The 57,671-nt window shown below is 48.3% G+C and carries 48 protein-coding genes and 1 tRNA gene (2 of these 49 cut by a window edge); 24 read left to right on the forward strand and 25 right to left on the reverse strand.

Annotated features, from left to right (window positions below):
* A protein-coding gene (locus CFX1CAM_RS00255) for a hypothetical protein (protein WP_087861076.1) crosses the window boundary here: on the reverse strand, window positions 1–365 show its 5' portion. Its footprint begins 37 nt before the window's first position; the window shows 365 of its 402 coding nt (coding positions 1–365); it begins with the start codon at window positions 363–365; its stop codon lies off the left edge, out of view.
* Between the two features lie 168 nt (window positions 366–533).
* On the opposite strand from CFX1CAM_RS00255, the gene CFX1CAM_RS00260 reads away from it, so the two are divergent.
* The 5 genes from CFX1CAM_RS00260 (at window position 534) to CFX1CAM_RS00280 (ending at window position 7,075) form a co-directional block, all read left to right on the forward strand.
* On the forward strand, window positions 534–1,427 hold the full coding sequence (locus tag CFX1CAM_RS00260) for a YihY/virulence factor BrkB family protein (RefSeq protein WP_087861077.1): 894 nt from the start codon (window positions 534–536) through the stop codon (window positions 1,425–1,427).
* A gap of 104 nt (window positions 1,428–1,531) precedes the next feature.
* Window positions 1,532–2,692 (forward strand): iron-containing alcohol dehydrogenase, encoded by a 1,161-nt coding sequence (locus tag CFX1CAM_RS00265; protein ID WP_087861078.1) that lies wholly within the window; start codon window positions 1,532–1,534, stop codon window positions 2,690–2,692.
* A gap of 302 nt (window positions 2,693–2,994) precedes the next feature.
* Window positions 2,995–4,665, forward strand: a complete 1,671-nt coding sequence (locus CFX1CAM_RS00270) for a carbohydrate ABC transporter permease (RefSeq protein ID WP_087861079.1) — start codon at window positions 2,995–2,997, stop codon at window positions 4,663–4,665.
* A complete protein-coding gene (locus CFX1CAM_RS00275) occupies window positions 4,658–5,524 on the forward strand; it encodes a carbohydrate ABC transporter permease (protein WP_087861080.1) in 867 nt (288 codons plus the stop codon). Before CFX1CAM_RS00270 ends, CFX1CAM_RS00275 begins: the two co-directional genes overlap by 8 nt.
* Before the next feature lie 102 nt (window positions 5,525–5,626).
* Window positions 5,627–7,075: an extracellular solute-binding protein gene (locus tag CFX1CAM_RS00280; protein WP_087861081.1), complete on the forward strand. Its 1,449-nt coding sequence runs from the start codon at window positions 5,627–5,629 to the stop codon at window positions 7,073–7,075.
* Between the two features lie 311 nt (window positions 7,076–7,386).
* Here CFX1CAM_RS00280 and CFX1CAM_RS00290 read toward each other — a convergent pair whose 3' ends face one another.
* The 13 genes from CFX1CAM_RS00290 to CFX1CAM_RS00355 form a co-directional block, all read right to left on the reverse strand.
* Window positions 7,387–9,936, reverse strand: coding sequence for a hypothetical protein (locus CFX1CAM_RS00290; RefSeq protein ID WP_087861083.1), 2,550 nt, complete (start codon window positions 9,934–9,936; stop codon window positions 7,387–7,389).
* 293 nt (window positions 9,937–10,229) lie between these two features.
* Window positions 10,230–12,452, reverse strand: coding sequence for an amino acid permease (locus CFX1CAM_RS00295; protein WP_087861084.1), 2,223 nt, complete (start codon window positions 12,450–12,452; stop codon window positions 10,230–10,232).
* Between the two features lie 229 nt (window positions 12,453–12,681).
* Window positions 12,682–13,167, reverse strand: a complete 486-nt coding sequence (locus CFX1CAM_RS00300; RefSeq protein ID WP_087861085.1) for a DinB family protein — start codon at window positions 13,165–13,167, stop codon at window positions 12,682–12,684.
* 142 nt (window positions 13,168–13,309) lie between these two features.
* Window positions 13,310–14,656: a CehA/McbA family metallohydrolase gene (locus CFX1CAM_RS00305; protein WP_087861086.1), complete on the reverse strand. Its 1,347-nt coding sequence runs from the start codon at window positions 14,654–14,656 to the stop codon at window positions 13,310–13,312.
* Window positions 14,656–15,978 carry an MFS transporter gene (locus CFX1CAM_RS00310; RefSeq protein WP_087861087.1) on the reverse strand — a complete coding sequence of 441 codons (1,323 nt, stop codon included), beginning with the start codon at window positions 15,976–15,978 and terminating at the stop codon, window positions 14,656–14,658. Before CFX1CAM_RS00310 ends, CFX1CAM_RS00305 begins: the two co-directional genes overlap by 1 nt.
* A 119-nt stretch (window positions 15,979–16,097) precedes the next feature.
* Window positions 16,098–17,474, reverse strand: a complete 1,377-nt coding sequence (locus CFX1CAM_RS00315; RefSeq protein ID WP_087861088.1) for a tryptophanase — start codon at window positions 17,472–17,474, stop codon at window positions 16,098–16,100.
* Between the two features lie 257 nt (window positions 17,475–17,731).
* Window positions 17,732–18,478: a nucleotidyl transferase AbiEii/AbiGii toxin family protein gene (locus CFX1CAM_RS00325; RefSeq protein WP_087861090.1), complete on the reverse strand. Its 747-nt coding sequence runs from the start codon at window positions 18,476–18,478 to the stop codon at window positions 17,732–17,734.
* A complete protein-coding gene (locus tag CFX1CAM_RS00330) occupies window positions 18,465–19,004 on the reverse strand; it encodes a hypothetical protein (RefSeq protein ID WP_087861091.1) in 540 nt (179 codons plus the stop codon). Before CFX1CAM_RS00330 ends, CFX1CAM_RS00325 begins: the two co-directional genes overlap by 14 nt.
* A 25-nt stretch (window positions 19,005–19,029) precedes the next feature.
* The gene (locus CFX1CAM_RS00335) at window positions 19,030–19,251 is read right to left on the reverse strand and encodes a hypothetical protein (protein WP_087861092.1); all 222 of its coding nucleotides are present in this window, start codon (window positions 19,249–19,251) and stop codon (window positions 19,030–19,032) included.
* Between the two features lie 153 nt (window positions 19,252–19,404).
* Window positions 19,405–19,692, reverse strand: coding sequence for an AtpZ/AtpI family protein (locus CFX1CAM_RS00340; RefSeq protein ID WP_087861093.1), 288 nt, complete (start codon window positions 19,690–19,692; stop codon window positions 19,405–19,407).
* Window positions 19,693–19,758: 66 nt separating this feature from the next.
* The gene (locus CFX1CAM_RS00345; RefSeq protein ID WP_157891613.1) at window positions 19,759–20,415 is read right to left on the reverse strand and encodes a hypothetical protein; all 657 of its coding nucleotides are present in this window, start codon (window positions 20,413–20,415) and stop codon (window positions 19,759–19,761) included.
* Window positions 20,412–20,606 carry a hypothetical protein gene (locus CFX1CAM_RS00350; RefSeq protein WP_087861095.1) on the reverse strand — a complete coding sequence of 65 codons (195 nt, stop codon included), beginning with the start codon at window positions 20,604–20,606 and terminating at the stop codon, window positions 20,412–20,414. Before CFX1CAM_RS00350 ends, CFX1CAM_RS00345 begins: the two co-directional genes overlap by 4 nt.
* Window positions 20,607–20,612: 6 nt before the next feature.
* Complete coding sequence (locus CFX1CAM_RS00355; protein WP_087861096.1) at window positions 20,613–22,193, reverse strand: L-lactate permease; 1,581 nt, start codon at window positions 22,191–22,193, stop codon at window positions 20,613–20,615.
* Between the two features lie 247 nt (window positions 22,194–22,440).
* Here CFX1CAM_RS00355 and CFX1CAM_RS00360 point away from each other — a divergent pair.
* The 3 genes from CFX1CAM_RS00360 to CFX1CAM_RS00370 all read left to right on the forward strand — a co-directional run bounded on the left by CFX1CAM_RS00360 (window position 22,441) and on the right by CFX1CAM_RS00370 (window position 24,508).
* Window positions 22,441–22,523 (forward strand) — tRNA-Leu (locus CFX1CAM_RS00360).
* Between the two features lie 94 nt (window positions 22,524–22,617).
* Entirely contained in the window at window positions 22,618–22,842 is a 225-nt protein-coding gene (locus CFX1CAM_RS00365) for a hypothetical protein (RefSeq protein ID WP_087861097.1), read from the forward strand.
* A gap of 274 nt (window positions 22,843–23,116) precedes the next feature.
* Window positions 23,117–24,508, forward strand: coding sequence for a hypothetical protein (locus CFX1CAM_RS00370; protein WP_087861098.1), 1,392 nt, complete (start codon window positions 23,117–23,119; stop codon window positions 24,506–24,508).
* A 52-nt stretch (window positions 24,509–24,560) separates the two neighbouring features.
* Here the strand turns inward: CFX1CAM_RS00370 and CFX1CAM_RS00375 are convergent, their stop codons facing one another.
* Window positions 24,561–25,271 (reverse strand): hypothetical protein, encoded by a 711-nt coding sequence (locus CFX1CAM_RS00375; RefSeq protein ID WP_087861099.1) that lies wholly within the window; start codon window positions 25,269–25,271, stop codon window positions 24,561–24,563.
* A 145-nt stretch (window positions 25,272–25,416) separates the two neighbouring features.
* On the opposite strand from CFX1CAM_RS00375, the gene CFX1CAM_RS00380 reads away from it, so the two are divergent.
* Entirely contained in the window at window positions 25,417–25,944 is a 528-nt protein-coding gene (locus CFX1CAM_RS00380; protein WP_157891615.1) for a DUF1622 domain-containing protein, read from the forward strand.
* Window positions 25,945–26,042: 98 nt separating this feature from the next.
* On the opposite strand, the gene CFX1CAM_RS00385 is transcribed toward CFX1CAM_RS00380, so the two are convergent.
* Complete coding sequence (locus CFX1CAM_RS00385; RefSeq protein ID WP_157891616.1) at window positions 26,043–28,841, reverse strand: helicase C-terminal domain-containing protein; 2,799 nt, start codon at window positions 28,839–28,841, stop codon at window positions 26,043–26,045.
* A 434-nt stretch (window positions 28,842–29,275) separates the two neighbouring features.
* Between CFX1CAM_RS00385 and CFX1CAM_RS00390 the strand changes: the two genes are divergently transcribed.
* From CFX1CAM_RS00390 to CFX1CAM_RS00410, 5 genes are all read left to right on the forward strand, one after another.
* Window positions 29,276–31,099 carry an adenine deaminase gene (locus tag CFX1CAM_RS00390; protein ID WP_087861102.1) on the forward strand — a complete coding sequence of 608 codons (1,824 nt, stop codon included), beginning with the start codon at window positions 29,276–29,278 and terminating at the stop codon, window positions 31,097–31,099.
* Window positions 31,100–31,375: 276 nt separating this feature from the next.
* Window positions 31,376–32,638: a BMP family lipoprotein gene (locus CFX1CAM_RS00395; protein ID WP_197687137.1), complete on the forward strand. Its 1,263-nt coding sequence runs from the start codon at window positions 31,376–31,378 to the stop codon at window positions 32,636–32,638.
* A gap of 71 nt (window positions 32,639–32,709) precedes the next feature.
* A complete protein-coding gene (locus CFX1CAM_RS00400) occupies window positions 32,710–34,224 on the forward strand; it encodes an ABC transporter ATP-binding protein (protein WP_087861103.1) in 1,515 nt (504 codons plus the stop codon).
* Window positions 34,202–35,245 carry an ABC transporter permease gene (locus CFX1CAM_RS00405; protein WP_087861104.1) on the forward strand — a complete coding sequence of 348 codons (1,044 nt, stop codon included), beginning with the start codon at window positions 34,202–34,204 and terminating at the stop codon, window positions 35,243–35,245. The genes CFX1CAM_RS00400 and CFX1CAM_RS00405 overlap by 23 nt, the downstream gene beginning before the upstream one ends.
* Before the next feature lie 8 nt (window positions 35,246–35,253).
* Window positions 35,254–36,252, forward strand: coding sequence for an ABC transporter permease (locus CFX1CAM_RS00410; protein ID WP_087861105.1), 999 nt, complete (start codon window positions 35,254–35,256; stop codon window positions 36,250–36,252).
* A gap of 2 nt (window positions 36,253–36,254) precedes the next feature.
* On the opposite strand, the gene CFX1CAM_RS00415 is transcribed toward CFX1CAM_RS00410, so the two are convergent.
* Window positions 36,255–37,391 carry a M48 family metallopeptidase gene (locus tag CFX1CAM_RS00415; RefSeq protein ID WP_087861106.1) on the reverse strand — a complete coding sequence of 379 codons (1,137 nt, stop codon included), beginning with the start codon at window positions 37,389–37,391 and terminating at the stop codon, window positions 36,255–36,257.
* 367 nt (window positions 37,392–37,758) lie between these two features.
* Here CFX1CAM_RS00415 and CFX1CAM_RS00420 point away from each other — a divergent pair, with 367 nt between their 5' ends.
* The 10 genes from CFX1CAM_RS00420 to CFX1CAM_RS00465 all read left to right on the forward strand — a co-directional run bounded on the left by CFX1CAM_RS00420 (window position 37,759) and on the right by CFX1CAM_RS00465 (window position 49,955).
* Entirely contained in the window at window positions 37,759–39,393 is a 1,635-nt protein-coding gene (locus tag CFX1CAM_RS00420) for a hypothetical protein (protein ID WP_087861107.1), read from the forward strand.
* A 520-nt stretch (window positions 39,394–39,913) separates the two neighbouring features.
* A complete protein-coding gene (locus CFX1CAM_RS00425) occupies window positions 39,914–40,927 on the forward strand; it encodes an integrase core domain-containing protein (RefSeq protein ID WP_087861108.1) in 1,014 nt (337 codons plus the stop codon).
* A gap of 120 nt (window positions 40,928–41,047) precedes the next feature.
* Window positions 41,048–41,446 (forward strand): tagaturonate epimerase family protein, encoded by a 399-nt coding sequence (locus CFX1CAM_RS00430; RefSeq protein WP_087861109.1) that lies wholly within the window; start codon window positions 41,048–41,050, stop codon window positions 41,444–41,446.
* A gap of 273 nt (window positions 41,447–41,719) precedes the next feature.
* A complete protein-coding gene (locus CFX1CAM_RS00435; protein ID WP_087861110.1) occupies window positions 41,720–42,880 on the forward strand; it encodes an N-acetylglucosamine-6-phosphate deacetylase in 1,161 nt (386 codons plus the stop codon).
* Window positions 42,877–43,668, forward strand: a complete 792-nt coding sequence (locus tag CFX1CAM_RS00440; RefSeq protein ID WP_087861111.1) for a glucosamine-6-phosphate deaminase — start codon at window positions 42,877–42,879, stop codon at window positions 43,666–43,668. Before CFX1CAM_RS00435 ends, CFX1CAM_RS00440 begins: the two co-directional genes overlap by 4 nt.
* A gap of 21 nt (window positions 43,669–43,689) precedes the next feature.
* Window positions 43,690–44,841, forward strand: coding sequence for a DegT/DnrJ/EryC1/StrS family aminotransferase (locus tag CFX1CAM_RS00445; RefSeq protein WP_087861112.1), 1,152 nt, complete (start codon window positions 43,690–43,692; stop codon window positions 44,839–44,841).
* Between the two features lie 144 nt (window positions 44,842–44,985).
* The gene (locus CFX1CAM_RS00450) at window positions 44,986–45,993 is read left to right on the forward strand and encodes a Gfo/Idh/MocA family protein (protein WP_087861113.1); all 1,008 of its coding nucleotides are present in this window, start codon (window positions 44,986–44,988) and stop codon (window positions 45,991–45,993) included.
* Between the two features lie 137 nt (window positions 45,994–46,130).
* A complete protein-coding gene (locus CFX1CAM_RS00455; protein WP_087861114.1) occupies window positions 46,131–47,417 on the forward strand; it encodes a hypothetical protein in 1,287 nt (428 codons plus the stop codon).
* A gap of 37 nt (window positions 47,418–47,454) precedes the next feature.
* Window positions 47,455–48,363: a polysaccharide deacetylase family protein gene (locus tag CFX1CAM_RS00460; RefSeq protein WP_087861115.1), complete on the forward strand. Its 909-nt coding sequence runs from the start codon at window positions 47,455–47,457 to the stop codon at window positions 48,361–48,363.
* Window positions 48,364–48,434: 71 nt separating this feature from the next.
* The gene (locus CFX1CAM_RS00465) at window positions 48,435–49,955 is read left to right on the forward strand and encodes an aminoglycoside N(3)-acetyltransferase (RefSeq protein WP_087861116.1); all 1,521 of its coding nucleotides are present in this window, start codon (window positions 48,435–48,437) and stop codon (window positions 49,953–49,955) included.
* A gap of 126 nt (window positions 49,956–50,081) precedes the next feature.
* Here CFX1CAM_RS00465 and CFX1CAM_RS00470 read toward each other — a convergent pair whose 3' ends face one another.
* The 8 genes from CFX1CAM_RS00470 to CFX1CAM_RS00505 form a co-directional block, all read right to left on the reverse strand.
* Entirely contained in the window at window positions 50,082–50,660 is a 579-nt protein-coding gene (locus CFX1CAM_RS00470; protein WP_087861117.1) for a nitroreductase family protein, read from the reverse strand.
* Window positions 50,661–50,776: 116 nt separating this feature from the next.
* Window positions 50,777–51,970, reverse strand: coding sequence for a hypothetical protein (locus tag CFX1CAM_RS00475; protein ID WP_087861118.1), 1,194 nt, complete (start codon window positions 51,968–51,970; stop codon window positions 50,777–50,779).
* A gap of 1 nt (window position 51,971) precedes the next feature.
* Complete coding sequence (locus CFX1CAM_RS00480; RefSeq protein WP_087861119.1) at window positions 51,972–52,721, reverse strand: amidohydrolase family protein; 750 nt, start codon at window positions 52,719–52,721, stop codon at window positions 51,972–51,974.
* A 1-nt stretch (window position 52,722) separates the two neighbouring features.
* Window positions 52,723–53,451, reverse strand: a complete 729-nt coding sequence (locus CFX1CAM_RS00485) for an amidohydrolase family protein (protein WP_087861120.1) — start codon at window positions 53,449–53,451, stop codon at window positions 52,723–52,725.
* A gap of 39 nt (window positions 53,452–53,490) precedes the next feature.
* A complete protein-coding gene (locus CFX1CAM_RS00490) occupies window positions 53,491–54,405 on the reverse strand; it encodes a polysaccharide deacetylase family protein (RefSeq protein ID WP_087861121.1) in 915 nt (304 codons plus the stop codon).
* A gap of 15 nt (window positions 54,406–54,420) precedes the next feature.
* Window positions 54,421–55,326, reverse strand: coding sequence for a polysaccharide deacetylase family protein (locus CFX1CAM_RS00495; protein ID WP_087861122.1), 906 nt, complete (start codon window positions 55,324–55,326; stop codon window positions 54,421–54,423).
* A gap of 9 nt (window positions 55,327–55,335) precedes the next feature.
* The gene (locus CFX1CAM_RS00500; protein WP_087861123.1) at window positions 55,336–56,496 is read right to left on the reverse strand and encodes an NHL repeat-containing protein; all 1,161 of its coding nucleotides are present in this window, start codon (window positions 56,494–56,496) and stop codon (window positions 55,336–55,338) included.
* Window positions 56,497–56,553: 57 nt separating this feature from the next.
* Window positions 56,554–57,671, reverse strand: partial view of an NHL repeat-containing protein gene (locus CFX1CAM_RS00505; RefSeq protein ID WP_087861124.1) — the 3' portion only. It continues 22 nt past the right edge of the window; 1,118 of the gene's 1,140 nt are visible here — the last part of the coding sequence; its start codon lies beyond the right edge, outside the window; its stop codon occupies window positions 56,554–56,556.

Genomic DNA, 57,671 nt, shown 5'->3' on the forward strand with positions numbered 1-57,671 from the left:
CCCAATTTTTCTTTCATCTTCTTTAATAAGGCCTCATCCGGAGTACTCTGAGTTTGGCTGTACATGAAAACAGAAAGCATCATTTCGCAATCAGCGACTTCTTTGCTGATATCCTCTTTTTTCACCCGGTCATTATTGCGGATCCAACCCTGCACACGCGAGACAATCTCATCGGCGTGAAAACCTTCTGCAGAGAAGGTCTTCAGCATTTCAATTTCTTCAGCCGTGAGCTCTTCTGCGTGATGCGCCAGGTAGGCTTCAGCCAGTTCGCCCACTTCAGACAGGAAAAACCATAAAGCATCCTTGGCACAGGGCCATTGCAGGCCACGTGCAGTATAGTAGTTCTTGATGGTTTGGATATCCATGAGCGCTCCTTCGTGCCGTATTGACTTCCAGTGGCTATTATACTCCTTGAGGATGACGGCGATGCAGGCTTGAAGTGGGTCAGTGAGGCTTGATAAAAGGCTCACAGCCATCGGTTTCAGCAATAAACGGTATAATAATGCCAAAATTTATGTAAAAATACAACCAGGATGTTTAAAGACAATTTTCAAAAAACAATCGTGTGGATAAAAAGCCTCTATCATCGCGTGGATGATTTCAGCGGTGGGGCATTAGGGGTTATCCGCACCACCGTGGAAAGGTTTGCTGAAGAACGCGGCTCTGAAACCGCTGCCAGCCTGGCTTACTTTGCGTTCTTTTCGATCTTTCCGATGCTGCTGGTGTTCATCGTGGTGGGCAGCTTTTTTGTGGATGCCGAGGTGGTTCAAATCCAGTTGTCAAACATTCTGGACGGCATCATCCCGGGAGCTGAAAACCTGGTGTTTCAAAACATCAACCATGTGCTCAGGTTGCGCGGCGCGGTTTCATTTGTGGCGCTATTGACGCTGGTTTGGTCTGCTACCAGCGTCTTCAACATCCTTGCCAGGAATATCAACCGTGCCTTTCCAGATGCACGCTTGCTGGATTTCTTTAAGGGTCGCTTGCGGGGATTATTGATCTTCTTTGGGATTGGCTTTCTGGTATTGCTGTCTCTGGCAACTTCGACGTTGATTGGTCTGATACCTGTAATTGAGATACCCATCAATGGTATTTATTTGCACGAAACCATCCTCTGGCAGATTGGCGGTTTTTTATTGCCAGTTTTCTTAAACTGGATGATGTTTTGGGGTCTGTATCAGTGGGTGCCCACCGTGCCGGTCAGCCGCAAGGCTTCGTTAATTGGGTCTCTCATCGCCGGCGTGGCCTGGGTGCTGCTCAATAACGGTTTCACCTGGTACCTGAGCAGCGGGCTCAGCCAGTATCAACTGGTTTACGGCTCCTTGGGGACGATTGTGGCTTTATTATTCTGGGTTTATCTGACCGGGATTATCGTGTTGATCGGCGCACATCTGACAGCAGCGATTCAAGCCTCGCGACGAAAATAAGACAATGATCAAGGAGCTGAATGCGTGCCCGGACGTCGCATGGAATCGGGGACAAGCAAAGATCATCGCTTATTAAAACATCAACAATCGGAAGGATTTTCATTATGAACAATTTTGAATATTTCAACCCCACCCGGATTGTTTTTGGTAAAGGTCAAATCTCGAGGTTGAGAGATCTGGTCCCACAAAGTGCATCGGTTTTAATGTGTTATGGGGGCGGATCTATCAAACACAATGGGGTATATGAGCAGGTCCTTACCGCGCTGGCAGGCTGGGAGTTAATCGAATTTAGTGGGATTGAACCCAACCCGGATTTCGATACCCTGATGCACGCGATTCGATTGGGCCGCGAAAAAGGGATAAATTTCGTCCTGGCGGTGGGTGGCGGCTCGGTGATCGACGGTGCGAAACTGATTGCAGCGGGAATTCCGTATCAACAGGGTGATGTTTGGGACATTGTGACCATGGATGCCAAGCTCAAACGGGGTGACGCGCTGCCCCTGGGGACGGTGTTAACCCTGCCAGCAACGGCTTCCGAAATGAATGGCACCTCTGTAATCTCGCGACGATCCACCCAGGAAAAACTGGGCTGGTTCAGCGAAGCTGTCTTTCCGGTGTTTTCAATTTTAGATCCAACCACCACCTTCACCCTGCCGATCAAGCAGGTGCGCAACGGGGTTGTGGACGCCTATATCCATGTGATCGAGCAGTATGCCACCTACCCGGTGAACGCCCTGTTGCAAGACCGGCAGGCGGAGGGCATTTTAATCACCCTCCAAACAGTGGGAGAAGATGCGCTTAAACAACCGCCGGACTACGATACGCGCGCAAATTTCATGTGGGCTGCAACCAGTGCTCTCAACAAGCTGATCAACAAGGGCGTACCGGAGGACTGGGCGACCCACAGGATTGGTCACGAGCTGACCGCGTTTTACGGTCTTGATCACGCTGAATCGCTGGCGGTGGTCCTGCCATATTTGCTATGGCACCAGCGTCAGCAAAAGGCAGACAAATTGGTGCAATATGCCCAACGGGTATGGGGACTGCACGGTGATGGCGAAGCGGTTATTCGGGCTGCTATTGATAAAATGACCCTGTTCTTCAACCGCCTGGGAATGCCCACTAAATTGACCGACTTCAACATCAACCCGGATGAGGCAGCCGAACGCGTGCGGGCACGTTTTGAATCTCGCCAGGTTTTACTGGGTGAGCTCAATCAAATCGATCCGGATATCGTTGCGGAAATATTGCGAATGAGCCAATAGAATTACGCTCAACCCGGGCTTTATTCAACGTTGATGGGTATTGTCTGGCCAGGTCTATAGTGTCTGAGATGAACACAGGTTTTAGCGTCTCTGGTTTAACAGTTGCGGCTTAAAAACCCCGTATGAAGCCAGTCCTTTGAATTATTTGGTATAATCCTATATCAGGTGAAGAGAAGGAATGAAATGTAATCCGTTAATGTTGCGTTTGCTTTGATAGCAGAAACAGGAGCTTTGTCTCGCTAAACGCATAAGACGTTTAGAATAAATGGCAAATACACAACAATCAAATTGATTGGAAAACAATGGAAAAGAAAAGCTTTTTTACCAGAACCTTTACCACACGCCGGGGGAGACGTTTAAAAGAACACCTGACCGCCTACATTTTTATTGCCCCTGCTTCCATCCTGATTTTTATTTTTGGCATTTTCCCGGTGTTTTTTGCCCTTTACGTGAGTTTGCATCGCTGGCGCATTGTCCGTGGTGATATGATCGGGTTGAAAAATTACGTGACGGCAATCGGCAACCTCTCGTATGTGGTGGCTTTTTTCTTAGGCTTGGGCGCCCTGGCAGGCGTCTATTTCATTGTTAAACACATTCTAAAAATGAAACGTGAGCAGGACGACCAGCCCTGGCCGGCGATTTTTCCGGGGCTGTCATTCGCGCTAATGGTGTTTGCATTTCTTAACTGGTTTTATCGTGCCTTGCCTGAAGTGCTGGATATCGCCTTTAAAGTGCGCGGTTTAGAGCGGAATGAAATCGTGTTCAGAGATTTCCTGCTTGAAGCATTACGGTCGGAAAATGTGCTGCCTGCCTGGCGGATATTGTTAATCACCTTCCTGGTGAGTGTGGTCGTTAGCTTGATCATCTTGCGTGTGTGGCGTAATCGCAGAAATATTGATTATCAAGCTTTCTTTTCACTGGGTTTTATCGCTCTCGGTATTAGCATTGGATTGCTGACTTTCACACTGAAGGAGGTCAGTGCAGCTTATGCCACCGCCCTTGAGGCTGGCACCGATCCGGGCATTTGGCCGCAGTTGATCTCGATCACCAGTGGTGTGATTTTGCTTATCGCGGGCTGGCTCTTCTGGCGCAGGGCTGAAAAACAGCATACGGACCGCAGTTTTTGGCTGCATGTACTGGCTGCCCTGATCTTACTGGTTGGTGGTTGGCTGCTGATTGGCGAGATCCCGATGACTCTTGCCAACGGGGATAAAAAGGTTTGGGACGGGCTGAAGGTAACAGCGTTCTTCTCGTTAGGAACTGTACCGCTGCAATTGATTATTTCGATCTTCCTCTCTGTATTGCTGTTTCAAAAATTGGTTGGTTCGAATATATTTCGAATTATTTACTTTATTCCTTATGTGACACCAGCGATTGCCAGCGCAGCGGTATTTCAGCAGATGTTTTCAAACCGGCACACTGCTCCGGTGAATATGCTCTTGAAGGCATTGGGGTTGCCGGCTCAGCAGTGGTTATTTGAACCGCGCGGGGTTTTTACCCTGATTGCCGACTACTTTGGTAAAACCATTCCTGCCTGGGCTGCCGGGCCCAGCCTGGCGATGAGTGTCATCATTTTGCATTCGATCTGGACTTTTGTCGGCTACAACACCGTCATCTATCTGGCGGGCTTGGGCAATATCCCTAAAGAGTTGAATGACTCGGCTGAAGTTGATGGCGCCAGCGGCTGGCAAGTCTTTCGCCACATCACCTTTCCGCTGCTCTCACCCACAACTTATTTCCTGTCTTTAATTGGTGTTATTGGCACATTCAAGGCGTTTAATACCATCTGGATTTTCAGAAGTAACCTGGCGCTGGGAACAACAGACACCTTCAGTTTGGTGATCTTTATTGAATTTTTTGAAAAAACCAGGTATGGTTATGCTTCAGCAATGGCGTTTGTCTTGTTTGGGATTATCTTAGCCTTAACCCTGGTCAATAATCGTATTCAAGGCTCACGGGTGTTTTATGGATAATAAGAAAATTAAAAAACATTCTTTCTCCGTTTCAACGCGCCGTAAGGTGATCACTTACATCATTTTATTAGCCGGTGCCTTCATCTCGTTGCTTCCGTTTATCTGGATGATTTCAACTTCTTTGATGACCCTGGGAGAAGCCCTGGGAACGGCTTTTTTCCCCTCTTCGTTAAAATTTGAAAACTACGTAATTGCCTGGCAGCGGGCGGAGTTCTCAAAGTACTTTGTCAACAGCCTGTTAATTACCATAATCACCCTATCAGGTGAAATTACGTTCAGCATTTTTGCCGCCTATGCCTTTGCCCGCATAGAATTTCCGGGGCGAGACCTGATCTTCGGCGTTATGTTGAGCACGATCATGATCCCGGCGATGGTGTTGATCATCCCGAATTTCCTCACGGTAACCTGGTTGGGACGCATCGGTCCGATCCCGTGGATTAACAACTGGCCTGCACTGACGATCCCGTTTATGGGCAGTATTTTCTCGATCTTTTTACTCAAGCAATTCTTTGCGCAGGTACCCAATGAGCTATTTGACGCCGCACAAATCGACGGGGCTGGACATTTGCGCTTTCTGGTCCAGGTGGTGCTGCCTTTGTCTAAAGCTCCATTGATGGTTATTTTGGTTTTATCCTTTATCGGAACCTGGAACTCACTGGCATGGCCGATGTTGGTGACGAACACACCGGATTGGCGACCAATTTCCGTGGGCCTGATGAACTTTGTGGATGAAGCCGGGCAACTGATCAATCTAACGATGGCCGGCGCTTTTATCACCATCATCCCAATCCTGATCATTTATTTCTTTACCCAACGGCAATTCACAGAAAGCATTGCCCGCTCAGGATTGAAGGGGTAACCGTCACCAATTTTGAAAGGAGGTTGATAGGCCTGATATAAAACAAACACAATATTCGTTTTTCGTCAAGACAAATAATGACTTAGAGGAGTTGAAAATTTCATGAAAAAGTTAAGCGTTTTACTATCAATTTTGATATTGTTTTCCCTGGTACTGGCAGCGTGTGCCAAAACTACAACACCGCCAGCCGAAGAACCCGTGGTTGAGAAACCCGTGGAAGAGCCCGTGGTTGAAGAACCCGTGGTTGAAGAACCTGTGGTTGAAGAACCTGTGGTTGAAGAACCCGTGGTTGAAGAACCTGTGGTTGAAGAAGCGCCTCCCTTTGAAGGTGTGACGATTCAATTCTGGCACGTTTATTCTGATGCGCCTGGTGATGCTTTGCAGGCCCTGGTGGATGAATTCAATGCAGGCAATCCCTATGGTATCGTCGTAGATTCCCTCGATCAGGGTAGCTACAGTGATATTGAAGATAAGGTCAATGCCGGTATTCAATCTGGTGATTTGCCAGATGTGGTGATGGCTTATACCAATGCCCTGGCGGACTGGTATTCTGTTGGATTTGTTGCAGATTTGAATCCCTATATTGATGATGCAGAATACGGGTTAACCGCAGAACAACAGGCAGACCTGTACCCCCACTTGAGAGAAGCTGGAAGCACACCCGATGGCGCCTGGATTGCTTACCCGATGACCCAGTCTGCCAATGTGCTGGTGTACAACTTCACCTGGGCAGAGGAATTAGGTTTTTCTGAACCTCCCACCACTTCCGCGGAGCTGAAGGATCTGGTTTGCGCAGCAGCCGCTGATAATGCTGCCATTGGCGGCGATTTTGCCGGTACGGGCGGCATTGTGTATTTCCCCAACACCACCAACTGGCTGCACATGTTGTATGCGTTTGGCGGCAAGGAACTCAATGCTGCTGGCGATGCCTATGACTTCAACACCCAGGAAGCAATCGATGTCTCCATGTATCTTTTGGACCTGAAAAAAGAGGGCTGTGCCTGGCAGACGGAAAGCTACCCCAATCCTGAACAGGGTCAACGCAGGGCTATCATCACCATGAGCTCTACCGCTGGTGCGCCTTATTACGAGGCTGCTTTCGAAGAAGCCAACAATGATGATATCTGGGGTTGGATCGCTGCCCCGGGCCCGGATGGAACCCTGGCTGTAAATGCTTTTCAGCAGATGCTGGGTGTCATTCCGAGCACACAGCAGCGAGAAATGGCTTCGTGGCTGTTCGTCAAATGGCTAACCTCCCCTGAAATCCAGGCACGCTGGATCCCGGCCAGCGGCTATTACGGCACCCAGTACTCCACCGAAGCCCTGTTGGCGGATTATGCCCAGGCAAATCCCGTATGGGAATCCGGTGTGAGACTGGCCGCCATTGGCCCATCAGAACCACAGACGTTCCCCGCCTGGTCTTCAGTGCGACGGGCAATCAACAATTTTGCTGCGGAACTTTACAACGCCACATCCCAGGCTGAGGTTGAAGAAATCCTGGCCAGGTTGACGGAAACCGCCAATGACCTGGTTAAAGAAGTATCTCAGTAGTTTTAACGGGATTTAATTACAGAATCCAATTAACGACCTGCCCCCAGGCGAGTGTGCCTGGGGGTTTGTCTTTAACCCATACTCGTAACACTTTCTGCAGATTTGGGTTGCCGGGTTCGATAATGACCTTCAAATTGGCAGGCGGAAGAGCGGTCAATCCTATTGTGTAATCCGCCGATCCACGCTGCTCAAACTCCATGATGCATGATGCCAGGTTGAAATTGAACAATGGTCAATTCACCATGGTTAGAGTAATCTAGCCAACGTCCATCGCGCCCAGCCTCAAAATTTCCATTCCGGTGAGGATCGGTTTAACCACCACCGCTGATGAGCAATGGCACGAAGAGCTCAAACCTTGTCAAAGTGCCAAGCCGCCCAATGGCAAAACTTGAGTAATCGGAACATCCCGCCGCATTGCAGGCTTTAACCCAGTAATAATAGGTTTTACCCGGCATTGCTGTGATGTCATCAAAGGGACTGGCAGGATGGTTGTTAGCCAGCACGATTTCACCCGTGTGGGTAATACTGGTGTTTCTAAACACCTTATAATTGTCGGCGCCAGTGCTCGCGTTCCAGGTGACTTGAACCTTGTCCGGATACGTCCCATCGCTGGCGGCTACTCCGCCGGGCGGTGCAGGAATGAAGGGCGCACGATACCCTGTATCAACAGTTGAATAATCGGAACATCCCGCCGCATTGCAGGCTTTAACCCAGTAATAATAGATTTTACCCGGCTCGGCTGTGATGTCATCAAAGGGGCTGGCAGGGTGCATGTCAGTCAGTACGATTTCACCCGTGTGGGTATTGCTGGTGTTTCTAAATACCATATAATTGTCGGCGCCAGTGTTCGCGCTCCAGGTGACTTGAACCTTGTCCGTATATGTCCCATCGCTGGCGACTACTCCATCGGGCGGAGCAGGAATGAGGGGCCCACGATGCCCTGTATCAACAATTGAGTAATCGGAACATCCCGCCGGATTACAGGCTTTAACCCAGTAATAATAGGGTATCCCCGGCTCTGCTGTGAGGTCGTCAAAGGGGCTGGCAGGATGGATATCAGTCAGCACGATTTCACCCGTGTGGGTATCGCTGGTGTTTCTAAACACCATATAATAGTGGGCGCCAGCGCTCGCGTTCCAGGTGATTTGAACCATATCCGGATATGTCCCATCGCTGGCGGCTACTCCATCGGGCGGAGCAGGAATAAAGACCGCACGATACCCTGTATCAACAATTGAGTAATCGGAACATCCCGCCGGATTACAGGCTTTAACCCAGTAATAATAGGGTATCCCCGGCGCTGCTGTGGTGTCATCAAAGGGACTGGCAGGATGGTTGCCGGTCAGCATGATTTCACCCATGTGGGTATTGCTGGTGTTTTTAAACACCTGATAAATATCCGCACCAGTGCTCGCGTTCCAGGTGACCTGAACTTTGTCTGTATATGTCCCATCGCTGGCGGCGACTCCGCTGGGCGGTGCAGGAATGGGGGCTGCAATATACCCTACATCACCAATTGAGTAACCGGAACATCCCGCCGCATTGCAGGCTTTAACCCAGTAATAATAGGTTTTTCCAGGCGTTGCTGTGGTGTCATCAAAGGGGCTGGCAAAATGGTTGCTGGTCAGCACGACTTCATCCGTGTGGGTATTGCTGGTGTTTCTAAACACCATATAATTGTTGGCGCCAGTGCTCGCGTTCCAGGTGACTCGAACCTTGTCCGTATATGTTCCATCGCTGGCGGCGACTCCAGTTGGAACGGCAGGTGTAGCCGCCGGATGGACCACACTGACGGCCTGCATGGCCATCCCTTGGTAACTGCCGCCCCAGGTCATGGTATAGGTATGACTCGGGTCAGAATCCCAGGTGTCACGAATGTAGATTGTGGTACCATCATAACCGTAACCGACGATCGTATGCCCCTTAAGGTTGATCATCACGGGGTGCCCGGCGTCAATCTCGGCTTTGAAATTGTCAAGTGAAAATCCGCCTTCGTAATTTGTTCTTTGATAGTAACAATCCGTGACGGCATAGCCGCGCGCTTCATAGAAAAGTTTCCTGCCGTAGGTGCCATCAACATCGGAAACCATCCTTCCACCACCGGCTGACATTGATTCCATGGCGGTGCAGGTTAACTTTGCAGCGCTTTCGTTATAATAAAACGATGTTGCGCCGTCTGTGTTCCCATAAGCTGATTGGCTGGTCTTCATGAAGTCACCAATGGCGGCGCCCCAGGTGTGCTGAGGCCAGCCGTTCGTGATGTAGGGGTCATCCGCTGTGCTTCCATAACGAACCCAATAATTATCAATTGAGCCGCGGCCAGAGCGTCCGTCCAACCCATCTTTTGATGCAACCAGCGGGTTATTGGGATAGGTAGCATAACCATCGGACCAGGTTCCCCAGGAGGTGTCTGTAATTGGCATCACACTGCCGTTCGTTGGACCGGTGTAGATGTCGGGATATCCGTTCTGGTCGTAATAGGCAGCGATCATCGCACCTGACACCGCAGAACAGCCAAACACCCAGTTGTATGATGGGAAATTGGAGATGACCCCCCGGCTGGAAAGGGGTTGGATGGATGCCTCTCGTTCGGCTTCATAACCAGCGGGGGGCTGAGAAGGGCCACTGATAATGCCTTTTGAAAGAGTGGTGCCATCAGCCAGCGTAATATGTTCAATCGTAAAGTAAGGATTGACCTCTTCAATGGATGTGATCACAGCGCCATCGGGCAGGGTGTTCAATCCTTCACCCGGGACATCCATTTGCGGCAGTGTTTCGGCTTGCGCGAATAAAAATTGATGAGGAACGCTTAGAGAGAGGATAATAAAAAATAAAATCAGAGAAAAGAGTGTTTTCTTCATAAAATGAGAGTTTTTGGCATTTGATAGCTAAATGTTGAAAAGAAAAAATTAAAACTCGAAAACATTATAATTGAGAATTGATTTCTATGTCAATCGGTTTATCGAATATTTCGTAAAACGAATATTGTAAAACCCTCAGCTATGGAAACTCTGCAATGATCATTTATAAAAATAGATTATTAACAAAGACCTGAATGTGGGCGATACTTTGCAAAGCAATCCCAGACCCCCGGCGTTGATATCGATCTTTCACCCGGTACCCGCCAGTTGCAAGCCAATCCAGACTCGCAGAATTACACTTCCACCTGATGGATGCGTTTGTTCAACCAGGTCACAGCCTCGGGCTGATAATGCCGGGCGATCAACATCGAACAATCCACCGTTTCGATCAGGATGTCATTTAGCAAGCCAAACAAGCTGCGATGCGAGAAGACATCCCCACCTGCGCCGATGATCAGCAGGTCATAATGCCCGACCTGCACGGTCTGCTGGATGCCCTCGCTGACGGATGGCGCCGGTCTGACGCTGATTTCCATCCAATCGGGAACCGCACCCAGGCTGTTTTCAACAATTTCCTGGAGATACAGGTCAGCGTCTTCCATCTTTTCTTCATCTAAACCCTCTGGTGTCAGGTGCAGGGCAGTCACCTTAATCTCTTGTTCATAAGCCAGGGACGCGGCCAGGTTCAGGCATAACCGGGTATTTGGACCGCCGGAGATTGGCACAAGAACCTTTTGGATTGTCTCAATCCCCCGATTGCGCAGCACAAGCACGTCCTTGCGAGCATTGACCATCACTTCCTTGATGATGTTGTGAGGAATTCTGAGTTTTTCGTCTTCGGAGGGCCAACCCAAGATCACCATTTTTACCGGATTGGGCGATTTCAGCTCCCTGTAAATTGCAGATTCAACATTGTTGGCTGCTTTAATTTTGGCAGAAAATGCCACATTGCGCTGCTGGGCAATCGGCGCGGTTAAGTTTAATAGCCTGTCTCGCGCGGCTTTTCCCTGCTGGATCAACTTGTTGATTTCATCCTCAGAGCCGGTCGTGGGCACCTTAATCACCGACATTAAACTGATCGTCGTGTCCTCCTGGTGTTCAGCCAGCCTGGAGGCCAGCTCCACCAGTCCCACGGCTGTGGCAGGGTTGATGGCGGAAATCAACAGCCGTCCGCCGCCCAGTTCTTGTTCAACTCGCGCCTGGATGAGCGCCTTATGACGAAAGGTGCGCGAAACATAAAAAACGACTGCCAAGAACAGGATCAATAAACCTAAAAACAATAATGCGCGTGGGTTGGCAAAAGCGATGATCAGCACGCCGCTTAAGGCTGCCAGGATCGGCGTGAGTGGGAATAAAGGCGCCTTGAACGGTCGATCGATGCTTGGATATTTTTTGCGCAGCACAATCATCGAAAGGGAAGCCCAGAAGAGGACAAACATGTAACCCGCACTGGAGATGAAGCTGAGGAAGTCAACCAGTCCGATAGCAGCCACGAAGCCGCTGATCACCAGCACCATCAAAACCGAAACATAGGGCGTACGCCAGCGGCTCAGACGTGAAAGGATGCGCGGCCAAACCTGGTCACGGCTGAGGGTGAAGGTTTCCCGCGTCGCCGAAAGCATGGCTGAATTGACCGAGGTCAGGGTAGCGACAATCCCGGCGGCTGCCATGATGGTCACGCCAATACCGGGCCAAAATATGCCCACAGCATCGGTCAGGGCGGTTTCCGACCCTGCCAGGACCTCATACGGGATCACGCCGATGGTCACAAAAGATACCAGGGTGTAGACCAGGGTGGTGATCCCCAGGCTGATCAGGATGCCCGCAGGGATGTTACGTGAGGGTTCGCGAATCTCTTCAGCGTCGTCGGCGATAACTTCGAAGCCGACATACGCATTGTAAATCAGGGCGACCGTGGTCAGCATGCGGCCCAGGTTTGCCCAAACGGATTGGTTTTCAAGCAGCTCCCGCCCTGATTGAAAGGTCTGCCAGTTAAAGCCTTCAGGGCGGGTTAAGCCCAGGACCACATACACCCCGAACACAATCAACAGGAAGGCGCCCAGAACAATTTGCAGGTTGCCGACTGAGTTAATTCCACGAATGTGCATCGCCCCAACCGCGACGATGACAAGTAAGGCCACCGGGATGATCGGCAAAAACGGGAAGAAGACCTTTAACGAATAGGCAAAGCCGACCGCAGAAAGGGCCGCATAGAAGGTGCTGGAAAGGGCATCCAGCGAGCCGACCAGGAACATAACCAGGTTGTTGCCAAAGCCCTCCTTGACATAAGTCATCGCCCCGCCGGTGAACGGGTAGGTGGTGGCCAGCTCGCAGTAGTTGAGAGCGATGCTGAGGGTCAGCACCCCACCGATGATGATCGCCAGGACCGCGTCGGGCCCGGCAATGCCGGCTGCATGCCCGGTGAGAACAAAGATCTCGGCAGAAATCGTGCCGGCAGTTCCCAGCATGATTACCTGTAGCAGGGTGAGTTGACGGCGGAGTTTTCGTTTTGTCATGGGAGGATAGGGATTGGTGGAAAAGGAATCAGGAATCAGGAATTTGTGGGTGGACCAATGCGGTTAGAGTGCCCTCCGAGAGGGTTCATTCATTTAACCTATAATATTACTACTTAATTCGAATTTCGGTAGTGTCAAGAATCACTCGGGAAATTCTCATTCCTCTCGCAACGACTTCCCGGTTCCTAATTGTCGAATACCTGTTTCCTGGTTCTTAGAGCGCTACGCCCTACACAATTTTTTCAGTCCGTCCAGCCAGGTTGCGCAATTGCTCCAACTGCCCGAGATGATAGCTGTGATGATAAAAGAAGAAAAAGACCACATACCCGCGGCGGTTCTTTCCTTGAAAGAATTCGATCTCATCGTCAAATTCTGCATCTGCTATATTCGCCAGCCGCTCGGTGACGAGCGTGTTTAAGCGAAGGTAGGTATCGACCAGCAGGTTCAGCTCCAGCACGCCAGGGCCATCTCCCAGAACGGGCTGTGATCCATACCCGTAGTGCTCCAAGTTGGGCAGGTCTGCCGGCGGTTCTGCGCCCAGGAATTGAAGGATGTCGGCAAGGTTCACCACCAGGTGGCCCATGACCCAGTTCAGACAGTTACCGCCGGGCTGCGGTTGCAGCAGGCTGTCCGCATGGCTGAGTCCGTCCACCTGTTTGAGCATTAAATCCTGCTCCTCAAACAGCAATTTGGCTAAATCATTTTTGTTGATCACAGTTCCTCCAATGAATTTTAATATTCTTCATGTACAATACGCGCGTCGTTTCGCTCGTTTTTTGTCAACAATCACGTTCCATCGACCCTGTTTACAATATGATCGCGTTACCGTGAATATTCACAATCAACACGGCTTTTGCTCACATTGCAGGGTCAAAATATATCGGGTTAGAAATCAGCGCAGGCAGCGGCGGAACGCCGGGCAGGAAGGTGCGCCAGATCTCCACGCGCATGAAACCTGGCGCTGCCACCGGCAGCTCACAGCGGTATTCGCCATCCATCGGCGCGGTGAAGAAATCGACAATATCGTCGGGTGTGATCAGCTTGAGAATGTCGCCCTTGTGCAAATCTCCAAAATCCAGGTTCACAACCTGACCGCCTGTGAAGGTCAGACTCTCACCCATGCGCGCATCCCCGCACCGCATGTCCAGGGTCGGCCCCTCAGGTGAGAAGGTGATAAAACCGCAGCCACTGCGGACCGCTGCCAGGATATCCGAGGCTGCATTGGATTGAGCATAGACGCACATCGTCGGTCCGCCCAGGATCTGGAACAAGCGATCGCGATGATAGTCGCTGCCGCCGCAAATGGGCACCTTCTTCCCTTCAGCCAGCAATCCCTGCCACAAAGCAAGCGAGCGCAGGTTAGACTCCCGCATCGGGCCGTTCCATATTTCAAGCACGTCAAAGGGCAGCGCGTCCAGCTCAAACGCCCACGGGCACGATTCTTCAAAAGGGTGGTTGAGGGTGATCAACGCGCCGCGCTCACGAGCCGTCGCGAAGATTTTGCGGGCTTCTGCCAGGTTATTGGTGAAATAAGGCCCGTCATAGGGCTGGTCCACACCGATAAAATTGGCGTGCCCCAGGTAATGTGACCATTCCACCCCGGGGATCATTGTCAATCCAGCAATATCAGGCAAGGCATCCTTGCTGACCATCTGGTTGTGATCAGTTACAGCCACGAAGTTGAGATCGTGGCGCAGGGCATGGCTGCCCAGCTCTTCCAGGGTCAAAACACCATCCGATGCCAGGGTGTGCGTATGCAGATCACCCTTCAACAGGCGCATGGCTTTTGGAATAAATTCAAGTTCGTAAGTCACCTGCACGCCCTGTGGCGCCACCCGGTAGGCACCAATCAAAATCTGCCAGGTCCCAGGCGTCAGAGACATCGCCCGATACCCAGGGGTAGCGTGGGACTCGCTGATCGAGATTTCGGTTTTATCCGAACCCGATGCGCCCGCCTGGCTTCCATCAGGCGCAATGATTCCCAGGTCAATAACATTGATCTGCTCTCGCCCCGTGAACAACCCAGCCCTGGTTTTCGTCTCGGGGTGGGAATGACGGGCATAACGATAACGAAGGTTCAACGCAGCGGTATGCGGCGGGACCTCAAATGGCAGGGTGATATAGTCACCCTGCCGTTCAGCTTCAATGAAAATCTCGATGGTGACCGAATTAAGATCGTATTTTTGATTGATTTTTCCTGTCATCATCCGTCCAAATAATGATCTAAACCTGAGGTGTTATCTTCAGAAATACGGGGTTTACGGTCTTTAAAATCAATAAAGAAAGAAAACAGCAGGCTGATCAGCATCAGCACAAAGGGGAACACCGTCAGCAAAAAGCGGGAGGCATTACCGGGTTGGGGACCGGGATTATCGCCGCTTTCGAAGCCAAAGAAGATAAAGATCAGGTAAAAGGCTGCGCTGGTGAACAGGCCGCTCAGGCGGTTCATGAACCCGAGTGCACTGGAGATGAACCCTTCACGGCGCAGGTTGTATTTTTCGGTGTCTTCATCCATCACCCGGGCGGCGATCAGATCCATGGTGGTAATCACGCCGGCAAAACCAAAGCCGACGAATGCCGCGCTGATGATGGCAGTGATCAGCGAGTTGGCGAAAAACAGGGGGACATAAGCCAGCGCCAGGGTGCCCAGGGCAACGCGCCAGACCCACATCAGGTCATGTTTTCGCACAAATCTTGCCCAAATAGCGACGCTGGCAATGGCGATCAACAACACCGAGGCAAACAGGATGGTAGCTTGCGCATCGGGAATTTGCAGACGGTATTTCACAAAGAAGGGTAACGATGCCAGCACCAGGGACATGGCGGCGCTGTAAAACGCATTGGCAAACCCTGCAATCCAGAATTTGCGGTTGATGAACAGGCTTTTTAAGCTGTGCCACAATTGGGGTTTCTCTTCTTCCTCCGTAACTTCCTTTTCCTTGCTGGTCAGCGACATGTAAAGGATCACCGCCCCGCCCAGGATGCTATAGACGATCGAAGTCCAGCCGTAACCGATCCAACCGGTCACCATGGGCGTCAGCGCAATGCTGATGATCATCGCCACCAGTTGAAAAGCCTGGCGCATGGCATTCGTTTTAGCCCGGCTGGCATCATCCGGGAAGATCTCCGGGAAAAGCGCGCCATAATTGGCGTTGATGACCGAATCGAGGGTGCCGGTGAAGATGTAGAACAACATCGCGTACGCAAACAGGGCTTCCCCGCTGTGAAAAGCCGGCGGATTATAAAAGGCAATTAATCCTAACACCAACATGGGTGTGCCGATCACCAGCCAGGGGCGTCGACGGCCCCATTTTGAGCGGGTGCGATCCGACAAAAAGCCATAAACCGGGTTGTCGATAGCGTCAATAAAAGTGTAAATGAATAAAACTAAAGCCCATTGGGTGGTTTTTAAGCCCAACTGGTCTACATAATAAATAGCTGCGTAGGTTTTGAGCATATTGATCGGTATGGACGTGCCAAACATACCGATGGCATAATTGAATGATTTCCAGCGTTCGGTTTTCATGAGGTAGCCTCCTTTGGCTTGAGGGATTAAAGAATGGGTCTCACCATCAATTATATATGCAATGACGGTTTTTTTATTTTAATCAACAATGCATTTTTTATATTAATTCTGCCCGCTGATTAAACCCATGCCAGCCTGGCAATAAAATGTCGCAGCAGTTCCGGCGCCCAGGTGATCTCCAGTCCGCGCAGATCTGCAGCATTTTTTACCACTTCGCGGGCGACCTCGCCCACGTAGTCCAGGTGGCTGCGGGTATACACCCGGCGCGGGATGGCAAACCGCACCATCTCGTTGGGCGCAGGGATCACCTCGCCGGTGAGCGGATCGGGGTGCGAAAACATCAGGCTGCCGATCTCCACCGTACGTACGCCCCCCTCGATGTAGAGCTGATTTGCCAGGGCAACACCGGGGAATTGAGCGGGCGGGATGTGAGGCAGGGTGTGGGCGGCGTCCACGTAGACCGCATGACCGCCGGTAGGCTGGTAAACCTGCAGCCCGGCAGACTGGAGCACCTCACCCAGGTAGCGGGTGTGTCGCTCTCGGTAGTCGAGGTAATCCTCACTGATGCCCTCATGCAACCCGACCGCAATCGCTTCCAGGTCACGCCCTGTCAGGCCGCCGTAGGTGATAAAGCCCTCCTGGATGATCAAATGTTGAGCCAATTTCTGCTTCAGGTCTTCATCACGGCAGGCAATAAATCCGCCCATATTCACGATAGCATCTTTTTTGGCGCTCATCGTACAGCCATCAGCATAAGAAAACATCTCCAATGCTATTTCAGCCACAGGACGATCGGCATAACCGGGCTCGCGCTGCTTGATGAACCAGGCGTTCTCACTGAAACGGCAGGCGTCCAAGAAGAAAGGGATCCCATAGCGACGGTAGAGCTCGGAAGTGGCTTTTATATTTGCCATTGACACGGGCTGACCGGCGGCGGAGTTATTGGTGACCGTCAGCATGCCAATCGGGATGTTTTCAACGCCCGTTTGGTCAATAAAGCGCTCTAATTTGCCCAGATCCATATTCCCTTTGAAGGGTAGGAGGCTGTGAGGGTCGGATGCTTCATCCACCGCCAGGTCGACCGGGTTGGCATTCAATGCCAGCAGGTTCGCTTGGGTGGTGTCAAAGTGGCGATTGTTGGGCACCGACTGACCGGGTTTTACCAGGGTTTTGAAGAGAATGCCCTCAGCGCCGCGTCCCTGATGCGTGGGAAGCACGCAGGGAAAGCCGAGCACTTCCCGGACGGCAGCTTCGAAATGGGTGAAGCTGCGTGCGCCGCCATAGGCTTCATCGCCAACCATCATCGCCGACCACTGCCGGTCGCTCATGGCGTTGGTGCCGGAATCGGAAAGAAAGTCGATAAACACATCCTCGGCGGGCACCCCGAAGAGGTTGTTATAGGCAAAAGCCAGGATGCTTTCGCGCTCAGGGCGGGTGGTGTGTTTGATCGGTTCAACAACTTTGATGCGAAAGGGCTCAACAAAGGGGATCGACATAAAAAACCTCCTGAAGTGGATCGGAGCCTATTGGCCCGATGCCGTAGTGGATGCAGGTTGGCTACTGCTCTTATTATAATGGCTCTCCACAGCGGGAGAGCAGGTTTAATTGCGCAATATTGGGTATCAGTGATTTGGAAAATAAAGGCTTTGGAAGCAGGAATAAGGACATCGTTGTTTATGGCGTTTGTTACGAAGGCTGCACCATTTGTGATATACAATGATTCCCCTATTCAGCAAACATCGGTTAGGAGAATTTAATTGTCTTTCGTTTTCTTAAGTTCACTTTCTAAAAACGCCAATGTTTCTGAAATTAATACCTTGCGAATTTTTTGAAACTGTCGATTGGGAAGTAATGAATTTAAATCTTCGTTTATGATGGTTTGGTTGACATGTTTATTAATGAAAAAAATCAATTGCTGGAAAAAATCATGCATTTCCAGGTTTGTCCGCTCGTGAATTACGTCTGGTAGATAGCGAAAACCGCGCAAGAAGAAATGATGAATATCATAAACGTCGCGGCCGGCAATGGTCTGATGCCGGGCATAGCGATCCATAAGGGCGACGAGCTTATTGGCAAACATCGTTTCGATGGTCTGACAATTGATTACACGATCGATTTCATGGAAAAAGGCAGCCTGGTACTGATTGGTCGATATGCGCTCAGTAGAGGCCGAGACTTTGAGCGTATTTCTTTTTCCAGGCTCATTGGGGTACTTCAATTGAAAGAATAAGATAGTTTCGAAGGCAGCTTTCACTTCAAACCCAAGGGTGTGAAATGCTTGTAGAAAATTATCGCGCAAGGTTTTTTCATGTGTGCCTTCAAGGACATCAAAATCCAGGTCAATTGAAAAACGATCAAGATATCCGAGCATAGCAGCACAAGAACCGCCTTTAAACGCCAGGGATTGGCTCAAAACGGGTTGGTCAACAATTTCAATCAGCAAGCGATTCATATAAGACTTATGAATAATATCCTCTGGTCGCAGATCAACCATGGCCATAGCCAATCTCCTTCTGTAATGAACGCACCAGGTCAAAATTAATTAATTCCGGAACATCAAAATGATAGCGTGGGTTGTAATACAGCAGGTCTGCAACGGCTCTTTCTGGTGTTGCGACAAAACCGTGTGGGTGCCTGTCAATACCTGACGGGTTGAACAGGTAATCGTCCTTCATTTGACGATATCTGAAAGACCGTGTACCGACCTGGACACGTTTGGATTGATCCGAAATAAACGTGTGATCATAAACAACCTGTGTAATAACCCCGGCTTGCACCAAGATTGACTCGGTCGAGAGATAAGTAAAACGATGAATGATAGCTGATCCCAGTTCAATATGATCTAGATCTGAGATGGGCACAGTTGCATAAAGGCCTTTGTAAACAGGGAAAAGAATGCCGCGTGCAATATAGCGGGAGATGGTCACGTGCAAGTGATGACGATCTTTGATGTCCCACAGGACAGCCAGGTCATTTGTGTGAAAAATTCTCCGGTTTAATCGATTAAGTTGTGTTATCCTATACATTAATGTATAGTATAATACAATCCGATTAATTTGTCAATAAAATTTTTTTCGAAGCGAATAATGACGCAAGGTCTCGCCCCCGGGCGAAGATCTCGCTGTGGTGAAAGGTGCGCACGCCAAAGTAGTGCAGCCCCGCAATCAGACCCCACAACACCAGGATGATCCAGACAGCATTGGGGAAAAAGACGCGACCCATTGTCGACCAGGTAGCGGTGTTCGCCGTCAGTGCATAAAGCAGGAAGCCCAACCCTCTCCTGCAAAGATTTCGAGGTCCAGATGATTCACAGCCACCAGCTCGCCAGAACAACGAGTCAAGCCTTCAACTTTAATCATCGGCGAACCATTCATCTTTTTATTTCAGGCAGTTTAACAGGGACACACCGGATCAATAAGCGCTGATCTATACCTCATCTTCTGGCTCGCTGGCATTCGTTTCAGCCTGTAACCCGCGTAATGTCCGCCGAACGACGAAATACACTATCACCAACGCAATGGGTGCACTGCCAACCAGTAAAATCAGGGTCCAGCGCGGGAATGTTTCCAGCCTAAAATCCAACCATATCCCTGCCAGGATGGCAATGGTTGCCATAGCAAAAGCCAGGCATCCCGATTGAAGCGGGACCAATGTCGCCCTGATGAGGTTGCGCCGCAGCGCTGTTTTTAGCTCAAGATGATTATTTTCATTCATAGGTTTACCCTAGTTAAATGACGCTCATAGCTTACTACGCCGGCAAAGCTTGATCAACACCCATCTTCAAAAAAGCTTCACGCCAACTTCAATGCCTCGCCCCAACACAAACACCGCACCCCACAGCACCAGGTTGACCACCCCCAGCCAGGTCACCATCGCGGACGACAAGCCCCACAACTCGATGACCTGGACATCCAGGTCGACCACCGCCACAGGGACTGAGACCAGCGCATTTTCTGTTGGCACAAAAAAGGCAAATGACACATACAGTTTACCCGAAAATTCCCCGCGCTGATCCCCGGAGACTCGCCAATAGAGGGTCAGCGTCTGACCATCCCCCAACGCAGACTGGGTTTCGCCAGATGGGTCAACCTGCAGCATGAAAAACACGGGCTCAGCCAGCACGATCTGGGTCGCGTCTGCGTCTGCCGTGGACGCACCGTCCACGTCGGTCAGACGCAGTTCCAGAATGCCGGATTCGCCGCGGCGCACCCGGCGTGGCCAGGAAACGTTAAGCGAATACTCCGAAAGGCTGATAAACTCGTCCTCCCCCGGGGCGGCAGCCAGACCGCCGGCAGGAACGTTGAGTTGGACCCCGTCTATTGGTGTCGGCCAGTGCGCCCAACCCAGACTGAACAGCCCGATCCCCAAAAATACCAGGCTGAGCACGTATAAAAACTGCACCAGGCGCTGTTTTTTGTTCCCTGTGTGGTTTCTCATCCCAACCATACCTGATAAAGCCTGCCGATGATCATAACTCCATCAATCAACACAGCAGCAGCTGCTGTGCCCAACCAGCACAGACCTGCAGACAGGCGAAAGGGCAGCAGCATTAATACAATCAGCAGCGCACCCCGTATCGTTAAACTCTTTTTCCGGCTTTGAAGCGGTGAACTTTTGTGTGCAGGCATCTTTTCCTACCCCAACAGGTGGATTATCCAGGCTGCCAGGGCAAGAATGGCGAGGGGAATCAGTCCATATCCGATGATCTTGCTCATGACGCCGCCTTCCTCGCCCGTTAGGCCGACAGTACTGCACCCCACAATCACTTTAGCTGGCGCCAGTACACTGCCGACCGATCCGCCTGCGGTTTGCGCCGCCAGGATCAGGGGCACGCTTAACCTTAACAGCTCAGCCGATCTTTGCTGTAATGCGCCGAACAAGACATTGGAATTGGTGTTGCTGCCGGTGATGAACGCGCCCAGCGCACCAATGACCGGCGCCACCAGAGGATAGAAATCCCGCCCAATACTCGTGCTGAGACCCTCTGCCAGCAGGTGGGTCATCCCGCTGTGCAGCATGATCGTCGCCAGCCCGACCATCGCCAGGATGCCCAGGCTGGAGTTCACGCCGGCTTTTGTCACTTTGTTGAAAATCCGCTTCAGTGAGCCCGGCTCGAGGTAACCCACAGAACGATAAATGATGTAAGAAATGATACTGGTGTAGAAGAGGATCGCACCGGGGTGCCCAAACACATTGATCACCTGACCGGGACCAGCAGGAGTTGTCCACCCGAAAGCGGTACTGACTTCTGGAAAATCCAGCGATAATTTTATCTGGGACAAAAAAGCGTTTGCTGGTTGAAACAGGTTGACGCCAAAAGCCAGCAAAACGAGCAGCAGATAGCTAATCAATACCAGCCACAGCGATTTACCTTCATCGGGATTATCTTCAGCAGGTACAGGTTCTGAGTGCTGCTTGTTACGATTGCGATACGCTGGTAGCCTCAGCAGCAATAAGCCCACCCCCAGACCAGCCAAACCCGCACCGGTGGTGCCCAGGGTCCACAGCCCGTTGGTCGCCAGTAAATACTGCGCGATAACCATTACCGCCGAAAGCCCTGCAACGGGGAGCAGCGCGCGTTTCGCGCTCTTCCAGCCGTTGCCGATCACCGCCACCAGCATGCCGCTGGGAAAGCTGACAACCCCCAGCAGGATAGCCGTGAAATGTGCCAGTTCATCGGCAGTCAGACCGGAAACCGCGATCAGGGCTTTAAACGAGGCTCCCAGCGAGCCAAAGGTGACCGCCCAGGTATCTCCCAGGGAGGTCATGGCTACAGCCTGTAAGGGTGTGAAGCCGATCGCCACCAAGATTGGGGCACATACGGCAACTGGCACCCCAAATCCGCCTGTGCCCTGGATAAAGGTGACCATTAACCAGCCGATCAGCAGGGACTGCATCACCCGGTCTTCGGTTAATTGGGGTAGTACCCGCCCAATCATGCGGATAGCGCCTGCTTCATTGGCAACGTGGAACAAAAGCAGCGCCATCCAGATAATATAAAACACGTCCAGGCTGAGCAAAATTGCCTTGACGTGGGCGACAGCCAGCAGCTCAAACCCAGCCCCAAAAAAAAGCACGGCGACCAAAACCGCAGCCAGCCACCCCACTCCTCCAGCCCAAGCCCCCCCGGCGCGAAAACCAAGCATCATGATTAACACCACCAGGACTGGGGATAAGGCTAGAATCCAGTTAAAGAAGGATAAAGATAAAGTCATTGTTGTCGTGAGTTTATTCTATTCAAATTGGTGATGGAATTATAAAGCAGGAATTGGGAATTGGGTGTAGGGTGAATAGTAAATGGTGAAAAGTGAGTGGTGAATGGTGAGCAAGTAATAAAACATAAAATCTCGTTATCAGCGCTAAGCTCTAAGTTCTGAGTTCTACGCGCTATCACCTTTCAGCTTCCTCGAAAACTCACATCTTCCCAAGCAATCAGATCGTGGTAAAATGATGCCTAAACTTGGGGCAGTGGCGGAATGGCAGACGCAAAGGACTTAAAATCCTTCGGTATTTATACCGTGTGGGTTCGACTCCCACCTGCCCTATGAGAAAGGCAATAAAGGGGGAAAACGTTAAAAAACCTGTCATTACGAGGCCAATAGGGCAAAGGAATCCGGATATTTCATCATCTGCAAAAAGATGTGGAACAAATCGGTTTGGGTGACCATCCCCACCACTCCCTTGCCTTTCATCACCGGGCACCCCCCGATCAAGGCTTTTATGCGAAACCAGTTTGATAGCCCGGGAATTAAAGACTCGCAACCCACTGAAATAAACACCGCCTTCATTGTCGAATACGCCTTACCGAGCTTGGCTGATTTGGCACCTGCGTTGTTGGCTTTGTGGCAGCAGTCAGAGCGATAAGTTCAATATGCTGCTATTGGACTGCTAAGGTGAGTAAATAAGGTGCTGACAAATTTTATCAACACGATCGTAACCCTTTTAGGGGCTAAATTCTGATAGGACACGGTTGATTCGCTGGCATGGTAGTGAGAAATTCGAGTAACCAAAAATTTTACATTGATGTTATACTTAGAAAATTGCACGCTAGAAAAACATCTTTAGATTTCAATTGACCAATCGCGCTTTTTTAATCTAAAATACCCGTTAGTCGAATTAAAACAAGAAGGAGAAAACTATGCCCAAAAAGACCCTTATCATTCTTTTCGTTCTCTTCCCCCTGGTAATAGGGTTGGCATGCCGCTTTTCCAGCAAGGCTGACCCCACCGCCACCCCAACCGAAGAACCTGTGGTAAAAATTGCCACCGAACCTCCCGTGATACCAACCGAAAGCAAAAGTCCGGAAAAACAAGAAGAACCCACCACCCCTCCTCCGGTGGAGATCAGTCAGGATTTAGTGGTTCTGAACCAGAGTAATTTATTCCAGGAGGGCTCAGAAACTTTTATCGGCTATTTAATTAATAATCCTTCCAGCGATATTCTCTATGAGGATGTTGAATTCACCGTCGATTTTTATAACTCGGCTGGCGGATTAATCGACAGTAGCTATACGTACCTGCCTTCGTTTTACCCCAACACCACCTATGGCATCACCGCCTTTTCTTTTCAATATGATGAAGGCGTGACCGTTGCATCCGCTGAAATCAACTGGACTTTTTCTGGCACTTCATCAGCAAGCGCCTCAGAAAACCCTTTCACGACGGATAAATTGCGGTATTGGGAAAACGCAGGCTATCCCCTCGTGACGGGAAAAATTGTCAATAACTCATCGACAACGTACACCAAACTTACCGCAAATATCCTGTGTTTCGGCGATGACGACCATATCGTCGGTGGCGGAAGCGCATATCTGGATTTCATTCACCTGAACGATTATGCGGGATTTATTACTTATGTTGATGCCTTTGATGAGGTTGCCAGGGTTGAAGCGTACCCGACCCTCACCTACAGCTCAAAGGTCATCGATAAAACAGATTTCACCTCAGAGATCAGCATTGTTAATGAGAATTTTGTATATGAAAGTAACATGGGTTGGTTTTATGGCGGGCTGATTATGAAAAACGAAACCGAATCGGTTCTGAAGGATAATTATGTGCAGATCACTTTTTATGATAAAGATGACGATATCATTACTACCGGTTCAGGATATTTAAGTGCCTTGCTGCCCGGCGAATCTGTCGGCATCGCACCCTGGATTTCAACGCCGCCCGACGACTCGATTTATGCGCGCTATGATATTTTACTGCTCCCCGGCAAGGCAGACGCCGGCTACGAATTGAGTTCAAACCCGTTCAAAGTTGACAGCGCTGCCATTAGCAGCGACTCCACCTACGAAGTTATTGTAAATTTCACCAACACCTACAGTAAACAGGTTTCTGATCTGGATGTGTATGTCCTGGTTTACAATGCTGATGGGAAGATTATTGGCGGTGGAGATACCTGGGTGTCAGACCCGACCCCTGCTGGAGGCTCAGTAGAAGTCGAGGTTTGGGTCTCTTATCCATACTCCGAAACGATTGCCAGTGTAAAAGCCTGGGTAATTCCCAATTACTGGACAAGTTTTGAGTAAATCTACCTGAAGGATCAACAACAGGGGCACGGGTTACCGTGCCTCTTTCCTTTTAAATCGTCCACCGATCGTTGACCAACCCCACCAGGTACCATTGACCGCCTTCCTGAACAAAGACCAGGCGTAAACTGACCCAATCCATACCGCCATATTCCTCTTCAAAACCACTGAAATGATACTCAATGAAAGTGCTGCCCGGGAAAAATTCAGCAATATTATTAATTGTATTTCCCCGTCCAATTTGCTCATTGACCGCCATCTCTTCAGGGTTTGAGAAATCTGCCGAGAAGAGAAACCGGTCAAAATACTCGTCAAAGGTCATCTCTATCGGTTCGCCACTGCCATCGAAAGTACCCCACAAATACACCGACGTTGAACCAACCAGCTCGGGCAGTTGATCAGGTAAAAAGACGGGATTGTCTCCTTTAACATAAGTGTAGGGCGAAAAGCATACCCCCAGCTCCGGGTGAACAAATCGAGCCACGGTCGCCAGATCCCTGACTGCAAGCGCCTGGACCACGATCTCGGCGATTTCTTCTAATGGCAAATCTTCCATCTCAGTACCCACCGGGTAAGCATATATTGGCATCACAGATTCAGCGGCAACCGGGTAACCCACTTCCCCCGAATCTTCAGCGGGGCTGATCGGGGCAATCTCGGTCTGCACATCGACGCTGGAGATCGGGTCCTTCACGGGTGAGGGTGAACAGGCCGACAGAACCATAAAAATCAACAAAAAAAGGGTCGAAAATGCCTTTTTCATCGTATATCGCTCCTTAGTTCAAATCGCTTGTTGAACACACCCTGATTCTAACTCAACCCATGAGAAGTTTCCAACCGGAGGGATTGTGGTAAACTAACATTGAAGCATTGCTCAGCTTATTTTGTGTTAATGAAAGGTAATCATTGTGGAAAAGAATGGCTCAAGAATTAAAAACGCTCTGCAGGATTTTTTTCTACCGCTGATCCTACTTGCAGGGTTGGTTGCGTTGCTGGCAATTTTCAAAAATCAGCATTCAGCGGATCATGCCTCCCTTGTCCCTCAAGAACACATCATCGATCTGGTGGTTGGATACATCATCATTGCTGTTGAAATCGCCACCGCCTTTGTGATCCTGATCGGGCTGTTGCGCGCCACCATCAGTTTCATCCGCCTTCAATTTACTCGAGCTGAACATCAGACCACCTCCCTCCCTCATATTCGTGCACGCCTGGCACACGTACTGATCCTCGGCCTGGAATTTGCCATTGCCAGTGAAATTTTGCACCTGGCGATAGCCCCCAATACAGCGGAAGTTGTGATCCTGTTTGCAAAAGTACTGCTCAGAGCTCTGCTTCACTTTTTTCTCGAGCGGGAAATCCAGGCTTGTGAAACTCCGGAGAGCGCCGGCAATTTGATCCCACAGCAAACCAACCCGGACGAACCGGATCATTAGGAGTTATACCCGATCCACCCATAAAATTTAAAACCAGGGCTTGAATCGCTGAAAAAGCCTGCCGATCTTGCCAGCAAAGTCCGGATTCAAATTCTTGCTTACAAATTCAACCAGCGTGCTGTGACCTTCGGTAAGTCTGCCAATAACCCCTGCTGAAACGTGCAACGGGGCAGCGATTCCATGAACATGCGACCATAAGCTTTCGTCAGCACGCGTTTGTCCAGCAGCACCACAATCCCCCGATCGGTCTGCGTGCGGATCAGGCGACCAAATCCCTGTCTGAAGCGCAAAATCGCCTCTGGCAGGGCATATTCATTGAAGGGGTCTTCAAAGGTCTCGGCCCTTGCCGCTACGATCGGATCGGATGGAACGTCAAAGGGCAGTTTAACGATCATCAGCACGGAAAGGGCGTCACCGGGCACATCCACACCCTCCCAAAAAGCCCGCGTCCCCAGTAAAACCGCGCGGTCGGTGTCGCGAAAGGTCTCCAGCAGGCTGCTCGCAGACGCGCCTTCCCCCTGTTCATACACCTGGATATCATCACCTGCCAGCGCCAGCGATAGCTTGCTGGAGGTGCGCTGAAGCTGGGCATAAGAGGTAAACAACGCCAGCATGCGCCCCCCGGAAGCCCTGGCGACATCCACCATGGCAGCGTCCACCGCCCGCTGATGCCCGCTGGCATCCGATGGTTCGGGGATGTCACTGACCACGTACACCAGGGCTGATTTCTCAAAATCAAAGGGTGATCCCACCACCAATTCATCAGCATCAATCGCGTTCAACTGGCGCCGGAGGTAATCAAACTCGCCATTGGTGGTTAATGTCGCTGAGGTAAGAATCACACTTTCCTTTTGATGCCAGAGATGCTTTTCCATCATGCGCCCGATATGAAGCGGGGCTGCGTTGAGGGTGATGTTCAAATCTTTTGGATGGATCTCCACCCAATAGACAGTATCATTATCTGCTTCAAGGGTGAGCCCATTGATGATCTGCTGAATTTCTTCAATGCGCGTGAACATGTTCCCCAAACTGCCCCACATATCCTCGGCTTCCTCGTTCTCCTGATCCGCAAGTTCCCGCATCGGTATGCGCAATTCCCGTAAGATTGCCAATAGGCGCTCCAGCGTTGCATACGCTGCTTCCCAGGCAATTTCAACATCCAGCCAGATCGGCAGTGTACGCGTGGAAGGCAGGATCCGTTCCTGCTGTGGATAGGTGCCCAACGGACGTCCCTCACGTTGATCATTGAGGAAGGTGTCCAGCGCCTGGTAGTAGGCCGTCATTTGGCTGTCGAGCCGCATGGCCAGGTCAGCGGCGGTACTCACCAGCTGACTCAAGGCTGCCATTTGGGCAGGTTTGAGCAGTTCCTCGCACAGGTCCACAAAGCGTCCCAGCAATCCGCTTTTAATTCCGCCCAGTTCGCGTACCAGGCGGGAAATATCACCCGCACGAACACTAAAAGAAAGCGCCGACGTTGTAGCCGATTCAAGGTGATGGGCTTCATCGACGATCAGATAGCTGTAAGCTGGTAGCACCCGGTTTCCCGTAACCGCATCCGCCAGCAGCAACGCATGGTTGACAATTAACAGGTGCGCATGATCAGCCGCTACCTTAGCCCGGTAAAACGGGCAGCGCCCCCCGGTGCGTTTCAGGCACACCTCTAACCGGCAACCCTCATCCTCAGCAGAAAGACGAGACCACACCATGCGTTCAATGTTTCCGTTCAGGTTGATCTCCGAGCGGTCCCCCGTACGACTTTCCTGCAGCCATACCAGCACCTTAGCCAGCACACGCGCCTCGTGGACCGATTCGGGCTTACGCCGACGCACAACCTCCAGCCGGCGCGGGCACAGGTAATTCGAGCGCCCCTTAAGGACTGCAGCCCGGACAGGCAAGTTCAACGCTTGCTGCAAGTCGGGGATATCCTTGTTGATCAACTGGTCTTGAAGGTTGATGGTGTTGGTCGAGATCACCACGCGGGTATTGTTTTTCAGCGCCCAGTAAGCAGCCGGGATCAAGTAAGCCAGGGATTTTCCCGTGCCGGTGCCCGCTTCTACCATCATATGTTGAGAACCATTGAAAGCCTCGACAACCGAACGCAGCATGTCCACTTGCTGTTGACGGTATTCAAATTGCTCCAAAAACTGATCAAATTGACCGCCACGGTCCAGAACGGCAGCGACATCATCCACATCAAGCGGTGTTTCGCCGCTTTCAGCGCCCACCGGTTCCCCTTCTATTTCCTTGGGTTTCTCAAATAGCGGACCGGACGCGCCGCCCAGGTCTTTTTTCGCTTGAATGTGCTCCCTGGCGCGTTGCCTCAGCACTTGTTGAAAAGCCCAATTCGCCTTCCAATCCAGCGGTTCACCCATGCGCACAATCTCTGCCAATAGCGGCAGGGGCAGTTCCTGGGCTTTTTGCATCAGCGCATTGAAAACAGCATGGGTCACACGGGCATCGTCCAGGGCGCGATGGGTAACAGGCAGAAGAATATTTAGCTGATGTGCCAGGGAAGAGAGGTTATAGCGGCTGGCCGTCGGCATCAACACAGCTGCCAATTCATAGGTATCGATATTCATATTATGGCGCAATGCCCCGGTTTGCTGCAGAAAGCTGAGGTCAAACCCGATATTATGTCCAACGATAGGCGCATCACCAATAAATTTAATCAGCCCCGCCATCACGTCCACTAGAAAGGGTGCATGGCGTACCATCGGGTTAGTAATGCCGGTCAACTGGGTGATAAAGGCGGGAATGGGGCGGCGCGGGTTGATCAGTGTGGACCACTCTTCCTCAACCCGGCGTCCGTTGAATTTGACGGCGCCGATCTCAATGATTGAATCTTCATCCGGGTTCAAGCCGGTGGTTTCAATATCTACTGCAATAATGATGGGCATAAGAAGGATTATACTCGAGATGAGCTTTGAAACGGGTTTTTGTCCCGTTATAGCCAGCGTGTGGCATATCCACGCGATCGGCATTTGAAAAATTTTATTATCCATCCAGCAAATTTCTGGTAAAATTGTTTTTTAACTTTATTTAACGCTATGCGATTTTTAGTGAAAGTCAGTTAAAGTTTGAAAACGCCCTGATCGGCAACACAAAATTTTCAGATCAGGCATTTGGAGATAATTAGATCCACCACGTTAACCCGGACGATAACTTGATTAATCCATTCACGTGTCTCCGCTTTCATACCCACCCAAACCCTATTCAAATCCTGCGCTCCCCCTGCCAAAAGATAAAGTGTTCACAGTGCTACTTCCTTAATAGGGTCATGCTACCGAACGGTTTTCAATTATAATAAATTAAGAAAAATGGAGGAAAGAACATGAAAGATTCACTGCACCAACGTAAATTCCACCACGAGATCACCCAGGACCTGGTTGCCACGGCCATGGGAAACCAACCCGCGGACCTGATCATCCGCAACGGAAGGCTGGTCAACGTCAACACCGCCCAGGTGCAAACAGGCATCGATGTGGTCGTGCGCCACGGCTGGATTGCCCTGGTCGGCGATGCCAGTGGAGTGCTGGTCGATGAGCACACTCAGGAGGTCGATGCCGCCGACCGGTACCTTGTGCCGGGCTTCATCGACAGCCATATGCACATTGAAAGCGCCATGGTCGATCTGCCCAGTTTTGCGGCTGGCGTCCTCCCCCATGGGACGACCACCATATGCCCCGACATCCACGAGATCACCAACGTGCTGGGTCTGCGTGCCGTGGAATTATTTCACAATATTTCCAAAGAACTGCCATTAAAAGTCCTGTTAGCGATGCCGGTGTGTGTACCATCGATACCTGGCTTTGAGGATTCTGGCGCCAGCATTAGCGCAGCCGATGTCGCTGTCGCTTATCAACAGGGCTGGGCACAACTGCAGGGCGAACAGATGAATTTTCCCGGCGTGATCTACGGCGACCCACAGGTCCATGCCATCACCGCCCAGGGACTGAAGGACGGCTTTGTGCTCACCGGGCATTATGCCAATTTAGAACTCAACCAGGGATTGAACGCCTTCATTGCCGCTGGCTTAACAGCCTGCCACGAAGGCACCACGGCTGAGGGCACGCTGCGCCGCGCACAATTGGGCATGTATGCCCAGCAGCGTTATGGCACCGCCTGGCTGGACCTGCCGAATTTGCTCCCTGCTGTGCTGGAAAACCCCCACATTGACACCCGCTTTTTCACCATGGTTACGGATGACGTCACCGCAGCAACCATCTTTGAAGAGGGTCACATCGTCAGGGTGGTGCGCAAAGCCATCGAATTGGGCTTGCCGCCCATCCTTGCCATCCAGATGGTGACCATCAACGCCGCACAATTGCTGGAAAAAGCCCGTTGGATCGGTTCAATTTCTCCGGGACGAGCTGCGGATATCCTGGTGGTCAGTGATTTAGAAGCCGTGACCATTGACCAGGTGTACACCGATGGGATCCTGGTTGCACAGGGAGGGCAGTTGATAGTCGAGATCCCGGCGTATGAATACCCCGCCTGGGCTGTACATTCGCTCCACCTGGAACCGTTGACGGTGGAAGATTTTTCCATCCCCGCTAAACAAAGTCCCGCAAAAGTGCGTATGATGCGCGTAATCCCGGGCATGGTGCATACCGAAGAGGAAATCGTGGAAATGCAGCCCAACAACGGAGAGCTGGTTTCCGACCCTAACCGGGACATCTTGAAGGCAGCCGTCTTCTACCGCCACGAGCCGCAATCCGGGCTCGACGGTCGCAAGGGTTTGGGCTTTGTCAGCGGAACCCAATTCAACCCGCGCTGCGCCTACGCCTCAACCGTGGCGCATGACAGTCATAACCTGCTGGTAATCGGCAGTGACGACGATGCGATGGTCAAAGCTGCCAACGCGCTCATTCAAACAGGCGGCGGCATTTGTATTGTTGTCGATGGCGAGGTTGAAGCGCTAATGCCCCTTCCCCTGGCAGGCATCATGTCCCTGGAATCGGTTTCCACGGCTGCTCAACAGGTTGAAGCCATTGAAATCGCGCTAAAGAAAGCTGGCTGCCCGCATGAAGCCTTTGAAATGACTCTCAGCTTGTTAAGCCTGATCGTCATCGAAGAGCTGCACCTTTCTAACCGTGGCCTGGTGGCATTAAAACCCGGAGAGAAACCAAAAATTGTTGACTTATTGGTAGAGTGAATCGATGATTGTCTGGGATGAGGATGATTTTCTTTTGAAATTTAAATCGTAATTTAAGTCATTTTCATGTACAATTATATGTGAGCGCAATGATGCACCTGTTGTGTTATTGACAACATACTGAAATATTGAGTGATATGAACCAGAATATGGATCGTCCCACATCAAACTTTTCTGGACTACATGATAGAACGGAGGTGGTGCCCACGGATCAATAGCCAAGAATATTTAAATAATCCCATCTAATCGATTAGTTATAAAGGAGAAAATTGAACGATGAAGAAGACTGTGTTATTCATAATTGCTGTTTTGATGATCAGTGCTCTGATCCTGACAGCCTGTAAACCGAAAGCCCCAGCAGAGGAGCCTGCCGCCCCAGTTGAGGAACCTGCCGCTCCAGTTGAAGAACCTGCCGCCCCTGTCGAAGAGCCCGAGGAATTCGTCTTCGGTATTTTGATGGTCGGGCCCTACAATGATCGCGGCTATAGCCAGGCGCATTATGAGGCGGGTTTATACGTGGAAGAAAAACTGCCCGGCACGCGGATGATCTATTTAGATTCGGTCAACACCGCTGACCGCCCGGGTACCACCCCAGCCCAACTGGGTGAAGAACTGGTGGCACAAGGCGCGAAAATGGTGATCTTTAACTCCGACGATATGAAGGATGACGCCATTGAATTCGCCAAGAACCACCCGGAGATCTTCGTAATCCATGCTTCGGGCGATACGCAGTGGCCTGACGGTGAGAATTACATCCCCCTTGACAACATGGTTAACATCATGGGCAGGATGGAATACGGCAAGATGATCGCCGGTTGTGATGCTGCCCTTCACAGCGAAACGGGTTCCATTGGCTACCTTGGCCCATTAATCAACGAGGAGACACGTCGTTTAGCTTCTGCAGCTTACCTGGGTGCTAAGTACTGCTGGGAAGAATACCTCCAGCTTGATCCCGCGGACCTGAATTTCCGGGTGACCTGGATCGGGTTCTGGTTCAATATCCCCGGCTTCACGGAAGATCCCAGCCTGGTGGCGCAAGAATTTATCAACTCCGACGTGGATGTAATCATCTCCGGCATCGACACAACCGAAGGTCTGATCGAAGCCCGCAAGGCTGCCGGTGAAGGCGCCAGGGTATTCTCCATCCCCTACGATTATATTGGCGCCTGTGATGAAGCCCCCGAAGTCTGCCTCGGTGTGCCGTGGTTCAACTGGGGTCCTGCCTATCTGCGTCATATTACCAATGCAACGACCGGGAATTGGAAAGCGGTTTTTGAGTGGAATGGACCTTCTTGGGAAGACCTCAACAATTTCGACACCACAAACGTGGGTTACCTCCCCGGTCCGGCGGTTGACCCCAATGCCGCGATTTTGTTGGAGTCGTTTATCGATGAACTCGCGGGTGGGCTGAACCTGTGGGCTGGTCCTCTGAACCTGCAGGATGGTACCCCGTGGCTGGCGGCTGGCGAATTTGCCACCGATACCCAGGTTTGGTATCTCCCGCAATTGCTGGAAGGCATGGAAGGACGTTCCGAGTAATTTCGGATTATCGAAACTATGGATGGGGAAGATCTAACCATCTTCCCCATTGTTATATATAAGCATTCATTATGAATATCGAATTCAAAAAAATCAACAAGCATTTTGGCGCTGTGCATGCGAATGTGGATATTGACTTTAGCATCAACAGCGGCACAATCTACGGAATTCTGGGCGAAAACGGCGCAGGCAAGAGCACCTTGATGAAAATTCTTTCCGGATTTATCCAGCCCGATTCCGGAGAAATCTTGCTGGATGGTCAACAGGTCAGAATTGATTCACCGGCGGATGCCATTAAATTCGGCATCGGCATGCTGCATCAGGATCCGCTGGACTTTCCACCCATGCTGGTGATTGATAATTTTATCGTTGGTCAGGGTGGGAAATTTTTACTCTCACACAAAACTGTGATCAAAGAATTTCAAGAATTGCAGGACCAGTTTGGCTTTGCCCTCGATCCTTACACCTATGTCGATACCCTGACCGTCGGTGAACGCCAGCAACTGGAGATTTTACGCCTGTTATGGCTGGGCGCCGGGGTATTGATCCTGGATGAGCCCACCACAGGCATCAGCGTGCAACAAAAAGAGAAGTTATTTGCCGCATTAAAAGTGTTAGCTAAACAGGGAAAGACCATCATCTTCGTCTCGCACAAACTGGAAGATGTCGAAATCATGTGCGACCAAGTGGCCATTCTTAGAAAAGGGCAGCTGGTAGGAGAGGTTGTCGCTCCGTACAATATCAATCAACTGGTCGAAATGATGTTTGGGAAGCAAATCGTAATCAACGAGCCCAAATCACGGGTCACAGATGAGATTGTCTTTGAATTAGAAAATTTTAGTGTTGAGCAATACCCGATCACGATTGAAAACGTCCATTTTCGCATGCGTGCAGGCGAGGTGATCGGGCTGGCAGGCATGGAAGGCAGCGGTCAGGATGTGCTGCTCCGGGCTTGTGCAGGCCTTCTGCGACCTGTATCAGGGCGGGTAATCGTCAATCAAAAAGACCTGACGGGAAAGACTTATCATGATTTCATGCGCCACGGGGTAGCCTTTCTGCCGGCTTCAAAACTGGAAGAAGGTCTCGTCCCTGAACTGACCCTGGCTGAACACTTTACCCTGGTAACAGAGCATAAAAAGCAATTATTCATTGATAAACCCTTCTTTCAAAACAAAACTAAACAGAAGATTGATGACTACCGCATCGTCGGTCAGCCTGAAACACCCGTTGAAGCCTTATCGGGCGGCAATCAGCAGAGGGCGTCTTTATCCATGTTAAAAGATTCCCTTTCCATCATCCTGTTAGAACACCCCACCCGGGGATTGGATATTGAATCAGCAATGTATATGTGGGACAAGCTAAAAGAACGCTGCGCTGGCTGTACATCAATCTTCTTTATTTCTGCCGATTTAGAAGAAATCATCCGCTACAGCGACCGCATCCTGGTGTTCTTCAGCGGGCATGTCTCCGAGCCTCAGGACTCATCCAAAATAAGCCTGGAACAATTGGGCCAGATGATCGGCGGAAAAGGCTGGGATCGAACTCTGACTGACGAGGAAACCTATGAAGCAATCTCGCACCCGTAGTTTATCGATATTATTTCAATTCGGGGGATTGATACTCTCCCTTGGGTTTGTTACCGTCATCCTGCTGCTGGTTGATGCCAACCCCATCCAGGCTTTCAGCCTGATCTGGCAGGGTGCCTTCGGCAACCCGACCCGAATTGCCAATGTGGTGGTTGCCTGGGTGCCTCTGGCGCTGGTTACCTGCGGTGTGTTGGTGACCTTTACTGCCGGGCTGTGGAACATCGGCATCGAAGGACAAATCACCCTGGGCGCCATCTTTACCACCGGTGTGATCCGCCTTTTTTTGAACACCTCCGTCAACCCCGCACTGGTCATCATCATCGCAATGTTAGCCGGGGTCGTCGGCGGGATTCTATGGGCATTGCTGGCTGGGGTGTTAAAAGTATTCGGCGGCGTCAACGAAATATTTGGCGGCTTGGGCCTCAATTTTATTGCCACCGCGCTGAACATCGGTTTGATTTTTGGCGCCTGGAGCCGACCAGGCGTGGCATCGATGAGCGGCACAGAACCTTTTCCTGAAATCTACTGGTTGCCCACAGTAGGGAGCTTTCGTTTTAGCTGGTATTCCATCGCGCTGACATTAATCGGGCTGGTGGTGATCTATTTCTTGCTGCAGAATACCCACTTTGGTCTCAAGCTTAAAGCCGTTGGCAAGGGCATAAAATCCGCCTATCGGTTGGGTATTCCCACCTGGCAGTATATGATGCTGGCGTTCCTGGTATGTGGTCTGTTTGCCGGGCTTGCTGGCGCCCTGCAGGTGGTGGCCGTGTATCACCGACTGATCCCCGCCATCTCCAGCGGCTACGGTTTTATGGGCATGATGATCGGTATGCTGATCAATTACCAGGCAATCTGGGTGGCGCCGGTTGCCCTGTTCTTTGCCGCGTTAAATATTGGCGGCATTCAATTGCCCATCATCATGAAACTTGATTCCACCTTATCCGGCGTCATGCAGGGTAGCCTGGTCTTGTTCATCCTGCTGATGCAGGGCGTTCAACAACGAATTTTGGGAAAGAAGTAGGAAACCATATGTCAGGAGATTTCATTCTTTTGGGTTTAGCCGGCGTGATCGCGTCTGGTGCGCCGATTGTGCTGGCTTCCATTGGCGAAACCATCTCTGAACGCGCCGGAGTAACCAACCTTTCCTTAAATGGATTGATTATTTTTTCTGGCATGATGGGCTTTTGGGTGGCAGTGGAAACAGACAGCTTGTTTTTAGGGTTTCTAACAGGAGCGCTGGTTGGCGCTTTGGTTTCTGCAATTGTCGCCTTCAGCAGCATAACCCTCAAACAATCCCAGGTTGCTGTAGGGTTTATCCTCGCCATCACCACCCGCGATCTGGCATATTTTCTGGGCAACCCCATCATGGGGCTCCAGGGACCGATCATGCTTTCCTCGCCCATCCCCGTGCTGAGCCAAATTCCGATCCTGGGTCCGCTGTTCTTTCAGCAATCCATCATGACCTACGCCAGCATCATCCTGATTTTTTTAGCCTGGTTCTGGATCTACAAAACCCGGCCCGGTTTGATGCTGCAGGGTATTGGTGAAAAACCTTCCGCAGCCTATGTGCGGGGCGCCAATGTGGGGCGGATGCGCTATTTTTACACCATCCTGGGCGGCACGCTGGTGGGGTTGGCAGGCCCTCTGTTTACCCTCAGCGTTAAGGCGGGGTGGAAGGGCACCATTACCGGCCTGGATGGCATTGGGTGGATCGCCCTGGCTATCACCATCTTCGGCGGCTGGAATCCGATCCGGGTGGCGTTTGGGGCTTACTTTTTTGCCTTCCTGCAGTGGCTGGGTCTGGTGCTGCAATCGTCATGGACCTTCATTCCCTCGCAGGTATTACAGGTAGCGCCATTCCCTCTGATGATCCTGACGCTGTTGCTGGTCAATCTGGGCAATACCGAATGGGTCGCCAGGCTGCTGGCAACCCTGCCAGACGGTGTCAGAGAGCGGGTAAAAAAGCTGATCCGATCGCTGCGATCGCAAGCGCCGGCGGCGTTGGGAACGCCTTTCGAACGCGAATAGTTCTACCCGGGCGCGGCCTCTTGCCATCCCTCGGCTTTGGCAATCCGCGCCTGCAACGGGGGGTGACTGTAAAACATAAACACCACCCACGCTTCCGGATCAACGTCGCTCAGATTCTGATTGGCAAGGCGTTTAAAGGCTGAGGAGAAGGCTTCCGCTTTATTCGTCGCCTGCAGGGCATAATCGTCGGCTTTATTCTCGCGCCAGCGTGAAAAGGCGTTTTCGATGGGCATGGTGATCAATTGATACAGGGAAAGCAGGATCATCAAAGCCGGCAAACCGGCAGGGTCGGATGCCCCTGTAAAACCAAACACAGCAATCGCCCAGACCATTGCCCGTGAGACCAGGAATAAACCCAGTGCGGTCAACACCGTGCCGCCGCCAATCAGCCAGGCGATATCGCGGTTGACATGGTGTCCCAGTTCATGCGCCAGCACGGTTTCAATCTCATCAGCGCTGAACTCGCTAATCAGGGTGTCGCCCAGGATGATGCGCCGGGTATTGCCCAACCCGGTCAACGCGGCATTGGCTTGCTTGGTGCGCCGAGACATATCCATCTTAAACACGCCCCTCACTTTTGTGCCCGCCTTTTCAGCCAGCGCCACCAACCGGTCCGCCAGGTCAGCATGCTCCTCATCCAGGGGGGTGAACTTGTTGAAAATCGGCATCAGCAAAACCGGCGCCAGGTTGGTCATCAACACACTGAAAAACAACATGCCGCCCGTCAGCCATAACCACCAGTTATCCCCGGTCAGGCGCAGGATCAGGTACACCAGCTCAATTAAGACCAGCCCCAGGACTGCCCCCACAACCAGGCTCTTCAACTGGTCAATCACCCAGTCCTTGAGCGCTTGCGTGGAAAGGTCAAAGCGATGCGGCAGGATATAGCCCGTGTAATATCCCATCGGCAAGCTGATTAAAAAGAAAATCCCGCTAAAGACTGCGGCAAACCCCGCCACAATGAACCAATCATTGTTGACCATGCTCGCCAGCCAGCTCCTCAGCGCAACCGACCAGCCGGTGACCAACCACAGGAAGGCATACAACAGTGTGATCCCCTGGTCAACCAGCCACAACCGGCGTTTAATGCGTCCATATAGTTTTGCCTGCTTCTGTCGTTCCAGATCAATTTGTGTCATTTTGGAATACCTCTTTGTTGGAAAGCCTCGTTAACCATCGACCCTGCGCAAAGCGCTTTCATCAATGCCTGAGTCAGATCGATTATAGCACGGGTTGGGCTTCTTCCCACACGGTTATGGCATGTCACGCCGTATCCCTCCTCGATTTAATCAATCCTGGGTAATCGGTTAAAACAAGTGCAGTGATTAAACCGGCAAGCAACACAGGAAAAAACTAAAATTGTTTGAATATTTGGAAATTCTTGACAGAAACTGAATTTAAAAAACTTGACTTTTAAAAAAAATTTCGCGATAATAGCCGTAAATGGTGTGATATAACGTACCACCATTCAGTCAAATTCCCAATCAAGTGATGTTGGAGGATGCCATGAAAGTGTTAAAAATTGTTTTTGGTTTGTTGATCATCCTGGCGCTGATCAGCGCACCGGCGGTGATCGCCCAGGAGGGCGATTTCCCCTGGCGCGAGGCGCCACCCGAAGGCACCGTCTACGAGCCGTCTCCTGATTTTGATCCTTATCACCGGGTTGACGACAACCCGCCCATTGACGGCGACATCGAGCAGTTAATCGCTGAGAAACAGCAAGCGCTACTCGAAAGCGGCATCATGACTGAACTCCCTGAAATGGAGACCTTCACGCCTCCACCGCTTTCGCCGGAAGACATGGGTGGCATCGATGATGTTAAAGCGGACCCAGCCCTGCAGGAATCCTTATGGCCGGCAATCGAAGAGCAGAAGGAGGACGCCCCCCCCTCAGCAGACTCTCCGGAGGATGCAAGAGCGGTGAAAATGGTGGGGGCTCCCATTCCGATTGCCACAACGATTGATATCGATGAGTGGTGGCCGGCGGTGGCGCATGGCGGTGATCATTATCTGGTTGTCTACGTGAGACAGGGCAATATCTATGGAAAAGTTTATTCTAACACGGGCGAGTTAAAAAACACCATCACCATTGCTGATTGGGCAGCCGATTGTGAGTTTCCCTCCGTAGCCTATGAAGCAAAAAGCGGCCTGTTCGTGGTGGTCTATGAATATCATTTTTCATCCTCTGATTATGATGTTGTCATTCAGCTTGTCTCCCCGACGACTGGGAACATCGGGGATGCATATTGGGTCAGCAATAGTGTCTATCATGAATGGTACCCGGATGTGGCCTGCAAACACACCAACGGCACTTGCCTGATCGCCTTTCAGCATAACCAGGAGGGCCGAATCAAGGGTCGTTTCTATACCATTTCCAGCAGCGGGATAACTCACGGGAGCACCGTAAGAGACCTTTCGGATGCAACGGGCGCAAGTTTTCCTCACCTGGCCTGGGGCGTCGGGAGGGGCCTCTACATGGTCACTTATGATTGGTGGTCCGGTGTTAAGTATTCTGCCAGCTACACCAAGGTCTATGATCACCCGGTGGCCGGGGGCAACCAGTACGTTCATTTCGATTCCTACGTAGCCGCGACTTTCCCAAATGCCACGTTTAATAGCGATGTGACCTACGACCCCTGCACCGAGAAGTTTTTGGTCTCTTTCTACCACCTTTTTTCTTCTACCGATCGCGACCCGTGGGTTGTTGCCAAGCTTTCCACAACGAGTGCCGCGGGCTTTCCCCCGTTTACTATTGCCTATACGACTCAAAATGAGTATGAGGGCGGCATCAGCTTTGTGACCGACAGTCACCTGAAGCCCTTTTGTGGGTCCATGGACAATCTGGTTGTCACCTATATTAACGATTCGGTGGGAGTTAAGGCAGCAGAACTGCGCGGCAACAGCAGCACCACCAACCCGATCTATGTGCGGGACGCCACAAGCCTGCAGTTGATCGTAGATAAGAACTATGCGGTCTACAAGAATCAACGCACTGCCATATCAAGCGGATCGCAGAAGGGAGAGCTGTTCACCGCCTCTTCGGGGAAATGGGGTCCTCCATCACCTTGGACCGATCTTGATGTGGAAGGTCAAATTGTCGCAATTAGCGGGCGTGTATACATCCCGCTTTTACGGCGTTAAAAGGGCCAGGGAGTCGCGCCCAGCCGATCGTCGGCGACAGCAAATTTCGTTTGGTTAACAAGGTGTGCCCATCCCAGGGCACACCATGATTGGATTAACGGAGACACAAGACCCAGGGACTGTATGCGCGTCTTCCGTCTATTGTTTTCGCTATTTTTCCGTCATCTTTCCTTCGTCCCCGGTCTCCTGTCCACCGTCTTCTTTCTCCTTGCTATTGACAGTGTAATATTTTTCCTGTATGATTGAATTGTCAGCAAATCCATGGTCAATGGTGCTGGATATTCCAATCGATATTCACGTATTAAGTGCAACAGCGCTCTTTTAAATATTACCGATGCCTCGACTTTGATCTGTCCAAGGCTAACATACTTTTCGAAGCAATCGATATTCCAATAATCGGATTATTTAAAAGGCGACGCGAACGCTGAGCAAGTTCAGATACATATGAGACACAGGAGTAGATAAAATAACACATCGGGGCGATCCTTAAGGGTAGAAAACCAACAAAGGAGGTGCCCCGATGCGGCAGATCTATCTGCAAAGACAATTTTACCAGCTAGCCAAACGTATGCCACCCAAGTTGAGTGAGGAAGCCAAATCTCGGCTGAGGATGGTGAGGGCCTGGCAAGCCCTCAGACAACAAGGGCTGCCTGGCGGAAAGGCAGCTGAGGTCATGGGGATTTCACGAGCCACCCTGTACCGTTGGAATGGGAGGTTAGAGAGCGAGGGCCTTAAGGGATTAGAACAGCGCAGCCGCAGACCGAAGCGTGTGCGGCAACGTCAGTGGGGTTCGAAAGAAATCACCCTCATTCTGGAGTTGAGAACGCTGTATCCTCGCTGGGGAAAAGAGAAATTAGCTGTATTAGCCAGGAGAGAAGGCACAAACCTTTCGGTACGGATCTTGAAATACATCCAACAGCGGGGCTATTTGAAAGACAACGTGCTTTATAGGCCCCGTTACACCAAAAGACGACCCAAAAGGCCCTATGCGATCCGCAAACCCAAGGATTATCGGGTCGATGCCCCGGGCGATCTGGTACAGATTGATACGTTAGACATACACCCTTTCCCCCAGGTCCACTTCAAACACTTCACCGCACGAGATGTGATTTCACGCTGGGATGTGATTGAAACCTTTCCAAGCGCATCTTCTGCAAATGCGAAAGCCTTCTTGTCCACTGTGATCAAAAGGATGCCTTTCCCGGTCAAAGCGGTTCAGGTGGATGGTGGCAGCGAATTCAAAAAGCATTTTGAGGAATCTTGTGCAGAACTGGGCTTGAAATTGTTTGTGTTACCGCCTCGCTCACCTAAGCTGAATGGCAGAGTTGAGCGTGCCCATCGAACCCATTTGGACGAATTCTATTCAGCTTATCCGATTGACTTTACCTCGCCAACACTCAATAAAGTGCTTGAAGAATGGGAAAGAATCTACAATAAAGTCCGCCCTCATCGTGCTCTGGACAACCTGACACCTTATGAGTATATTCAACAAAACTACCCTTCGATGATCCCCCAATTGTCTCATATGTATTGAACCCATATAACGCCATCGGCTTCGATCGACTTATGGTATAATTAGATCATTATTGAATTGATGCACTTAATGCTTGAAACAATATTATGTTTGGAACCGACTGCTTGAGATCAATTTAAAATGGTTAACGAGCTGTATCGAGTGCACGATCGTCAAAAAAAGCCAAAAGTAGTGAAAAGGTATCACCCATTTCAAAATCCAGAAGCAAAATTTGGGGGTAATGGGTGGTTTCCTTGCAACTCTGAAAATCTGGCTGTTTTGAAAAAGTTCATTCCCTGGTTGAATCTATTACAAAGTGATTTTTTTTTGTCATCAGGCACTGGAGATCGATCGGGTCGGGCAGCACCTGGGCTCATTCGGGCTTTAAAATCACATCAAATCTTACCAAACTTTGATCAGCAGTCTGTGCGAGAGCTTTATCTAACCACCTGCTCTACTATCCAAGTCATGGACGATGCGACATTGGCGTTTTTCAAGTGGGGTGGCGAGGCAAATAGGACGCTGACACAAATCATTTAAAAACGGTTGAAGAGGAAAAAGAATTTATTAATGCAGGAGTTGCTTATTTCACAATTGGGACTGGAGATTGTGTTCAAGGAGTTAGCTAGATCAATAATATCGGTGATTTTGATGCTTATCTCTCAACAATCAGGCTCAGAACCGATTTTCATGCTCTGAGGTCCGATTATTGTGATAATGAATTTCGTCCTGGTGCTTACTAAATTAAATTTGATTTATATTGAACAATAATAAAATTAGGCTATTTGCCTGCCCAAACTGGTTAGATGGTTTATGAAGATTGTTATTAATAATATTGAACAACAAAATAATTACAACAATCAAGTTGATATTGATTGGCTGGATTCTGGATTAATTCCACATGCTGATAGTATCATCTATTTATGTCCCGGATGGGTTGATTTACAGGTGAATGGGTTTGGTGGCGTTAACTTATCATCAGAAAATCTTAAGGCCGATCAAGTTGTGTTTGTTTCACACCAGCTAATAAAAAATGGTGTCACTCGTTGGTGCCCTACCATTATATCCAGCTCTTTTGACCGAACTAAACTCAGTATCGAAGAAATTGTCAAAGCCACACATATAGATAACCAAACCAAAAAAGGGGTCATAGGTTTACATTTAGAGGGCCCGTACATTTCTCCAAAAGAAGGTTTTAGAGGTGCGCATTCTGAAAAGTTTATTCGCGCCCCTAATTGGGATGAATTCGTCGCCTGGCAAGATGCTGCGGAAGGGTTAATCCGGATGATCACACTGGATCCTTCAGCAAAGGGCAGTTTAGAATTTATTGAGCGCGTCGTTGAACAAGGCGTTATTGTAAGTATTGGCCATTCTGAAGCATCCCCAGAATGTATTAAATCTGCCATTGCAGCAGGGGCAAAATTTTCAACACATTTAGGGAATGGGATTCCAGCGCAAATTCACCGACACAAAAACCAGATATGGACCCTCTTAGCAGATGAGAAAATAATTGCCGGTGTAATCTTTGATGGCTTTCATCTCCCTTTAGATGTTATGCGCGTTTTTTACAAGGTAAAAGGACAGGATAAACTGGTTTTAACCAGCGATTCAACTGAGTTTGCCAATATGCCACCGGGTATATATGACACAACAATTGGAGAAAAAGTTCAATTACATGAAAATGGAAAACTGACAATTTTTGGCTCCGATGATTACCTGGCGGGTTCTTCATTTTCACTTAAACAGTGTATAGAAACATCTGTCCGCTTATTGGAGAAGCCTATTGAAGAAATTGCGAAACTTGCCTATTTAACACCCGCAAACTTGATGGGCGTGAACCTCGAAAAATCGCATATTTTGTTTTTATGGGATCCCAGAAAATATCATATTGAAATATTAGCCGTCTTCGAAAACCGGAATATTATTTACAAAAATCCTGCTATCAATCTTAAACTAACGAAAGGACCAAAATGAGTAAGGACATCAATCCGAAAAATCAGACCTATCAATTTGGCAGCAACACGGCGATGGTTTATGAAACTATCGAAGAAATGGGCCAGGCTGCCGCACAGTATTTTGTTGTAAAAATTAAAGAAGTTCTAAAGCAAAAGGATACTGCCAATATTGTCCTAGCGACTGGGAATTCAATGTTAACCTTTCTAAAGGCGTTGAGACGAGAAGTCGATATTGATTGGAGTCGGATAAACATTTTTCATTTGGATGAATACCTTGGTATGGCAGACACACATCCCGCGAGTTTTAGGCGTTATTTACATGAAAATATTGTTGATCATGTCAAGCCGCTTACATTTCATGAAATTGCTGGAGATGCATGGGATGTTACCAAAGAGTGCGTAAGATATGAGTCTCTATTAAAAGAAAATGAGATCGATATTTGTTGTCTTGGTATTGGCGAGAACGGACATATTGCATTCAATGATCCACCAGTTGCAGATTTTTATGATCCATTTTGGGTAAAAGTGGTTGCACTTGATGAAGCATGTCGATTACAACAAGTCGGCGAAGGCCATTTTGCATCGCTTGATGATACGCCTTCGCATGCAATCACGATGACAATTTCCGCCTTGTTTACTGCCAAAAATACATTGGCAATTGTTCCTGAAAAGCGCAAAGCGGAGGCGGTAAAAATGGCATTAACAGGAAGTGTCGACACAAGCTGCCCGGCGTCTATTCTTCAAAGAATACCGCAGGTTAAGATGTTCTTAGACGTGGATTCTGCAGCAAAATTAATAAATCAATAAATAATCGAAAAGGATGAAAAAATGAAAATCAGAGAAATTCCGTTTCTAGCAATGGGTGGAGAATATGGCCAGGATGATCTGGAGGCAGTCATCAACGTTGTTACACAGGCTATTGGGCCTAAGGGCAACTTCTTCCCTTTGCCAGAAGAAAACGACTTTCAGGACGCTATTGCTGAACACGAAGGTGCAGAGAAGGCAATTGTCGTGAATTCTTGTGGCACTGCCCTTGATTGTTGTATGATGGCACTTGATATCAAGCCGGGTGATGAGGTCATTACAACCCCTCTAACATTTGTATGTACAGCAGGAACAGCCGTTGCACAAGGCGCACGAATTGTTTTTGCTGATATTGACCCCGTGACCATGAATTTGAGCCCAGAAGCTGTTAGAGCTCGCATTACAGAGAAAACCAAAGCGATTATCCCGGTCCATTTCACAGGATTGGTTTGTGACCTGGATGGTTTTGATAAAATTACCGAGGAAACAGGTATACCCGTAATTTATGATGCTGCTCATGCAATTGGTGCAAAATCGAATGGTCAGCCGATTGGCGGCCGCGGGTTAGCATCCTGTTATAGCTTCCAAAGCAATAAAAATATGACTTGTTTGGGTGAGGGCGGCGCCATCACAACAAATGATCTCGATTTTGCTGAAAAAGTACGACAATTAAAGACTTTTGGATATGTCTATGGCGGACCGTCCCTCCGAGTTGTGGATATTGGCTTCAACTACCGGATGACAAAAGTTCAGTGTGCCGTTGGATTAACCCAACTCGCAAAATTGGGTCAATTAATTGTTAAGCGTCAAAACTTGATGCTGGCTTTGAGTGAGGCATTGCACGATACTCACGAGATAATTCTCCCTTATGGGCATGGGCCCGGACACGCCAGCCATATATATGTTATTCGATTGAATACTGATGAAGTCCGTTTTACCACTCCTGAATTTGTTTCGCACCTTAAAAACACCTATAAGGTTTTCACGGGTAAACATTATCCAGCTGTTTGGACTTGGGAGGCTTTTCAGAAACTTGGTTATACCAGTGAAGGCTGTCCGATTGCAGAAAAGGCCTGTGAACAGGTTGTCACATTGCCGGTATTCGCGAGTACCACAATGGATGATATTGAGTACATTGCCTGGGCAGTGAAAGCAACGATACAAGATTTACAATGACAAAACGAGAACCAATATTTTCTGCGCAAATATACTGATAAGCGTTTAGAATATTGGCTGGAAAAACAATGTGTAAAATTTTCTTAGGAAGGAGTATGTAGTCAATAGCTTTAAATTGTTTAAGGCTATTGACTGTTAAATCATATGAAAGACATCAAATGGCTTTTAGTGGGTGCTGGTGATATCGCACAAAAGCGAGTGGGAGCCGCCTTGCGAGATGCCAAGCATTCAAAACTTGTTGCAGTATGTGATATCAATGAAGAAAGGGTTCGCTCACTTGTTAACGAATTTTCTGTTGAGCAATCTTTTACCTCACTTGAGGAGGCGTTGGAAAAATCCAATTGTAATGCGGTATACATCGCCACGCCAGTCCATTTACATGTGCCCCAGGCGCTTTTAGCACTTGATGCGGGATTTCCAGTGCTTGTTGAAAAACCCATCAGTCTTTCGGTTGAAGAGGGTAAAACCCTGATCACGAAAGCGAAATCATCTGGAATTACAGCTGCAACCTCGTATTACCGCCGGTTATTTCCCGCTTATCAATACACAAAGCAAATGCTAGAAAATCAAGAATTTGGTCAGGTGGTTTTGGTCAGAATGATTTATGATTCTTGGTTTTCGCCTGAGCCAACTGATCCTAAATATTGGCGAGTGATCAAGGGCAAATCAGGCAGTGGCCCGATCAGTGACATGGGGTCTCATATGCTCGATGTGATGATCGGGCTACTTGGAATGCCAGAAAAGGTGTCCGTATTGTGTGACCACCTTGTCCATGATTGGGAAGTGGAAGATACTTCCTCAATTTTGATGATGATGCCAAACGGCGCTCAGGTTTATGCTTCATTCAATTGGTCTTCAAAGACCTGGCGTCATGAATTTGAATTGGTGGGGAGAGAATCTCGCCTGGTTTGGTACCCATATGATTCTGGCGCATTGAAGAAAACTGTGGGCAGGGAAATCACTGATCTTTCTTTGCCGCCAGCAAGCAATGTCCATCTACCGCTTGTTCAAGATTTTGTGGATGCCTTGCTAAATGGAGAAACACCTGTCTGCCCGTTGAGTGAGGGCATTAAAGTGAACATTTTAATGGATTCTGTCCAAAAAGCAGCCCTTGAGGGTGTTGAAGTCGTTATCCCAGAGGTTGAATTTTAGAAAACTCTGAAATAATATGTAGAATACGATAAGGCTGTTTCATTGTATTGAAATTGGATGACATAGGCAGTGAATCTCTTAATTTGTTAAAGATCAGATTAAAAAGATCACACCGATTAATTTGAAAAGCGAAAACGATGATGAAATTTGCTCCAAAACCTGAAAACGATTTTTACGAATTTATCCGTATCTATTACCGTGAATGCAGGGCCAGGTTTCCGAAAATCCAAGCAATCGCTGGAAAATGGATGTATCGTGACCTCATCCCTGGAATGAGTGACTTTGATTCGCGTTTTATCCTCGAAGATGAGATGACTGCTGATGATTGGTGTGATATGTCCACCAAGGTTGGGCAGGTTCACCTTGAGCTTACGAAACGATTTCCTGTATGGTGGCGAAATTTAGAACACCTTCCCGGTATTAATCTGACCTGGTCTGAAATAGGCGCTGAAAAGAATTATTACCCTGAATACCAATTATGGACTTACTACGATACGGACGACCAAGAGCGCCTAGGTCAGTTGATGTATCACTTTACAAAACGAGGTTGGAATCATAAAGATGAACTTTTTCACCTGAGACGGTTTGTGACGTATTTTGGTCGATATAACCGCACGATTGACCCTGCAGTCAACCTCGGCATACACACGAATAAGTATCCATTACACAGCCGGCTCATGCATTATTTCAATCCTCCCGTCCATTCTGCGGTATGCATCTTAACTCAAAAGAATATGCCTGGGAAATTTAACGCTTTTGAGATGGCAAATCAGCTTTTTCCTGAGTTAGAATGCTGGGAAATAATCCAGGAAATACTCCACAAAAATTATGAAACTCCGTACTGGTATTTTGAACCAAACGTATCTCTGCTTGAAGACAAGCTCGAATTTGCCTTACTAAAGATTGCAGAGCGAGTGAGAGAAACGGTTAGCATTATCCCTGTTGGTACTGATGTCGATATCGCAAAAGATATTAACCAATGGAAACTGGATTTGAATTCTCTTCAGGTTGACCCAATCATGAAAATATTTGAGAAATCCAGATTTTCACGTTTATTTAAAGGGAGGTTGCGTTTTTATTTTAATGCTCCTGAAGGCTTTGACAATTTGTTCTTAATTCAAAATGAATTTGGAAGAATTCGAGAATTGTTCTTCAAAGTGCCCTATCAGACCTATTGGGAAGTTATGACAGGTGAACATGTAGACGATCCAATAACGATTTTGCCCGAGTTATTAAAGCACCCTTTAAGACCGGATGAAATAGCTGCCACAAAAGCTTTTGCCCATCTTACATTGCCTGATATCTGGGTGGGCAATGAATTTTCTGTGGCGGAAAAAATATTGGCCATCTATGATGACTTTTTCAGGGGGCTATATACGATTGCTCAAGAAGTATCGTCCTTAGAAAAAGAAACCGATTTATGATAAACCTCAGCCTTTGTCTGTGAAAAGAGTTGCACCAATGTATAAGATGTTTTTTAATTACTCCATTGATTGCGAGCTGCCTCCCGATGGTGTTTTTGGTGGGCCTGTTTCGTGGCAAGCTGCAGAAGAATCAACCCGTGGATTTGTGGAATTGATGGACAATCTTGGGTTGGTTGCAGGCGCCTCACTTTTTGTTTACCCTGATGTTGCGATAAAGCAAAAACAGCTGTTTAGAGAAATGGCGGAAAATGGGGTTGAGATTGGTTTGCACCTTCACACAATGCGTTACTCAAAAATGAAAAACCCCAACTGGTTGGGTGCGCTCAGTTTTGATGAACAATTAGAGGCCTTGAAAATGGCAAAGTCTGATCTGGAAGACGTGATTGGGCAGCCTTGTTTAGGTTTTCGTGCCTGTTATGCTAGTGCCAATGACCTAACTTTTTGCGCAGTTGCCAGTGCAGGTTTCAAGTGGACGAGCACCTCGGCTAACGGAAGTTATAAACCGGAAATTTATGCCTGTTGGGCTGGGGGCTGGCCTTTCCCATATTTTCCATCCTCAAAAAACAAGCTGGTACCAGGAGAGATGGATATTTATGAAATGCCTATTACTCATGGACTGACATTATTCTTTAATAATGATAAAAACCGTCCATTAGACATGCGCGCTGAAACGCCATTAGATGTAAGCGGTCCTTTTTTCGTGAAATGGCGAATATTGATCGAAGAAAATCTCTTTGAAATGGAAAAACGTAATCAGCCTGTCAGAGCAGTGATTGGCGCAAGTCATAACACCAACCCGTATGGCAAGGTTGGCAGTTTAGAACGAAATAATGTAGTAAGAGTGTGCCAGCTTACACAGGAGATCAGCGAGCGAAAACGTTACGCATTCACCCCGGCTTCTTTTGATCAAATATATGTTGAAGCAAAAAAGCTGGATGCTTTCTAAGTTAAATAACATGTTCCATAAGTGGCGTGCAAGGTTCCCGGTGCCAATTGAGTCAAAAAAGGAGGTCAGTCTTGCAGCTTAAAAAAACAGACCTTGTCCAGGGATTAAAAAGATTAGGTGTTAAACCTGGAATGCTTTTATGTGTACATTGTTCATTAACTGCATTTGGAAAAGTGGCTGGAGGTGCGGTTAGTGTCATTGAAGCATTGATGGAAGTGGTGGGTACAGAAGGCACCTTGATGATGCCAACACACCCAGCCAGGGATGGTCAGACATTTAATCCACAAACGACGCCTTCAGCGATGGGCATAGTTAGCGAAGTTTTTAGACAAATGCCAGGTGTGATACGCAGCCGGCATCCTTATCATCCTGTGGCAGCTTGGGGAAAGGCTGCAGAAATATTACTTGCAGACCATGAAAAAAGCCCTGTTCCCGATGGCATGGAAACACCCTATGGGCGTTTAGCCAAATTAAGTGGGTATGTCCTGATGATAGGATGCGACCTGGATACAATGACCTTGTTGCATCACGTCGAAGCTGATCTAAACTTGCCTTATTTACGAAAACTTGATATGACTTTCATAAATGAGGATGGTGTTCAACAAGTTTTATCAATGAAAAATGTGCCAGGTGGACACCGTGGTGGTGTTTTAAAATTTGAGACCCTCTTTAAAAACAATGGCATTATGAGTATTGATCACATTGGAAATGCGGTCTGCCGTCTTATACCTGCAGCAGGTGCAGTTGATCTGATGAAGCGTTATTTATCAGATGATCCTGCATTTGTATTGGATGATAACCCCTACTGTGAAGATTGTTTGCGTTTCAGAGGTCTGATCAATGCTGAACGGCTGAACAAAGAGCGATTTAGGTTGCATGTTCGCTTGCCCTATTACGCAGGCATGGATTTAAAGCGCTTTATGCAATTAACCCAAAGTATTGGGGCTACAGGGGTCGAGGTTGATTATAAGAAAACTTTTACTCATCATGAAATTGATAAAATTCTCAACACAGCGGATGAATATCGGCTTGATATCCCGATATTACGAGTTGGCCCTTTATCACAATTGAGCTGGTCTTCAATTTTTAATGCTGCCAAAGCATTCAATACAGGTATGATTCATTGCACGATACCTTCTCGATTGGAAATGTGCGAAAGCGAACTTAAAAGTTTTTTGAAAACAATGAAGGACAATGCTTCTAACGGGGGCGTAAAATTAATGGTGAGTAACCGACACAACAGCTTTCTGGATCAGCCATCACTCGTCACCAGTCGCCTTGATTTAAATGAGTTTGATATCAGTTATAATCCATTAGAGGCTTTGCGAAGCGGCATCAAACCGTTCTATGATGGGGTTTATTCCGGCAGTTTGAGAAGAAGAATCAGCCATATTGATATCTGCGATGGTGATATTGCAAAGACGAAGAACTTCTCTTTGGGTCTGGGTAAATGTGAGATCCGTGAAATACTCTCGAACCTGCGCAGTCGAATATTTGCTGGGGTGTATTGCCTTTGGCCGATCCCTCTTCTCGATATCGAGGGAGTGCATGAGGTTGGCAGGCAATTCTGGCAGTTAATGGATATGATCTAAGTATTTAACTTTTCAAAGATCACCAATACTAAAATATTTAACAAGAAAGCATCTAGGAATGATGCATTCTTGTTTTTAGGCAATATTTTGTTTTAAAGAAAGTGGCGGGCTAAAATAAATTCATTCCTAAACCTCATTGATGATGAGCTCTTTCAGACTACGCTTGGGAACATGGTGAACATCGTCATCGTCACGGTAATAGCGTATATCACCGTCTTCTCCAATGGGTTCTGTGACAACCTTTTCAGTCGGCTTTCCTAAAGCAAGGACAAGTAGAATTTCATATTGTTCAGGTATGTTTAGTATTTTCTGTAATGCTTCTCGTTTAATTGAGCCAACCATACACCCCCCAAGGCCTTTTTCTGCAGCACCCAGCATGATACTTTGTGCGGCAATGCCATGATCGATGCCTGGACTTTTCCGAATTTCATTATCATTCAGGATGATGATATACGCGCTGGGGCGCTCTCCTTCTTCAGGTCCATCCCAGGTTTCCAATGCGCCTGCCCAAGCCAATTGCGGAAAAATCTGGTTGTTCATTTCAGGGGAATTACTGAGCCAAAACTTTAAGGGCTGTAAGTTAGATCCTGTTGGTGAATATTGAGCTAACTCAACCAATTCAAATAGTAACTTTCGATCGATTTGATGGTTTTCGTTAAACCGGCGATAACTTCGGCTTTTCTTGACAAGTGTTAGTAAATCCATAAACTATCCTACCTTTTATCTTTTCGCATACCGTATCATTGGCGAATTAATGATCATTATTCCCCTGCCTTTTAAGAAGGATCATTGTTGAAAGAGGTTTTGTTTTTTTATAATTTTCACTCAATCGCATTAAAAAATCCATCTGGGATTTTCGTCATATAGATTTGGGGGATACCAGAACAATCGCTGTTCCACCCAATGATATTTTTATTTCCTATAAAAAAGGGATGTGGATGGGTTTCTTGAGCGCTACCAAAACTGGATTTACTATGGCAGACCAGCTTATATTTTCCTGTTTCGATTGATCCAATGTAAATATCGCCAGATTTGTTGCAATCGGATATCCAAAACCGTCCTTCGGGATCTGTATGGATATGGGTAAACCCGGGTCCTTCACTGATTACCTTGGGAATATTTTCTTCAACTGAAATCATAACGATCTGGTCTTGAATCCATTCAGCATCCGTTGTTTTTCTTCTGTGCGTTGTTGTTATTACTTTATTCTCCTTGCCCACCCAGCATTGGTGCCCTTGAATTCTCTCAAGCAGGCTGAAGCCGACCTGCAATAATACTGGATTGCTACCGTCTATTTCACATGCGACCAGAGAAGCACCTTTTTCACCAACAAGAGTAAGAAGATTGCCTTCCTTGTCGTATTGAATTCCATTGTTCACCTGGATTAACAATAGAGAATGAACATTTTGCGAGATTTGTGGGTGGGGATTTAATGCCTCTGGATCACTGTAAGCTGTCTTTACAGTTCTGTCCTCAAGATCGATTAACGCTGTCACCATGTTATTTTTTTCGGTTTTCGCGGTCAAGACTGCAAAACGGCCTGTTTTATCAAATGATCGCAACCCGCCCGTTGGAATAAGCGCACCATGAGTTGGGAACAGGTTTGAGTCTATTGTGAACAAAAGCTCCCTGGAGAAGTCTTCCAAAAATATCCTTTTAAGATTGGCGTTATCAAGATAATAAAAACAACCATCTTTGGGATTAAAAATGGGTGCAGTTGCATTTTCCTCATCTGTTACCTGACGGATCCAGTGCGTTTCAGTGTCCGCAATCCAATAGGTATAATGCGAACTGAGGGCCATCCTTCTGGAAAAAATAAAGTGTTTCCCATCGGGGGTGCTGATCGGTGCTTCGGGGTAGATATTTGAACTTACAATGGGTTCGTTGGTCAGTTGATAAATTGGAAGTCCTGAATTTGGATCATTAAACCTATTTTGAAAAGCCACTTCTTCGTCAAAAACCCAATTATTTTCACGTCGCCAGAGGTCTGCCGCGGGAGGAATTCGTGAGGACATTTTAATAGCTCATTTCTAATAGTCGCGTGGGATTTACGGTCAATATTTTTTCAATAATTGGTACAGGTATCCTTGCTTCTGTTAATTCGTGAAGGCGATAGCCTACAGAATCAATCAGGCTAAAACCATAATCGCTGCCCCAAAGGAGGCGGTCTGTGTCTGTTTTTTCACAAAACATTTCGAATGCAAGCATGGTTGAACCGCAAAGCATTGTCCAGATATTAGGTTGCCTCATGGCTTCCAATGCGCTTCGCCATGCCCATAATATTCCGCCATGACCGAGGATAAATGTAGTCTTTGGAAACTGCCGTGCTAAGCCGGCAATTTGTTCAGGCAACGAATAGCACGGTGTGCCATCATGGAAAATTATAGGAACCTTGTATTGACCAGCAATGTCACATATTTTTTTCATTGTGGGATGCGCGAGAGAAAACCCCTGGATCCAGGGATGGAATTTCAGCAATTTGAAATTAAGTTCTTCGATGCAACGGAGAACTTCAGTTACAGAATCCTGTTCGGCTTGAGGCCATACACTTGCCACGGGTGTAAACGTTTCAGGATATTTCTTTGTTATGCGCGCCAGTCTGTCATTATCAGCTTGCACTGATTTTTCACGGTAGATATTGTAGTGCCCATATAAATAGAATTTTTTAACGCCGTACATTTCTGGGATCTTTAACCAGTTTTCAGGATTATCTCCATCTCGATCAACCCAGGGTATACCAAAGTGTGTGTGACAATCCGTGATCATCTTATTGCCTCCTTGAGAGCAATCGGCTCATATTTCCACCCATGACAAATTCAGCCTCATCAGCACTTAATACATTGTCCATTTCATTCCATTCGAACGTGAAATTGTTTACCGGGGCATAAGACCCCATGATTACTCGCTCTTTACCAATAACCTTTATCCGTCCGGGTATGCTGAAGGGCCTTGCCAATGACGTTTCTAAATAAATATTCGGGGCTGCCAAAGCAGCGTCGTCAACATCATTCCAGAAATCAGTAGATCCACAGTGCCCCATTAAAAAATCAATTTCCGGAAATCTTTCTGCCAGGTCCACAATTTGCCAGGGTGTTGAATTCCCAGGTAAACCCGTATGGAAATATACAGGGACGTGAAAGGGTTGAATCTGTTCAAGTAACGGGAAAATTAACTCCTCATTGGCCAGGAATCCTTGTAAAAATGGATGGAAAATCACCATTCGAGCATGCAAATCTATACATCGAAGAATTTCATTTATTGCATCATCTCCCATCCAGGGATTAGCAGTACAGGCAGGTAAAAGCCGATCAGGGTATCTTGCAGCAATTTCAAAAATTGCGTTATTCCCTTCGTCGTTCTTAACTGCATAATACCGATCTACCGCAGTGATGATCGCTTTTTCGACCTGGCAATTGTCCATTTCTTTGAGCAAGGTTTTTTCGTCTAAATCATATTCCCGGTCTTTTCCTATAGTACATAATGCATCTATTCGCATAATTACCTTCGTTCCTGATTTCTCAAAAGTCGTTTATAGCTAAAATTTTCTGCCACGTATATCCAAATCCAAGACCACATCTTGCCTATCCAGGGGGGCTACCTTGCGATATTCTTCAGCAATGTCCCGATTGGTGGAGTAGCAAATCTCAACGTTATGGGATTCGCAAATATCACGTAAGGCTTTTAAAACTCCAATCAAAGTAATGTGCCGAAAATCTTTTGGGTCACTATAGTCAAATGTATTATGCGTGACCGCTTTAATATATTTAACAGGGATACTGTCACCTGCGTGGAGCTGGCGAATGATATTTTTAGAAATGGTGTACCAGTGGTTTTTTGCATCGACCAATTCAATTCTGAGGTCTTGTGGATGAGCCCCTCCCCACATTCGGGATTCCCAATCAATCGTATGTGGGATATCGACAAAGTTCACATCTCCAACAAGACAGCGATTATATCTGTGGGGATAGTGTGCATCCATCGGTGAATTTCCCCACACACAGGCACATTGGGGAAGGTTTCGAGTGGGCATCGACACCAAACCGTGAGTAAAACCTAATGCTTCCAGGGCGGGAAAAGTATAGTCATTGGCTGAAGCATACCCAGGCGTGAAATGCTTTGGTCGGTAACCCATATAATCCTCAAAAATTTTGCACCCCTCATCGAGTATCTTTATTTGATCATCATACCCATAGGTCCCTAAGAAGTGACCATACCCCTGAGCAGAGGGATGGGTGTGTAACCCAATTTCATGTCCCTCTGCTTCAAGTTGTGTGTAGATATTGTGATGAATTTTAATGTCCGTTGGGATGACGGCAAATGTAGCTTTAAATCCTTCTCGATTTAGGATATCGCCAATACCACGAATTGCTTTCTCACCAAGTTCTGGGTTATTGAAATTTGGTTCGGTGGATTCGCAATCGATCTGCAAATTAAAATGAAATTTTTCCATGTACTCCTCAAATTCTTAAAACGCATTAATTTCTAAGGCCCGGTTTTTGATGGTATTAAAACTGGCGGGAACAAAAGAATGTCCTGCGTCTAAAGTTTTTTCTTTTGCTAAACGAGTAGCTCCTTCCAAGTTTTGAAATGCCAGGCTTAAGGGATCGCCATATAAATTCGTGTTATGGCTGGCTCCAATGATGACACGAATGGGTTGGTTTCTTTTCTCCATTTCGGTGATGTTTTCGACAATGATCTGTGAAAAGCTTTCAAAGTTTTCACCCCTGATTTCTATCGGTGTCTCAACGCGCATATCCATCGGTCTTTCGGGATCATCCATAAAGAAAGTTCTGAGGCCCCGGGTTAATGGAATCTCATAGATTGAAAGATGACCGGGTATGAGCTTATTGACCCGCGACGGATGGTAGGGAAAAGGCCAGCCCCCACTCCAACATGCGTAAACTGCTGGTTTATAACTCCCGCTGGCAGAGGTACTGGACCAAGTGAATCCTAATTCTTCCAGTATTGGAAAGGTGTCGTCATTTGCGCTTGCATAACAGGCACGGTATCCCAGGCAGGGCTGTTGAGTAACCTCCTCCAGATCGGCTTTTGCTGCTTGTATGGCAGCCTTTTGCTCCTGGTAGGTCATCTCACCCATCCATTTATTATTTGATATTCTTGAATAACGCTTCCCGTGTAGATGGAGTGCAATTTCAATATGCTGATCGGCCAGCTCTCTGAAAAGAGTGGCTTGTTTCTTTGCAACATCTGGATAAACAAATAATGTAGCTCCCTCCAGTACACCGAGCTTGGCCATCGCGTCGATGAAACCACGGGTAGATTTCTCCGCGACCTGCCAGTTTGCAGGGCCGCCAAAAACACCGTCAGGAGGCAATTCACAGTCTATCGAGTAGTTGTAATATATATCCATGCGAGAACCTTAAGCAAGCATTTTATCAAAGGTGATTTCCCAAAGGTAACTGCTACGGAACGGGTTATCGTTTTCACAGGCGAACAAAGTTCCATCGGGTGTGATAGCCACATCATGTACTTGGAAGGCATGGTCAACGCCGTCAGTGAGTTTTCCAAGCAGTTCATAAGTTTCATTTTCAGGGTCAAATCGGAGGATTTCACAATCTCCATCCCTGCCAACGATGCCATAAGCATAACCATCATATCCCAACCGCAATGAAGACAATCTGCTTCTGCGGTCCTTAATTGGTGTAAATAAATAAGTTCCCATACCAGTCGTTGTATCAAGGCGATAAATTGACCCATTTGCTCCAGAACAAAACATTCTGCCTGCACCTAGGTTAAAGATCCCATCAACTTTTTCATAACCGTATGAACCATCAACTTTTTCAAGGCCACCATCATAATAAATGATCCGATTTTGATTTGGGTCATACTTGCACAGCCTGTATCGATCTGGCCCTGAACCGGGTTGCCACGCCCTGGTGACTGTCCAACCGCACCATACACAGCCTTCATCATCTAATTCGATATTTTCACCTTGAGCCATATCCATACCGCTTGATATTGGTCCCAAGTCTTCTGATTCATAAGTATTTAAATCAAACTTGATCATTCTTTCGGGTGTAAAGGTCTGTCCATAAAGCACACCTCTTTCCTGATCGATACAAGTGGATTGGATATAATGATGCGGTAAAGGAGTAGCTATTTTTCTGATATCACCTGTTTTCGGATCATACTTAACGATCGCACCGCCAGGAGCATCCCAATACAAATTGATATCATGTAATAAAGCAACCGCAGCATAAAGACAGTTGTCCTTTTCCCATTTATTGAGCGCGCGATGGAATTTTGCATCTTGCGGGTGAGCAATTTTTGAGTAGCCTAAGTCAACAAATTCATTGGTAGTAAGATCGAAGGCTTTAAAAATTCGATCCGAATTAAAGCACGTGATTCCCAGATATATACGATGATCATCCGGGTTGTAATATGCACAATCAAAACTGATCCAACCTTCACGGAAAGCTGGGTCGTCGAGGAAATCCTGGTACTCCCATTTGTCCTCTACCTCTTGTGACCATCGATCGCCAAAATTCTCGTCCAGTAGCTTATGTGCTTTTATTTTCATTACTTGTTCCTTTTCTAGTGTGAATGGATATTGGGTTTAAAATAATTTCTTACATTTTCACTCAAGACAACATTCCCATAAATAAGATGACCTCCTTAAGTTATCGGTTTCACTAATATAAAAAGTGCCTGGCGATGTTTCAGTTATGAAATGAGTGTCGCAGCATGCTTCACCGGTTGATAGATCTTTTATTTCGCCCAAATCTTCAAATATGTTTTCGGGACGCAGGTAGCGGACAAGGTGACAACGATAATTTCTACCAGCCGCAATATAGAGATTCCCATCTTTTCCGATGGTCATCCCGCCTATTCTTGAATCCTTCAATAAAGGTGTTCCAAGGTATTGGAATTGTTGATCGTTAGTACAGAAACTGAACAAAGTGCCTGCTGTTGTACCGATGTAGATGTTGTTCTCATCTCCAAGTAAGGCAAAATCCACATATACCCAATCATTTTCAAATCGTCCCGGTACACCAACATTCTTTAACCATGTGAGTTCTCTGGTATCCGGTTGGTATTTGAGCATTGTCGTTTGAGGAGATGAGTCCAGTGTAGATGAAGTGCCATAATGCTGTCGCCAATATGCCCACAAATTACCGTCTTTGTCGAGAGCCAAATTATGCCCATCGTTGCCTGTATAAGCCAAAACCGTTGTCTCCCGAGTTGGAATATCGAACCTGAATAAATAAGGTGCTTGGTATGTGTACCCATACAGGATCATCCGATCAGGGTCAAGAACGATCGTTTGGATATACCAGGGCGGAACCGGTATTGCTAGCGTAGTTAGCTCTCTTGTTTTGGGGTCATATTGGAAAATTTGCCCCCCGGGGGCAATATGCTGCGCGTCGAGGTCATGCAAGCTCGCCGTTGCTCCATAGATAATGCCATTATGATCGATTTCAAGTGACCGATGGACTTTTGCATCATATCTGCTGGCAATCCTCTGGAAACCAAGGCTGGTAAAGGTCTTATTTTGGGGGTCAAATGTGTATAAAATGTCATTATTATAAGCGGTATTGCCGATGTAGAGCAAATTATCGACTGGGTTAAAACGAGAACAAACCGGATGAAACCAGTTATTACGGAGTTCATCGTTGTTTTGCGCCTCTTCAAAAGGGATATTTGCTGCAATACCCAGCTGAGAAGGCAGTTGTGTATCTCTAATTAGGAATGGGG

The sequence above is a fragment of the Brevefilum fermentans genome, from assembly GCF_900184705.1.
GTDB classification, from domain to species: Bacteria; Chloroflexota; Anaerolineae; order Anaerolineales; family Anaerolineaceae; genus Brevifilum; species Brevifilum fermentans.

Coding starts and splice junctions, on each gene's coding strand:
- CFX1CAM_RS00260 (WP_087861077.1), top strand. CDS start 534: ATGTTTAAAGACAATTTTCAAAAAACAATCGTGTGGATAAAAAGCCTC.
- CFX1CAM_RS00265 (WP_087861078.1), top strand. CDS start 1,532: ATGAACAATTTTGAATATTTCAACCCCACCCGGATTGTTTTTGGTAAA.
- CFX1CAM_RS00270 (WP_087861079.1), top strand. CDS start 2,995: ATGGAAAAGAAAAGCTTTTTTACCAGAACCTTTACCACACGCCGGGGG.
- CFX1CAM_RS00275 (WP_087861080.1), top strand. CDS start 4,658: ATGGATAATAAGAAAATTAAAAAACATTCTTTCTCCGTTTCAACGCGC.
- CFX1CAM_RS00280 (WP_087861081.1), top strand. CDS start 5,627: ATGAAAAAGTTAAGCGTTTTACTATCAATTTTGATATTGTTTTCCCTG.
- CFX1CAM_RS00290 (WP_087861083.1), bottom strand. CDS start 9,936: ATGAAGAAAACACTCTTTTCTCTGATTTTATTTTTTATTATCCTCTCT.
- CFX1CAM_RS00295 (WP_087861084.1), bottom strand. CDS start 12,452: ATGACAAAACGAAAACTCCGCCGTCAACTCACCCTGCTACAGGTAATC.
- CFX1CAM_RS00305 (WP_087861086.1), bottom strand. CDS start 14,656: ATGACAGGAAAAATCAATCAAAAATACGATCTTAATTCGGTCACCATC.
- CFX1CAM_RS00310 (WP_087861087.1), bottom strand. CDS start 15,978: ATGAAAACCGAACGCTGGAAATCATTCAATTATGCCATCGGTATGTTT.
- CFX1CAM_RS00315 (WP_087861088.1), bottom strand. CDS start 17,474: ATGTCGATCCCCTTTGTTGAGCCCTTTCGCATCAAAGTTGTTGAACCG.
- CFX1CAM_RS00325 (WP_087861090.1), bottom strand. CDS start 18,478: ATGGCCATGGTTGATCTGCGACCAGAGGATATTATTCATAAGTCTTAT.
- CFX1CAM_RS00330 (WP_087861091.1), bottom strand. CDS start 19,004: ATGTATAGGATAACACAACTTAATCGATTAAACCGGAGAATTTTTCAC.
- CFX1CAM_RS00340 (WP_087861093.1), bottom strand. CDS start 19,692: ATGAATGAAAATAATCATCTTGAGCTAAAAACAGCGCTGCGGCGCAAC.
- CFX1CAM_RS00345 (WP_157891613.1), bottom strand. CDS start 20,415: ATGAGAAACCACACAGGGAACAAAAAACAGCGCCTGGTGCAGTTTTTA.
- CFX1CAM_RS00350 (WP_087861095.1), bottom strand. CDS start 20,606: ATGCCTGCACACAAAAGTTCACCGCTTCAAAGCCGGAAAAAGAGTTTA.
- CFX1CAM_RS00355 (WP_087861096.1), bottom strand. CDS start 22,193: ATGACTTTATCTTTATCCTTCTTTAACTGGATTCTAGCCTTATCCCCA.
- CFX1CAM_RS00365 (WP_087861097.1), top strand. CDS start 22,618: ATGTGGAACAAATCGGTTTGGGTGACCATCCCCACCACTCCCTTGCCT.
- CFX1CAM_RS00370 (WP_087861098.1), top strand. CDS start 23,117: ATGCCCAAAAAGACCCTTATCATTCTTTTCGTTCTCTTCCCCCTGGTA.
- CFX1CAM_RS00375 (WP_087861099.1), bottom strand. CDS start 25,271: ATGAAAAAGGCATTTTCGACCCTTTTTTTGTTGATTTTTATGGTTCTG.
- CFX1CAM_RS00385 (WP_157891616.1), bottom strand. CDS start 28,841: ATGCCCATCATTATTGCAGTAGATATTGAAACCACCGGCTTGAACCCG.
- CFX1CAM_RS00390 (WP_087861102.1), top strand. CDS start 29,276: ATGAAAGATTCACTGCACCAACGTAAATTCCACCACGAGATCACCCAG.
- CFX1CAM_RS00395 (WP_197687137.1), top strand. CDS start 31,376: ATGAAGAAGACTGTGTTATTCATAATTGCTGTTTTGATGATCAGTGCT.
- CFX1CAM_RS00400 (WP_087861103.1), top strand. CDS start 32,710: ATGAATATCGAATTCAAAAAAATCAACAAGCATTTTGGCGCTGTGCAT.
- CFX1CAM_RS00405 (WP_087861104.1), top strand. CDS start 34,202: ATGAAGCAATCTCGCACCCGTAGTTTATCGATATTATTTCAATTCGGG.
- CFX1CAM_RS00410 (WP_087861105.1), top strand. CDS start 35,254: ATGTCAGGAGATTTCATTCTTTTGGGTTTAGCCGGCGTGATCGCGTCT.
- CFX1CAM_RS00415 (WP_087861106.1), bottom strand. CDS start 37,391: ATGACACAAATTGATCTGGAACGACAGAAGCAGGCAAAACTATATGGA.
- CFX1CAM_RS00420 (WP_087861107.1), top strand. CDS start 37,759: ATGAAAGTGTTAAAAATTGTTTTTGGTTTGTTGATCATCCTGGCGCTG.
- CFX1CAM_RS00425 (WP_087861108.1), top strand. CDS start 39,914: ATGCGGCAGATCTATCTGCAAAGACAATTTTACCAGCTAGCCAAACGT.
- CFX1CAM_RS00430 (WP_087861109.1), top strand. CDS start 41,048: ATGGTTAACGAGCTGTATCGAGTGCACGATCGTCAAAAAAAGCCAAAA.
- CFX1CAM_RS00435 (WP_087861110.1), top strand. CDS start 41,720: ATGAAGATTGTTATTAATAATATTGAACAACAAAATAATTACAACAAT.
- CFX1CAM_RS00440 (WP_087861111.1), top strand. CDS start 42,877: ATGAGTAAGGACATCAATCCGAAAAATCAGACCTATCAATTTGGCAGC.
- CFX1CAM_RS00445 (WP_087861112.1), top strand. CDS start 43,690: ATGAAAATCAGAGAAATTCCGTTTCTAGCAATGGGTGGAGAATATGGC.
- CFX1CAM_RS00450 (WP_087861113.1), top strand. CDS start 44,986: ATGAAAGACATCAAATGGCTTTTAGTGGGTGCTGGTGATATCGCACAA.
- CFX1CAM_RS00455 (WP_087861114.1), top strand. CDS start 46,131: ATGATGAAATTTGCTCCAAAACCTGAAAACGATTTTTACGAATTTATC.
- CFX1CAM_RS00460 (WP_087861115.1), top strand. CDS start 47,455: ATGTATAAGATGTTTTTTAATTACTCCATTGATTGCGAGCTGCCTCCC.
- CFX1CAM_RS00470 (WP_087861117.1), bottom strand. CDS start 50,660: ATGGATTTACTAACACTTGTCAAGAAAAGCCGAAGTTATCGCCGGTTT.
- CFX1CAM_RS00475 (WP_087861118.1), bottom strand. CDS start 51,970: ATGTCCTCACGAATTCCTCCCGCGGCAGACCTCTGGCGACGTGAAAAT.
- CFX1CAM_RS00480 (WP_087861119.1), bottom strand. CDS start 52,721: ATGATCACGGATTGTCACACACACTTTGGTATACCCTGGGTTGATCGA.
- CFX1CAM_RS00485 (WP_087861120.1), bottom strand. CDS start 53,451: ATGCGAATAGATGCATTATGTACTATAGGAAAAGACCGGGAATATGAT.
- CFX1CAM_RS00490 (WP_087861121.1), bottom strand. CDS start 54,405: ATGGAAAAATTTCATTTTAATTTGCAGATCGATTGCGAATCCACCGAA.
- CFX1CAM_RS00495 (WP_087861122.1), bottom strand. CDS start 55,326: ATGGATATATATTACAACTACTCGATAGACTGTGAATTGCCTCCTGAC.
- CFX1CAM_RS00500 (WP_087861123.1), bottom strand. CDS start 56,496: ATGAAAATAAAAGCACATAAGCTACTGGACGAGAATTTTGGCGATCGA.